Genomic DNA, 42,166 nt, shown 5'->3' on the forward strand with positions numbered 1-42,166 from the left:
CATCGGCCACCCGGTCCTTCAGCAGATAGCCGAATCCTTTTGTGTCCGAGGCGATCAACTCGGCGGCATACCGTTCCTCGACGTAGTGCGACAGCACCAGCACCGGCGACTCGGGGTTCTGGCTGCGCAGTAGCGCGGCCGCGCGGATGCCTTCGTCGGTGAAGGTCGGCGGCATCCGCACGTCGACGATGACGAGGTCGGGACGTTGCTCGTTGACCAGTCGCAGCAGGTTGGTGGCGTCGGGTACGCCGGCGACGACGTCGTGCCCGGAGTCGGTGAGGATGCGCTCGATGCCGGCCCGCAGCAGTGCGGAGTCCTCGGCGATCACGACGCGCATGGCAGCACCGCCGTGACGTTGGTGGGCCCGGTCGCCGGGCTGGAGACGGTGAATGCGCCGCGGGCGGCCCGCACCCGCTCGTCGAGCCCGCGCAAGCCGGTGGCGTTGTCGTCCGCCGTGATGCCGGCGCCACCGTGGCCGTTGTCGAAGATGTTGACGTGCAACTGGTTCGACACCTCGTCGAGCCGCACCGTGACCACCGCCTGGGTGGCCTGCGCGTGTTTGGCGACGTTGGTGAGTGCCTCGGCCACCACGAAGTAGGCGCACGCCTCCACCTCGTCGGGCAGCCGGCGGGGCAGTTGCAGGTCGAGCGTGGTCGGAACGGCGGATCGCTGCACCACCGACGACAGCGCCGCGTCGAGACCACGGTCGGACAGGATCGTGGGGGCGATGCCGCGCACCACGTTGCGCAGTTCGACGAGTGCGCTCTTGGCGTCGTCGTGGGCCTCGGCGATGAGCTGTCTGGCGGTGGGCGGATCGGTGTCGAGCTTGGTCTGCGCGAGGCCGATCGTCATCGCCAGGGCCACCAGGCGGGGTTGCACGCTGTCGTGCAGATCGCGCTCGATGCGGTGTCGCTCGGTCTGCGCTGAGGAGACCGCGCCCCAGCGGGCATCGGCCAGTGCGCTCACCTGGTGCTGCAGTGCGGCGGTCGGTGACGGCGACAGCAGCCAGCGGTCGATCCTGGCGTCGAGCCATGGCGCGAAGACCAGGATGGCGACGGCGGCGAGCACCGCGACGGCGGCGAGCAACCACGCCAGCACCGGCGGCAGGGAAGGCAGGCCGGCGTCGTCGCCGCTGGCGCTGACGGCCATCGCCGCCGGAGGTGCGAGAAAGGCGAAGGCGGTCAGCGCGAATGCGGCGCCGACAGCCGTCATGTCGTACGCCATCCGCAGGTAGTGGTGTGCCACGCCCTTCCAGAACCGTGCGCTGCTGAAGTCGAGCCACTGCTGGTGCAGCCAGCGCTGGAATCCGCTGTACTGCGACACCTTGCGTGCCGGCACGCCGATGCCCATGCCGAAGACCGCCTCACTGCGCAGCCGTTCGAGTCGTTCGACACCGCGCATCAGATAGATGAAAACCACGGCCGCGAGCACGAACCCGACGCCCGAGGGGATCGACGAGACACCCAGGACCAGGATGGCGAGCGGAATCCAGAACCACACGAGGGCGATCGCGGCGCCGGTGATCATCGACGCCGTCGGCGTCACACCCAGGTGGCGGACGGCCGGCGTGACGTCGCCGGCGGTGGGCTCGGTGCTCCCGGCGGCGGCGTCGGGCACCGGTGAGGGGTTGGAGGTGACTGCGACCATGCCCCCAAACCTATGGAGTCGCTGGGGCGCGCGACACAGTGTTTCCCCGTTGATCCGGTAGGGGAAACCCCCGCACCGATGAATTCCGCGGCGACGCCCGGTCTGCTCTGTGACACATCAGTCCGGACCCGAGGAGCACATCATGACCGTCGCCGCATCATCACCGCACAGCAACGCCGTCGGCGCCGCGGGCAGCCGGGCCGGCCGACGCGCCGGCGTCGCGATCAGCGTCCTCGTCGGGGCGTTCCTGGTGTTCGACGCGCTGGGCAAGCTCGCTGGTGCGTCCCAGGTCGAAGAGGGCACCGCCGCCCTCGGATTCCCGCAGGGGCAGGCGCTGGTGATGGGCATCGTGCTGACGATATGCGTTGCGGTATGGGCGATTCCGCGGACCGCTGTGCTCGGGGCACTCGGCATCACCGCCTACCTCGGTGGCGCGGTCACCGCCAACATGCGGGTCGAGGCGCCACTGTTCTCCCACACGCTGTTCGCCGTGTACGTCGGTGTGCTGCTGTGGGTGGGACTGTTGCTGCGTCGGCCACAGCTGCTCGCCGTCGCGGGCCTGCGGCGCTGACCTACGCCTCGGCGATCAGCTCCAGCGCGATGTTGTCGGGGTCGCGGAACTCGAGGATCCAGCCGTGCCCGATGGCCTTGACCGGCTCGTGGGCGATGCCGAGGCCGTCCAGGTGACGCGCGGCCTGATCCAGCGCGTCGCGGCTGGACACCCGTAACGCCAGGTGGTCCAGGCCCGTGCGGTCCTCGTCGAACCGGTCGGTGCCGACGGGCCGCAGGCCGATGAGCAGATCACCGACGCGGTAGAGGACGCCGCCGAACAGGAAGTGCAGCCGTTCCCGGGTCGTCGCGTCGGCATCGGCGGGCATCTCGAGGGCCACCGGCCAGTCGAACACCTGCTCGTAGAACTGCCGCGAGCGGTCGATGTCGGTGACAGTGAGCCTGATGTGCCCGATGGTCGATGCGTCGATTGCCATGCCCTGGATGCTGCCACCCGTGCCAGAATCGCCGCGTGCAGATTGGGATGACCATGCCGGTGATGGAGCCGAACCTCGATGCGGCCCTGCTGCGCGCCTGGGCCGAAGTGATCGACGGGGGGCCGTTCTCGTCGCTGTGCTGGGGCGAGCGCGTCGCGTTCGACAATCCGGACAGCCTGACCCTGCTGGGCGCCCTGTCGGCCTGGACCGAACGGGTCCGGTTGGTGACCACCGTCGTGGTGCCTCAACTCCACGACCCGGTGATGCTGGCCAAGGGTCTGGCGACGGGAGACATGCTCAGCGGCGGTCGCCTGACGGTCGGCATCGGCGTCGGTGGCCGCCACGAGGACTACGTGGCCGCAGGCGCGGATCCCGCGACGCAGACGATGCATGAGATGGCCCGGCGGGTGGCGGTGATGAAGCGGGTGTGGGCCGGGGAGAAGGTCACCGATTCCGTGCTGCCGGTGGGGCCGTCGCCGGTGCAGGCCGGTGGGCCCGAACTGCTCATCGGCAGCATCGGCCCGAAGACCGTGCGCAGCGCGGCCGCCTGGGCACGGGGACTGGCCGGCATCACGCTCGACATGGACCTCGGCAAGCAGCGCGAGCTGTTCGACGTCGCCCGCGATGCGTGGGCGCAGGCGGGCAAGCCGGCGCCGCATCTGGGTACCTCGTTCTGGTTCGCCATCGGTGACGACGACGTCGCGCGCGGGCAGGTGCACCGGCATCTGCGGCGGTACATGAACTGGATTCCCGCCGAATACGTCGACGCGATGGCCCCGACCACCGGATTCGCCGGCACGGAGCGACAACTCGTCGAGGTGCTCGGCAAGTTCGCCGACCTCGGCACCGACGAGGTGCACCTGATCCCGACGAGCAGCGACATCGACCAACTCCGCCGGGTGGCCGACGCGGTCGGGGCGTTCGCGTGACCGGGCCGTCGGTGTTGCCGCGTCAGCGGCGTGGGCGCGGCGGTCGTTCGGCCGCCGCGGTGAACTCCTGCTCTGGACGACCGGTGGTGCCGTACCTCAAGCCGACGGTCACCTCGCCGGCACCGGTGAGTGTCGCCAGGTAGCGCTGAGCCGTCGCCCTCGACACCCCTGTCACATCGGCCACCTCCGCGGCGGACAACGGGTGTTCGGCACCGTGCAACGCCTGCAGCACGAGCTTCCTGGTGGGGGACTGCGGTGCCGTGGACTGTGGCGCCGGCGCGATCTTCGGGCGCAGCGCGTCGATGGCCGCGTCGATGGCGGCGGGGCTCAGCGTCTGGGCCGCGAGGATTCGGCGATACCGCGCATAGCCGGCCAGCCGGGCGGCCAACTCGGTGGGCGGGAAGGGCTTGACCAGAAAGCCGAGCGCGCCGGCGGCGATCGCGGCCCGCACGGTGCGCGACTCGGTGGCTGCGGTGAGCATCATCGCGTCACCGGCCAGCTCACGCACGAAGTCGACGCCCGACCCGTCGGGCAGGTACACGTCGACCAGGGCGAGGTCCACAGGACCGACCCGGCGCGCGGCCGCCAGCGTGGTCACCGTCTCGACGACGGTGAATCCCGGTAGCGCCTTGACGATCTCGGCGTGCATGTTGGCCACTCGAAAGTCGTCGTCGATCACGAGGACCGTCAATTCTGGGGCGTCCACTGTGCCTCCTCCTCAATCATGACTCCCGGCAGTCGGGCGATGAATTCTGCGCCGCACAGCCGGGCGTCGGGGTCACCGGCACTCGACAGGAACAGCTCGCCACCGAGTGCCCGGCTGAGCTGGCGGGACAGGGCCAGCCCGATACCGCGTCCGCCGGGGATGCCGGAATCGGGTTTGGTGGTGGTGCCTTCGACGAAGAGCTGGTCGACGAATTCGGCCTTCACCCCGGAGCCGCTGTCCGCGACCGTGATGTGCAGCGTCGAATTCTCCTGCAGCAGTTCAATTTCGACCTCCTTGACCGCCCCCGAGGCGCTTCTCGTCGCATCGATGGCGTTGTCCACCAGGTTGCCGAGCACCGTGGTGACGTCGACCGGCAGCGCCAACCGCCCGGCGACCCAGGTGTTCTCGCCGATCGTGAGCGTGACACCTGCTTCGCGTGCGGCAGCTGCCTTCGCGGCGAGAAAAGCCTGCAGGTACGGGTCGCGCACCGCGTCCATGCCCGGCACAGCCGAGCCCAGTGGTCCGGTGCCGAGCAGCTCCTCGACATAACTCGCCGCCTCGTCGGTGTGCCCGGCGTGCAGCAGGCCGTTGAGCAGGTGCAGTCGGTTGGCGAATTCGTGGCGCTGAGCGCGTAGCGCGCTGCTCATCAGCTGGACGGCGTCGAGCTGGCGCGTCAGCGATTCGACGTCGGTGCGGTCCCGCACCACCAGCACGGTGCCGAGGTTCCGCCCATTGCGTTCGACGTGCCTGGCCGAGACCACGACGACATGCTCCCCGACGGTGGCCAGCGTCGGGGTGGGGTCCGCGGCGCGGAATACCGCGAGCACCCGCGGCGTCAGGCCGATGTCGGTCACGGGCCGGCCCCGTGCGTCGCCGATTCCCAGTAGTCGGCAGGCCTTGTCGTTGACGAATGCCGTTCGCCAGTCGGCATCCGCGGCGACGACGCCTTCGCCGATCCCGTGTAGCACCGCCGCCTGGACCCGGACCATCTCGGCCATCTCGGTGGGCCGCAGTCCCAGCGTCAGGGAGCGCCAGCGGCGCGCCAACAGCACGGATCCCACCGCTCCGAGCAGCAGGGCCACCCCACCCAGCAGCGCCGAGGCGCGGAGGTTGCTCCACAGCTGTTCATGCACCGCCCTGGTCGACACCCCGACGCTGACCTCGCCGACCACGCGCTGCGAATCCGGTGCGTAGACGGGAACTTTCGCTCGCACCGATGGACCGAGGGTGCCGGTCTCGTGTTCCACTTCCTCGCGCCCGGCGAGTGCCTGCGACGGGTCGCTGCTCGTCCGTTTTCCCAGTTCGGCGACGTCCGGATGGGCCAGTCGCAGGCCCTCGTCGTTGGTGATGACGACGAAGAGCATGTCGGTGCGCTGCCGAACCTGGGTGGCGACGGTCTGCAGGGGGCCTTTGGCGAGTGCGGAGGGCACCAGCGGGCCCGGCTGCGCGTCGAGCGCGGTGACGTCGGCTCGCACCGCGGGCGCTGCGGCGAGCACGCGGGCCATGTCGAGCGCGCGCAGACCGTATTCCTGGCGGAGTTCCTGGTGACCGAGCACCGCGAACATCACGAACGCGGCGACCAAGGTGATCGCCACCACCGCGAACTGCAGCACGAGCACCTGCGTCGCGAGCCGCGCGTCGATCCGGCCCTTCCTGGCCATGGCCCGGAAGCCTACCTGCAGTTTTGGGCGCAACCCGGGAGAATCGGGGTGGCAGGCCGCCGTCGGCATCGACTTCCGGTGCGGGCGTGGTCAGGAGTCCTGTCCGCCGGACCGCTGATCGTGGCCACGGAACGAGTCGTGGTCGTCGTGCCGGAAGTCCGAGCGGTCGCGCGAATGGTCGGAGTGTGACCGGAACGACCGCCAATCCCAGTCGGGCCGCGAGGTGTCACGCCACGGCTGCCATTGGTATCCGTGCTGCTGGAACTGCGTGGACGGATCGGGCGGGCTCGGCGGCGCAGGTGCGGGTTCATGGGACGACGTGTCCGCTTGCGCAGCCTGGCTGACCTGTCGGCGGGGCGGGGCCGACGACACCGACGCCGCCCGGATCGCGGGCGCGGCCGCGGGGGCCGGCGGGGGCGCCGGCGCCGGAGGCGGTGGGGGTGGCGCAGCGGGTTGGGCGGCCGCTGCCGGCGCTGGTGCAGCGGGGACCGGGGCGGCGGTGGCGGTGTGAGGCGTGCCGAAGACGAGTGCCAGCGTGGCGGCGACCGCCGCGACCCCACCGGCACCGGCGATCAGGGCCGCCGGCCGAAGAGAACGCGTCGTCCGCGCGGGCGCCGGATACTCGGCGGCGACGGGCTCGGCAGACCACGCATACGGCGGTGGTGCGGCGAGGGCCGGGGTCGGCTGCGCCGCGGTCGCGGCGGCCGGTTCGAAGCGGTACACGCCTGCGGGGCGGGTAGGCGGGTTCCACCAGCTCTCGGTGCGGGTGTTCGGGTCGTATGTCGACATGGGATGCTCCTCGGTCGTCGGCCTCCAGGGGGATTCCTGACGGCGTCACATCCGAAGCTAGGGAGTGCGAATGGCGTTGGCGCGCTTGTGCTCACAACCCGCGCAGCGTGCGATAAGCCGGTTCTGCGCATTGTGCTCGTCGAGTGGTGCGAGGTGTCCCGCGGAATAGCCCACGGGGTGGCTGTGGTTGGGTGAACCGTGACCGATCAACCGGAACTGAGCCCCACCGACTGGGTACGCGAACAGACCGAGCGCATCTTGGCGCAGGGCAGCACGGACGGCGTCGAGGTTCTCGACCGCGCGATCGTCCTCTTCACGACGACCGGCGCGCAGTCCGGCAAGAAGCGCTACGTGCCGCTGATGCGCGTCGAGGAGAACGGCAAGTACGCCATGGTGGCGTCCAAGGGCGGCGACCCCAAGCACCCGAGCTGGTACTTCAACGTCAAGGCCAATTCCGCGGTGACCGTCCAGGACGGCGACAGGGTGTTCTCCGGCACCGCGCGCGAGATCGAGGGTGAAGAGCGCGAGCACTGGTGGAAGCTGGCCGTCGAGGCCTATCCGCCGTACGCGGAGTACCAGACCAAGACGACGCGGCAGATCCCGGTCTTCATCGTCGAGTAGTCACCCGAGGAATCCGCCTCGGCAAATTCTGGATCCGCCATCGTCGCCCCGCGGCGTGTGTGATCGTTGTCACATGCGTAAAGCAATGCGGAGCGTCGTGTTGTTCCTGCTCGGGGTGCTGGGCGCCGTCTTCCTCGGCGCCGCGATGGCGGTCACCGCGGCGGTCAGCCTTGCTGCCACTGCCCTGATCGTGCCGGGCACCGGCACACCCGTCGCCGACCTCCCGTACATGGAGAACGTGCGTGACTACTACCTGGGCGACACCGCGTGTCAGCCCGGCAGTTGCACGCTCGAGAGCATCGAGTACCCCGCGTCGTTCTGGCCGTTGCCAATCCCCGGCTGGTGCCGATCCGGAGCGAATGGCTGCGACACGTGGAACGTGTCCGTGGAGAAGGGCGTTGAGGATCTCGACGCGAAGGTCAATGAGTGGCTGGCCGACAACGCCGACAACGACGAGCAACTCGTGATCTTCGGCTACTCGCAGGGCGGCCAGGTCGTCTCCAACGAGATGCGCGCATTGGCCACGCGGCTGAACGCCCAGCAGAAAGGGCGTGTCGAGGTCGTCATGATCGGCAGCATCGCCAATCCCGACGGCGGGCTGTGGCCGCGGCTCAGCCCGTTCTCGTTGCTCACCCAGGTTCTCCTCGACGCGACGCTGGGTCCGCCGATGATCACGGACAGCGGGATCAAGACCACCGTCATCGGATTCGAGTACGACCCGGTGGTGTACTCCCCGAAGTACTGGGGCAACCCTCTCGCGGTGCTGAACGCGCTGGCTGCGTTCGACACCGTCCACGGTCAGTACCTGGCAGGCCCGAACCGCCCGGGCAGTGGATCACTGCCCTACGGGTACACGCAGGAGGAACTGGAGGCGGCGCTCGCCGATCCGGCCAACGTCCGCTACGGCGGCGGCGATCCCATCAACGGCAACCGGTACATCATGATCCCGGCGAAGTCGCTGCCGCTTGCCGACCTGATCCTGAGTCTGGCCGACTCGGCAGGCATCAAGCCTTTCGTGAAACCGTTCGTCGACCTGCTGGCGCCGATGGCCAAGGTGATCATCGACCTCGGCTACGACTGGAGCGGCAACCCCGACACGCCACAGAGCCTGTCGATCCTGCCGTTCAACCCGAATCAGAACTGGCTCGAAGTCGGCGTGAAGCTGATCGCGGCAGCGATCCAGGGCATCGAGGCCTTCCTCGGCAACTTCGGTGTGGACGCCACGGTAGACCCGGTGACGACACAGGAGCCGCTGTCGACGCTTCGGATGGCACCGGCGCCGACCGACATCGAGACGGCTCCCCACGAGGAGACGCCGGCACCGGAGGACGCGCTCGGGAAGCTCCGGTTGGTGCCTGATCTCGTGGAGGCACCGAAGGGCGCCCCGATTCCCGTGCCGCAGGTCGTCGACCAGGTGTCCGTCGTCTCAGACGTTGGGCAGGCCGAGATCGTGACCGAGAAGCCGGCGGTTCAGCTGGTTACCGAGGTGCCCCTTGTTCAGCCGGTTGCAGTGCCCGAGAAGACGATCACGCCCCAGGCGCCGACGGGCGACCAGGTCGTCATCACGGGTGACGTCACGCCGGGCGACGGTGACAAGAAGGACGTCACGCCCGGAGACGGTGACAAGAAGGACGTCACGCCCGGAGACGACGAGAAGAAGGACGTCACGCCGGGCGACGTTGAGAAGAAGGACGCCGAGGCCGAGGACGGCGACAAGAAGGACGCCGAGAAGAACGACGCCGAGAAGAACGACGCCGAAACCAACGACGACAAGGCGGCGGCTTGACCGCCCGCCTCGCGGGCGTCGAGTAGTCCGCCCATCCATCAAGGCCGGCGGTGATCAGCGCCGCCGCTACCCGGACGTGCTGCCCGACGTGTCGCCTGATCCGCCGGCATCTGACGTGGAGCTGTCCGAGCCCGTGCCGTCCTGCGTGGCGTCCGACGTCGAGTCGGTCGAAGAGTCCTCGGCGCCGGTCGGGGCCTCGGTGGCCGGTTCGGCAGTAGCCGAATCCTCAGGCGCCGCAGGGGCACTGGTGGCCGTCTCGTCCACGGCGGTTTCGGTGGGCGCCGTGGCGCCCGTCGTGGCCGTCGGTTCGGTCAGTTCGGTCGACGGTGGCGGCGCTGATGTCGTGGCGGCGACCGTCGTACTCGGCGCGGTGGTCGTCGGCGGCGCGGTCGATGTCGGTGACGGGAAGGTTCCCGGCTGGTCCGCCTCGATGATCGCCTTGATCTCGTTGGTGAAGGCGTCGAGTTGGGGGGCGATGTCGTCCGGGTCCACCTTGCCCTTCTCGATCTGCGCTTCGTAGGCCTGGATTCGTTTCCAGACGGCGTCGATCTTCGCGGTGGCGTCCTCCGACAGCGGCTCGTCCAATGTGACGAACAGCTGCCGTGCGAGCGCATAGGTCAGGCAGTTGACGCATTCGTAGTTGAGCGCGCCCGCCAGATTCTGCGGTACGGCGACGTTGTCGTCCGTGGCGTCCTCGTCGATGACGATCACCACCTGGTAGGCGACGGCGACCGCGCCGCAGGAATTGCACGAGGCGTAGGCGTGCGCCTCGTTGACGTTCATCGCCTCCGATCCTTCGACGTAGACCATGGCGAACGCCGCCTCGTATTCCATCGTGCCGTCGGTGGTGTTCACGGCGAGGGCCTGGTTGTCACCCGGGTCCGGGGCGAGCGGCTTGTCGACCGGGAACACCCAGCCTTCGTCGGCAGCCTGCGCAGCAGCAGGGTTCGCGATGTATCCGCCGCCGCCATTGCTCTCCACCGCGGTCGGCGCCGCTTTGGGGACGAGGATGACCGCGAGTTGTGGCGAGCTCTGGGTCGGCGGCGGGGTGCTGGTGTCCCAGAGCGCCTGGATGACTCCGCGTCCCCCGGGGACGAGCCTCGTGCTCGCGACCGGCTGCGGCGCCTCGGTGACGGTCCGGGGTTCGCCCAGTCGATCGACGCCGAGCGCGAACGCGATGTCACCGATCGTCCCGCGTTCACTCGCCTGGATCGGCCGGTAGTTCTCCTGGTCGAGCCACGTGACGGCCACCCCGGCCGCCACGGCCGCGCCGCAGACGACCGCCAGTAGGCGCAGCGCGGGCCTACCCGTCGTCGCGTGCCGGACGCCTTGGACCATCTGGCGGACGACCCGGATCAGCAGGTAGATGATTCCTGCCATCGGAATCGCTATCGCGACCATGGCGAGCACCCGGGCGGCGGCCTGGATGAAGTCGCCGTCGGTCCAGGCCGCGGCGAAGACGTCCTGCTGCTTGTTCAGGCTCGCCCAAGCGGTGCCGATCAGACGGGGCAGGGCGTAGACCGCCACGGCGAGGGAGGCGATCAGCATCGGGACGACGACCAGAACCCACACGGTCACCACGATTCGAGCCCACGGCTTCAGTGCCCGTGCCTGCGGATCACGCCACCGCCACGGCAATACGCCGAGCAGCGTCGGCTTGATGCGGCCGTAGAGGTCCGGCACGCCCGTGAGGTCCGCCAGGACGTGGTAGCCGTCGAATCGCACCAGCGGTGCGAGCTGACGGAGCATCTGGATGATCTGGGTCGCGACGACGAGCAGCAGCGCGTCGTAGCGCAGTCCCAGCCACACACCGGTGATCGCCACCGCGACAATGGCGTTGAAGTACAACCCACCGAGATCGGTGCGCAGGCGTCCAGCGCGACCGAGGCGGTAGGAATCGGTGACATCGGTGTAGAACGCGGGCCACACCAGGTAGAGCCCGAATCCCATGACCCCGGGTGTGGCGCCGCCGTATCTGGCGGCAGCCGCGTGCCCGAACTCGTGAAATCCCGCTGACAGCACAGTGACGACGAAGACCAGGATCAGCAGCCCTGGCCGCTCGAAGGCGTCATATGCGGCCGCGGCGAGTCCCTTGCGAAAGAACACCCACCAACAGACAACGGCGAAGGCCGCGAGCACCGGCAAGACCATCACCGGCCGGAACAGGAACCGGAACGGTTCGGTCAGCCGCCGGGTGCGGTCGGGCTCGGTGACCGCATAGCGAAATCGCAAGCCCAGGAGAGGGTTCCGCTTGGCGACTGTGGGCTCGGAGCCGTCCACGCCGACCAGTAGACCCAGCGGCCGCAGTTGCTGATCGCAGAAGTGCAGGACGTTGTCCTCGCTCACGGTCCGGCCCGTCGACGCGGATACCGCGGCGGCCACTTCTTCCGGAGGACGGTGACCGTCGATCTCCCGCAGCGTCGCGTACAGCAGCGGCGTGAGCTGAATGGTCTGCCCGTCGGCGCGGCGAACGAGGGACGGCGGGACCCGATATCCCGAGCCCGCCATCTCCCCGATCAGCTCGACACCATCCGCGCGACGAAGGGCCGTCCGTGTCGGGCCTGCGCCGTCGGTGGTCGCGGTCACCTGGGTGCTCCTCGTGTCAGCGGGCCGTGACGTCAGCCGTTGGAGGTGGTGCTACCGCCGGAACTGTCACCACCAGACGTCCCGCCGCCGTCGGTTCCACCACTCGAATCACCTGAAGTGCCAGCACTTGTGGTGCTGTTCGACTCTCCCGATGTGGAGTCGTCGGCGGTGGTGTCGGGCTGTGTGGTGCCCTGGTCGATGGTGGAGTCCTGAACGGCGTTCGCGCTGGCGACACCCTCGAGGCGCTGGTTGATGACGGCATCCTGGTTGGAGAACGCGATGGCGTCCGAATTGGTTGAACCGACGTTCGCGGCGACGGCCGCATCGATCGGCGCGGCCACATTGGCGTTGGCGGCGACGGCGCCGGCGATCGGTGCCGCCAGGTCGGTGTCGAGGTCGACGTTGACATCGACGTTCAGCAGCGGGCCTTCGAGCGTGGCGAGGTCGCCGACCTCGACCGTGCCACCATCGTCGGGCGGGGGCGGCGCGGGATCGCCGTCGGCCTCATCCGCTTGGCCGATGTCGCTGGATTGGTCGGCCTGCGCGTAGGCATCGGCCAGCAGCACCTGGTTGACCGATGCGGTCTGGATGGTCTCGGCCTGCGCACCGGAGTCCTGCGACAACACGTTGGCCGCTGCCGAAGCTTCGAGCGGTGCTGCGACGTTGAGTTGAGCCGCCGCGGCCAGGTCGATCGGCGCGGCGGCGTCGATGAACACGTCCACGTCGACGTTGAGGTCGAGGATCGTCACGACCTCTTTGTCCGGAAGCGCCGTGGCGACCTCCGCCTCGATTTCCTCCGGTGTCAGTCCCTGGCTACTCATCGCGGTCTCCCGTCGCCGTGTCCGACGTTGCTGACGCCGGAGCTACTGGTCATCAGAATGGTGCCGAGAGACGTACCCATTCGCGCCCAAGATCAATGAATAAATGACCGGAAATTTCAACATCTTTCCGATAGGGCTGCTAGAAGCGATAATGAGCTAATTAACCCGGGCGGCGGATTGTGCGTTGTTCAGCGCATGTAGAAATGCGTTTCGGTGCGACGAGTGCGCTGTACCGGATTAGCTGAATGACGCCAGTCGGGCGCCGTTGAGTCGGCAAAGGAGAAGCCTGGGCCTCGAAGTTGGCGCGATGTTGACGGAGCGTCGGCTCGCCAAGAGTCTCGGAGCGACGTGAATGGAAGCCGATGTGGACTGGGTGCCCCCGGCAGGATTCGAACCTGCGGCCTTCTGCTCCGGAGGCAGACGCTCTATCCCCTGAGCTACGGGGGCGCACGCGATGCGCCGTTGGGCCAAGACAGATTAGCGCATGGGAGTCGCCCACTCCCAACCGCTGTTCGGCGAGTGTGCGCTGACGTACGCCGTCTTCGGCGTGTCGCAGTCCATCCGCGCCCACTCGCGGCGGGGAGTAATCGATTCGGGCGGTGACCACCCCAGACCATAGGATGGACCCCCGTGACACCCGCCGACCTCGCCGAGCTGCTCAAGTCCACCGCCGCCGCGGTGCTGGCCGAGCACGACCTGGACGCCTCCGCCCTGCCGGCCACGGTCACCGTCGAGCGCCCCCGAAATCCGGAGCACGGCGACTACGCCACCAACATCGCCCTCCAGCTGGGTAAGAAGGTCGGCGCCAACCCTCGCGAGCTGGCCGGCTGGCTTGCGACCGCACTGGCCGACCGGGACGGCATCGCCTCGGCGGACGTCGCGGGTCCCGGCTTCGTCAACCTGCGTATCGAGGCGTCCGCGCAGGGCGTCATCATCGCGAACGCGCTGCGGGGCGGCCAGGGCTACGGGCACTCCGCGGTGCTGGCGGGCCAGAAGGTCAACCTCGAGTTCGTCTCGGCCAACCCCACCGGCCCGATCCACATCGGCGGCACCCGGTGGGCCGCCGTCGGCGACGCACTGGGCCGGCTGCTGGCCACCCAGGGCGCCGAAGTGGTGCGCGAGTACTACTTCAACGACCACGGCGCGCAGATCGACCGGTTCGTCAACTCGCTGGTCGCCGCCGCCAAGGGCGAGCCGGCACCGGAGGACGGCTACGCCGGCAGCTACATCTCCGACATCGCCGCCCAGATCCTGCAGAAGGATCCCGAGGTGCTGACGTACCCCGACGACCAGACGCGCGAGACGTTCCGGGCCATCGGTGTCGACCTGATGTTCACCCACATCAAGAAGTCGCTGCACGAGTTCGGCACGGACTTCGACGTGTTCACCCACGAAGACTCAATGCACACCAGCGGCCGCGTCGAGCAGGCCATCGCCAAGCTCCGCGAAACCGGCAACATCTATGAGAAGGACGGCGCAACCTGGTTGCGCACCACCGAGTTCGGCGACGACAAGGACCGCGTCGTCATCAAGAGCGACGGCAACGCCGCCTACATCGCCGGTGATCTCGCCTACTTCCTGGACAAGCGCCAGCGCGGCTTCGACCTGTGCATCTACATGCTCGGCGCCGACCACCACGGCTACATCGCCCGGCTCAAGGCCGCCGCCGCGGCACTCGGCGACGATCCGGACACCGTCGAGGTGCTGATCGGCCAGATGGTCAACCTGGTGCGCGACGGCCAACCGATCAGGATGAGCAAGCGGGCGGGCACCGTCATCACGCTCGACGACCTGGTCGACGCGATCGGCGTCGACGCCGCCCGCTATGCGTTGATCCGGTCCTCGGTCGACACCCCGATCGACATCGACCTCGAACTGTGGTCGTCGGCGTCCAGCGAGAACCCGGTCTACTACGTGCAATACGCGCATGCCCGGCTCTCGGCGCTGGCACGCAATGCGGCCGACCTCGGCCTCGTGGCGAGCACCGAGCACCTCGAACTGCTCGTGCACGACAAGGAAGGCACCCTGATCCGCAACCTCGGGGAGTTCCCCAGGGTGCTCAATGCCGCTGCGGCGCTGCGGGAACCACACCGGGTGTGCCGCTACCTCGAAGACCTGGCCGGCGACTACCACCGGTTCTACGACTCGTGCCGCGTGCTGCCCCAGGGCGACGAGGCGCCGGGTGACCTGCACGCCGCGCGGCTCGCGCTGTGCGACGCGACGCGCCAGGTGGTGGCCAACGGTCTGGCCATCCTCGGCGTCTCGGCCCCGGAGCGAATGTGATGGCGCACCCCGCAGGCCCACGGCACGCCGAAGAAGTCCGCCACGGCGGGACGCCGCCACCGCCGCTCGCGGCCGCCGATGTGCTCGAGTTGGCGCCGAACGTGTGGCCACGCAACGCCGTCCGCGGTGCCGACGGGGTGGTGTCGATCGCGGGCGTCCCCGTGACCGACATCGCTGCAGAGTTCGGCACACCGGTGTTCGTGATCGACGAGGACGACTTCCGCTCCCGCTGCCGCGACATCGCCACGGCGTTCGGCGGCGGTGACAACGTCCGCTACGCCGCGAAGGCGTTCCTGTGCGGCGAGATCGCCCGCTGGATCGACGAGGAGGGGCTCTCGCTGGACGTGTGCAGCGGCGGCGAACTCGCCGTCGCGCTGCACGCCGGCTTCCCGCCGGAGCGAATCGCATTGCACGGCAACAACAAGAGCGTCGACGAACTGACCGCTGCCGTCGCAGCCGGGGTGGGGCACGTCGTCGTCGACTCGATGATCGAGATCGAGCGCCTCGACGAGATCGCCGGGCGGCACGGCGTCGTCCAGGATGTGCTCGTTCGGGTGACCGTTGGTGTGGAGGCCCACACCCACGAATTCATCTCCACCGCACACGAGGATCAGAAGTTCGGGCTGTCGCTGGCCAGTGGAGCCGCCATGACCGGGGTGCGGCGGGTCTTCGAGGCAGGCAACCTGCGCCTGGTCGGCCTGCACAGCCACATCGGGTCGCAGATCTTCGACGTCGCCGGCTTCGAGATCGCCGCGCATCGGGTGATCGGCCTGCTGCGCGACGTCGTCGCCGAGTTCGGCGTCGACAAGACCGCGCAGATCGCCACCGTCGATCTCGGCGGCGGCCTCGGCATCTCCTATCTGCCGCAGGACGATCCGCCGCCGATGAAGGTGCTGGCCGACAGGCTGCTGGCCATCGTTGGTGAGGAATCGGCCGCCGTCGGACTGCCCGCGCCCCGCCTGGTGGTCGAGCCCGGCCGCGCGATCGCCGGTCCCGGCACCATCACCCTCTACCGGGTCGGAACCACCAAGGACGTCGCGGTCAGCGCGACCGCGCACCGCCGCTATGTCAGCGTCGACGGCGGGATGAGCGACAACATCCGGACGTCGCTGTACGGGGCGGAGTACGACGTGCGGCTGATCTCGCGCATCAGCGACGCCGCGCCGACACTCAGCCGGGTGGTCGGAAAGCACTGCGAGAGCGGCGACATCGTCGTGCGAGACGCCTGGATGTCCGACGACGTCGCCCCGGGCGACCTGGTCGGCGTCGCGGCGACCGGTGCGTACTGCTACTCGATGTCGAGCCGGTACAACATGCTGGCCCGTCCGGCTGTGGTGGCCGTCCGCGACGGTAGGGCGCGGCTCATCCTGCGCCGGGAGACGGTCGAAGATCTGTTGAGTCTGGAAGTGAGTTCATGAGTAGTGAGAAAGCCGTCGGCGTAGCCGTTCTGGGCCTGGGCAACGTCGGCAGCGAGGTCGTCCGCATCATCGAGCAGAGCGCCGCCGACCTGGCTGCCCGCGTCGGCGCCCCGCTGGTGCTGCGAGGAGTGGGCGTGCGCCGGGTCGCCGGAGATCGAGGCGTGCCGGTCGACCTGCTCACCGACGACGTCGAGGCACTCGTCTCGCGCGACGACGTCGACATCGTCGTGGAACTCATGGGCCCCGTCGAACCGGCACGCAAGGCGATCCTCGCCGCACTGGAACAGGGCAAGTCCGTCGTCACCGCCAATAAGGCGTTGATGGCGCAGTCCACCGGTGAACTCGCGCAGGCGGCCGAATCGGCTCGCGTCGATCTGTATTTCGAGGCCGCGGTGGCCGGCGCGATCCCGGTGATCCGTCCGCTGACCCAGTCGCTCGCCGGCGACACCGTCCTGCGGGTGGCCGGCATCGTCAACGGCACGACCAACTACATCCTGTCCGCGATGGACGAGACGGGTGCGGACTACGACAGCGCACTGGCCGACGCGAGTGCGCTGGGCTACGCGGAGGCCGATCCCACCGCCGACGTCGAGGGCTACGACGCCGCGGCCAAGGCCGCCATTCTGGCCTCGATCGCCTTCCACACCCGGCTCACCGCCGACGACGTGTACCGCGAAGGGATCACCGCGGTCACCGCCGAGGACTTCGAATCCGCCAAGGAACTCGGCTGCACCATCAAGCTGCTGGCCATCTGTGAGCGACTCACCACAGACGAGGGACAGCAACGTGTCTCGGCTCGCGTCTACCCGGCGCTGGTGCCGCTGAGCCATCCTCTGGCGACCGTGAACGGCGCCTTCAACGCCGTCGTGGTGGAAGCCGAGGCGGCCGGCCGGCTGATGTTCTACGGCCAGGGCGCCGGCGGCGCCCCGACGGCGTCGGCGGTGATGGGTGACCTGGTGATGGCCGCCCGCAACCGCGTGCAGGGCGGGCGCGGTCCGCGCGAGTCGAAGTACGCCGCACTGCCGGTGTCGCCGATCGGCTTCATCCCGACCCGCTACTACGTCAACATGAACGTCGCCGACCGCCCCGGGGTGTTGTCCTCGGTCGCAGCGGAATTCGGCAAGCGCGAGGTGAGCATCGCCTCGGTGCGCCAGGAGGGCATGGTCGACGAGGGTGGCAAGCCCTGCGGGGCGCGGATCGTGGTGGTCACCCACCGGGCCACCGACGCCGCATTGTCCGAGACCGTCGACGCGCTCGGCGATCTCGACGTGGTGCAGAGCATCAACAGTGTCCTGCGGATGGAAGGCTTCACCGAATGAGCGCACCTTCCCACGCGGTGCACACGCCGTGGCCCGGCCTGATCGCCGCCTACCGCGACCGCCTGCCCATCGGCGACAACTGGACGCCCGTCACATTGCTCGAGGGCGGCACACCGCTGATCCACGCCCGGCGGCTCAGCGAACAGACCGGGTGCACGGTGCATCTCAAGGTCGAAGGGCTCAACCCCACCGGCTCGTTCAAGGACCGCGGCATGACCGTCGCCGTCACCGACTCGGTGGCCCGCGGCCAGCAGGCGGTGCTGTGCGCGTCGACCGGCAACACCTCGGCGTCCGCGGCCGCCTATGCCGCCCGCGCGGGCATCACCTGCGCGGTGCTGATTCCGCAGGGCAAGATCGCGATGGGCAAGCTCGCCCAGGCGGTCATGCACGGCGCCAAGATCATTCAGGTCGACGGCAACTTCGACGACTGCCTGGAACTGGCGCGCAAGCTGACCAGCGACCATCCCGCGATCGCGCTGGTGAACTCCGTGAACCCCTATCGCATCGAGGGGCAGAAGACCGCCGCATTCGAGATCGTGGACGCGCTGGGCCACGCGCCCGACGTGCACGCGCTGCCGGTGGGCAACGCCGGCAACATCACCGCGTACTGGAAGGGCTACAGCGAGTACCACCGTGACGGCCTGGCCGACCGGCTGCCCCGGATGCTGGGCACCCAGGCGGCCGGCGCCGCGCCACTGGTACACGGCCAGCCGGTGAAGAACCCCGAGACCATTGCCACTGCGATCCGCATCGGCGCGCCCGCGTCCTGGACGTCGGCCGTCGAGGCGGCACAGCAGTCCGAGGGCCGTTTCCTGGCCGCCACCGACGAGGAGATCCTGACGGCGTACCACCTGATCGCGCAGTCCGAAGGGGTGTTCGTCGAGCCCGCATCGGCGGCCAGCGTTGCGGGGCTGCTGAAGTCGGTCGAGGACGGCTGGGTGCGTCGCGGATCCACCGTGGTGTGCACGGTCACGGGCAACGGCCTCAAAGATCCCGACACCGCGCTTCGCGGGATGCCGCCGGTCACCGCGATCGCGGTGGACCCGGCCGCGGTGGTCGCGGAACTGGGACTGGGCTGACGGGACGATCGCCGGTGACCGATACGCTGCCCGTCGGGCTGACCGCGACGTCGGTGGTTTCCGCGTCCAGCGCGAACCTCGGCCCCGGCTTCGACAGCCTGGGCTTGGCGCTCAGTCTCTACGACGAGATCGTCTTGGAGACAACCGAGTCCGGTCTGACGGTCGAGGTGGAGGGGGAGGGCGCCGGCCAGGTGGCGCTGGACGAGACGCACCTGGTGGTGCGGGCCGTCGAGGCAGGCTTGCGCGCAACGGGATTTCGCGCACCGGGTCTGATCGTAAGGTGCCGCAACGACATTCCGCATTCGCGCGGGCTGGGATCCTCGGCAGCGGCCGTAGTCGGCGGACTCGCGGCGGTCAACGGACTCATCGTGCAGGCCGGCGCGACGGCGATGACACAGGACCGGCTGATCCAGCTGTCGTCGGAGTTCGAGGGGCATCCGGACAACGCGGCGGCCGCCGTGCTGGGTGGCGCCGTGGTGTCGTGGACGGAGGTGGACGCCAGTTCGCGGCGCTACGCCGCGGCCTCGCTGCGCCTGCACCCCGGCATCCACCTGTTCCCCGCCATTCCCCAGCAGCGGTCGTCGACGGCGGAGACCCGCGTGCTACTACCCGAGCAGGTCGATCACACCGACGCCACGTTCAACGTGAGCCGTGCGGCGTTGTTGGTGGTCGCGCTCACCGACCGGCCCGACCTGCTGATGGCCGCGACAGAAGACGTCCTGCACCAGCCTCAGCGTGGCCCGGCCATGCCGGCCTCGGCGGAATATCTCCAGCTGTTGCGCCGTTGTGGTGTTCCAGCCGTGCTTTCCGGGGCGGGACCATCGGTTTTGGGCCTGAGCACCGAGTCTGTTCTTCCGGCGGCCGTCCACGAGTACGGCGCCGCACACGGGTTCACCGTCGAGAAGATGGCGGTCGGCCGTGGGGTGAGCTGGACGTCCGGCGTTCCTGCCAGGAGCTGACATGCCGGACCCTTTGAAAGGCGACGTTCTTGCTTCCGGCTGAGAAGGGGGCTATTCTCGCTCTCGTCCAGCAATCGCAGCGTCTCTGCCTGCGCCGACACTAGGACGACCACTCATTCTCTCGAAATTCCACTCGTGGATTGACGACTCGCAGTCGGGCGGCGAATTCCGGCGATCACCGTTGCACAGGCGGCGGTGGGACCTTCGCGTTCAGCGAATCCGCTGAATGCAGATGACCCCTTGCGAGATGCGATAGCGAGCGAGGGAAGAAAGGAAATCCGTGACTGATACGGACCTCTTCACAGCTGGCGGCGGCGCCGAGAACGGCGCACTGTCCGACACTGTGACCTCAGACAACACTCCCGCACCGGCTGCCGGCGCCCCCGCCGCCACGTCGGCGGCGGAGACTGCGCCCACGGCCGACGTGGCGTCGGGTGACCGGTCGGCGTCGCTGAGCACCATGGTGCTTCCCGAACTGCGGGCCCTGGCCAGGCAGATCGGCGTCGAAGGCGCCTCCGGCATGCGCAAGGGCGACCTCGTCGCCGCGATCCGCGCCCGGCGCGAGCAGCAGAACGGCGGCCAGCAGGCCGACACCGGGCAGGCCAACGGCCACAGCGCCGAGACGGCTCCGGCCGAGGGGGATGCGCCTCAGCAGCAGCGGCCCCGCCGCGAACGGCGGGGTGCCTCCCGTCGCGCCGGTGCGCCCGCCGACGGCGAGCCGCAGCAGCCGGCCGCGGAGAGCGACGGCGACGTCAAGACCGAGGACAAGCCCGCGCAGGCGGAGTCCGCGGTGAAGACGCAGGAGGCCGAGACCGCCGACGGCGAGAAGGCGCGCGACAGGCGCGACGACCGCGACAAGGCGCCGGCCGACGCGGCCCAGGAACGCAAGCGCGACAACAAGTCCGATGGCGACCAGGGTGACCAGAACCGTGGTGGCAACCGCAACGCGGAGAACCGCGGCGACGGCGGTAACCGAGGCGACGGCGGCAATCGTGGTGACGGCGGCAATCGTGGCGACGGCGGCAATCGTGGCGACGGCGGCGGTAATCGTGGTGGCAACCGCAACGCGGAGAACCGCGGCGACGGCGGCAATCGGAATGCGGACAACCGCAACAACGACAACCGCAACGCCGACAACCGCAACGCCGACAACCGCAACGCCGACAACCGGAACAACGACAACCGCAACGACGACAACGACGACGACGAACGCGGCGGCAGGCGCGGCCGCCGGTTCCGCGACCGCCGGCGCCGCGGGGAACGAGGCGCCGAGGGCGCTGGCGGCGGTGGCGGTGACACCGAACTGCGTGACGACGACGTCGTGCAGCCCGTGGCGGGCATCCTCGACGTGCTCGACAACTACGCGTTCGTGCGGACCTCCGGCTACCTGGCCGGCCCCAACGACGTCTACGTGTCGATGAACATGGTGCGCAAGAACGGCCTGCGCCGCGGCGACGCGGTGACCGGTGCCGTGCGGGTGGCCAAAGAGGGTGGTGATGGCGGCAACCAGAATCAGCGGCAGAAGTTCAACCCGCTGGTGCGCCTGGACAGCGTCAACGGCGGCCCGGTCGAGGACGCCAGGAAGCGGCCCGACTTCAACAAGCTGACGCCGCTGTACCCGAATCAGCGGCTGCGTCTGGAGACCACCCCGGACCGGTTGACCACCCGCGTCATCGACCTGATCATGCCGATCGGCAAGGGCCAGCGCGCCCTGATCGTCTCGCCGCCCAAGGCCGGTAAGACCACGATCATGCAGGACATCGCCAACGCGATCACGGTCAACAACCCGGAATGCCACCTGATGGTGGTGCTCGTCGACGAACGGCCTGAAGAGGTCACCGACATGCAGCGTTCGGTGGTGGGCGAGGTGATCGCCTCGACCTTCGACCGGCCGCCGTCAGACCACACCCAGGCCGCCGAGCTGGCGATCGAGCGGGCCAAGCGGCTCGTGGAGCAGGGCAAGGACGTCGTCGTGCTGCTGGACTCGATCACCCGCCTGGGCCGCGCGTACAACAACGCGTCGCCGGCCTCGGGTCGCATCCTGTCCGGTGGTGTGGACTCCACGGCGCTGTACCCGCCGAAGCGCTTCCTCGGTGCCGCCCGCAACATCGAGTTCGGCGGCTCGCTGACGATCATCGCCACCGCGATGGTCGAGACCGGCTCCACCGGTGACACGGTGATCTTCGAGGAGTTCAAGGGCACCGGCAACGCGGAGCTCAAGCTCGACCGCAAGATCGCCGAGCGCCGGGTGTTCCCGGCGGTTGACGTGAACCCGTCGGGCACCCGCAAGGACGAGTTGCTGCTGTCGACCGACGAGTTCGGCGTCGTGCACAAGCTGCGCCGGGTGCTGTCCGGCCTGGACAGCCATCAGGCCATCGACCTGCTGATGAGCCAGCTGCGCAAGACGAAGAGCAACTACGAGTTCCTGGTGCAGGTTTCCAAGAACACGCCGGGATCGGTCGACAACGACTGAGAACGGCTGAGCAGAAAAGCCCCCGCCCGAATGGCGGGGGCTTTTCTTCGCCCTGCGTCAGTACTCAGGGTTGAGTAGTCTGGCGGCATGGCCACGACAACGATTCCGATGCTGCCCTGCGTGGCACCCGACCAGACCGTCGAGTTCTTCACCGCGCTCGGCTTCGAGACGGTCTACAGCCAGACCCGTCCGTACCTGTCGCTGTGGTTCCGTCGCGCCGAACTGGAGATCCAGTACGTGGGAGCGCCAAAGAACCTCGACCCCGCCGAGGAGAGCTCCGGTGGCTGCGTGGTGATGGTCGACGACCAGGACACCCTGGCTGCGCTGCACCGCGACTTCACCGCCGCGCTGCGCGGCCACTACGGCAAGGTGCCGGCAACGGGCAGACCGCGGATGACCTACTTCCGGCCGGGCCAGACCCGGTTCTCCGCGGTGGACCCATCCGGCAACAGCCTGGTCTTCATCAGCCGCGACGAGCCCATCGAACTCGAGTACGGCGGCTCGGCGGCGCTGACCGGGTTGGCCAAGGTCATCGACAACGCGCGGATCTTCCGCGACTTCAAGACCGATCCCCGCGCGGCCGCCCGGGCGCTCGACTCCGGGCTGCGCCGTCACCGTGCCGACGCGCCGCTGCGGGACGTCGCCCGCGCCTTGGCCGCCCGCGCAGAAGTCGCTGTCGCACTGGGGGACCGGGCGCGCGCCGACGAGATCGACGCCGAACTGAACACCCTGCCACTGACCCAGGCCGACCGCGCCGCGCTCGCCGACGACCTGGCGGCGGCCGCCCGGCTGGAACGCTGGCTGTCGGACTGATGTCGACCGTTCGTCTGCTCGTGCTGGGCGTCGTGCGGATGCACGGCGCCGCACACGGTTACGCCGTGCACCGGGAGCTGACGTCGTGGCGGGTGGACACCTGGACCAGGGTGAAGCCGCCGTCGATCTACCACGCCGTCAAACAACTGGCGCGTGAAGGACTGCTGGTGGACGCAGGCCGCACCGAGGCTTCACGCGGGCCGGCGCGCCTGTCGTACCGCGTCACGGCGGCGGGGGAGCAGGAGTTCTACCGGCTGCTCGAGGCGGCCCTGCTCAGTCCCGACATCGAGGAGTTCGGTGCGGGCATCGCCTTCATGCGTTTCCTGCCCAGGCGCAGGGTCGTCGAGTTGCTCGAGGCGCAGCTGGGTGTCACGCGAACCATCGGCGATCAGTTGCAGGACATGAAGACGCAGTGGCCCGAAGCGGATGAGCCGCCGCACGCCCAGCACCTGCTGGATCTGTGGCGCGGATCGTTCGCCGCCACCTCGGACTGGACGGCGCAGATGCTCGGCCGCATCGCCGGTGGTCAGTTCACCTTCGACGACGACGAGCAAGCCCGGCCGGACCGGGATCAGATCGCGGGATCGGACCGCAGGCCGGGCATCACATAGCGCCGGACGTGGCTGAGCATCGCTTCGGAATCGCCGGCGTCGAGCATGTTTCCCGGCACGGTGGCCAACGAGAGGATCACTCGCGCAATCCATTCCGATGCCTCGGCGATGTCCGTCTGGGCGTGGATCTCGCCGGCGTCGCGGGCGGCGACGAGGTAGCGGGACCAGAAGTCGGCGAGGTCTGGCACCAGCCCCGCCACACCGGCGCCCGCGCACGCCGCGAACTCCTCGGGCTCGTCGATCCGCAGCTTCATCAGCAGCGCGCCGGGGTCGTCGTAGGCGGTGCGGCCGTGCCGGATGCCTGCCACGAGCTGGCGGTCGAGGCCGGTCACGGACTCCAGCATCGCGTGCGCCTGCGACCAGTACGCGTCGTTGAGGCGAACGATCGCGGCCCCGAGCAGCGACACCTTGTCGGGGAAGTGCCGGTACAGCCAGCCGCGCGACACCCCGGCCTGTTCGGCGACCTGCGACACCGTCGTCGCACGGATGCCGTTGGCGCGCAGACACTCCTCTGCGGCGTCGATCAACCGATCGCGCACCGTCGGGGTGGGAGTGCTCGCCGTCACCTGTGGTTCCCTTCCGCAATCTGCCGCGGAGCCGCCCGCGTCGGATGCATTCTGTCAAGTGACTTGCCGCGCACGGTCCGCGACACCGGAATGGTAGACAACCATGGTAGACACTTCTGCGAATCTGTTCACAACTCGACGAGGCGGCCGGGCATGACCGAAACCCTGCAGCAACTCCTGCGCGAACGTGCCGACCGGGACACGGTCGCGGTGCGCCACGGGGAGCGCAGCTGGACCTGGCGCGAGCACATCGCCGACGCGACCACCCAGGCGGCCGCACTGATCGCCGCGGCCGACCCGCAGCGGCCGCTGCACGTCGGCGTCCTGCTCGGCAACACCCCCGACATGCTGACCGCCTTGGCCGCCGCGGCGCTCGGCGGATACGTCCTGTGCGGTGTGAACACCACGCGCCGCGGCGACGCACTCGCCCGAGACGTCGCCAGGGTGGACTGCCAGATACTGCTCACCAACGCCGAACACCGCCCCCTGCTGGACGGCCTCGAACTGCCCGGTGTCACGGTGTTCGACACGTCGAGCGCCGAGTGGGCGCAACGTCTCGCCGCAGCGCCCGCGCTGACGCCGCACCGCGAGGTCGCGCCGGACGACACCTTCATGATGATCTTCACCTCGGGCACCAGCGGCGAACCCAAGGCCGTCGAGGTGCCGCACACGATGGTGCTGTTCGCCGGCAGTGCGCTGGTGCAACGCTACGAACTCGGTCCGGACGACGTCTGCTACCTCGCGATGCCGCTGTTCCACTCCAACGCCGTGTACGCCGGCTGGAGCGTCGCCGTCGGCGCAGGGGCGGCGATGGCGCCTGCGTCCTTCTCGGCGTCACGCTTCCTCACCGACATCCGCCGCTACGGCGTCACCTACATGAACTACGTCGGCAAGCCGCTGGCCTACATCCTGGCCACCACCGAGCATCCGGACGACCATGACAACCCGTTGCGTATCGCCTTCGGCAACGAGGCCGCCGATCGCGACATCGAGGCCTTCGGCCGGCGCTTCGGCTGCACGGTCTGGGACGGGTTCGGCTCCACCGAGACCGCGGTGATCATCACCCGGCCCGACGACTGCCCATCGGGGTCCATCGGCCGCGGCTTCCCCGGCGTGGCGATCTACGACCCCGAGACCCTGCAGGAGTGCGCGGTGGCCGAGTTCGACGCCACCGGCGCGCTGGTCAACGCCGACGACGCGGTGGGGGAGCTGGTCAACACCGCGGGCAGCGGGCTGTTCCGCGGCTACTACAACGATCCTGACGCCACGGCGGACCGGATGCGCCACGGGATGTACTGGTCAGGGGACCTGGCCTACCGGGACGTCGACGGCTGGATCTACCTGGCGGGCCGCACGGCCGACTGGATGCGCGTCGACGGCGAGAACCTGACGTCGGCGCCGATCGAGCGGATCCTGTTGCGGCTGGAGGTGATCAACAGAGTCGCGGTGTATCCGGTGCCCGATGACCTCGTCGGCGACCAGGTGATGGCCGCGGTGGTGCTGCAGGACGACGCGACGCTGACACCGGCGGAGTTCGAGGCGTTCCTCGCCGCCCAGCTCGACCTGTCGCCGAAGGCGTGGCCCCGCTACCTGTGGATCGCCGACGACCTGCCGAGCACGGCCACCAACAAGGTCCTCAAGCGCGAGCTGGTGGCCCGTGGGACGGATCCGCAAGGCAGGGTGGTCTGGAAGCGATCCGGGACCGGATACGCGGCCCACGGTCAGCCGGCGGTCAGCGGTACGGATCGGTGATCTCGCGCAGCGACATCAGCATCCCGCGCAACTGTTCGTAGGCTTCCGGGCCGACGTGGGTGCGCCATTCGGCCTCCACCTTGGCAACCTCGCCGGCTGCCGCCGCACACAGTGCTCTGCCTCTGGCGCTGAGTGTCACCAGGCGTGCCCTCGCATCAGCGGGGTCGGGTCTGCGCATGACGTAACCGCTCCGCTCGAGTTCGTCGATCAACGCTCCCGCGGTCTGCTTGGTCACCTGCGCCTGCTCGGCGAGTTCGGTGACGCGGATGCCGTTCGGGCTCAACCTCTGCACGATTCGACACTGCGCCACCGTCAGGTCGTCGAAGCCCGCGGCCCGCAGCGCCTGGAAGATCTGCGTCTCGGCGGCGCGATGCGCGATGAACAACAGGGTCGCGGTGTTGGGCGCCTCGGTCACCCCGTTGACTTTAGTACGGAATCCTGTCTATATTTCGTCAGGAATCCTGACTAAAAGGAGGCGCGTCGTGCACACCGACGAGATCTGGCATCACATCGACACCGAGCGGTCCTCCCTGGCCGACCTCCTCGAGACGCTCGACGCCGACCGGTGGGTGACACCGTCACTGTGTGCGGGGTGGACCGTCCGTGACGTCGCCGTGCACATCACCCAGTCCGGCGCGCCATGGCACCGCCTGGTCCGCGAGGTGCTGCGCTCCGGCTTCCGCTTCAACGCGATGGTGCACCGTGTCGCACGCGAGGACCCCAGCACGCCGGAGGAGATCGTCGCGACACTGCGCGCCATGGCGGGCAGCCGGCGGCGGCCACCGGGCACCGCCGTGGCCGACCCGCTGATGGACGCGCTGGTGCACGGTCAGGACATCGCCGTACCGCTGGGCGTCGACCGTCCGATGCCGCCCGATGCCGCGGTCGTCGCAGCCCGGCGGGTGTGGGACATGGGTTTCCCGATGCACGCGCGGAAGCGATTCGCCGGGATCGAGTTCACCGCCACCGACGCCGACTTCCAGGTGGGTGACGGCGCGTCGGTGCGGGGACCGATCCGCGACATCCTGCTGGTGCTCTCGGGCCGGCGCGCGGGCCTGCCCGGCCTGTCCGGCCAAGGAATAGCGGCAGCCTCCGCCGGTGTTTAGGAGGTTGGCGGCTGACCTGGCATAATCGACCGCTAGTCACCCTCGGTTCCGGTTCACGCCTGATCTACCAGGTCAATGGCAGGCGACCCGGCGGCCAACGAATGAAGAGGACACCAATGAAGACGGGAATCCACCCCGAATACGTCGAGACCACCGTCCAGTGCGGCTGTGGCAACTCGTTCCAGACTCGCAGCACCAAGGGCAGCGGCCAGATCGTGGTCGAGGTCTGCTCTCAGTGCCATCCCTTCTACACCGGCAAGCAGAAGATCCTCGACAGCGGCGGCCGTGTCGCCCGCTTCGAGAAGCGCTATGGCAAGCGCGCTGGTGCCGCGGAGAAGAAGGCCGCCGACAAGTAGCTGCCCTTCCGACGCCCGTTCTGTCGCTGTCAGCGCAGGCCGGGCGTCGGTTGCGTTACGGGGACGTGAGAGAGGAGATCGGCACACATGAGCGCACCCACCGCGGTCGACGCGCTGATCGCCGAACACGCAGACCTGGAGCGCCAGCTGTCCGATCCCGCACTGCACGCCGACGCCGCGCGGGCCCGCAAGGCCGGCCGGCGCTTCGCGCAGCTCGCGCCCATCGTCGCCACGCACCGCAAACTGGAGGCCGCCCGGGGTGACCTGGAGGCCGCCCGCGAACTGGCCGCCGACGACGATTCGTTCGCTGCCGAGGTGCCCGAACTCGCCGCCAGCGTCGACGCGCTGGAGACCCAGCTGTCCGATCTGCTGGCCCCCCGCGATCCACACGATGCCGACGACATCGTCCTCGAGGTGAAATCCGGTGAGGGCGGCGAAGAGTCGGCCCTGTTCGCCGCGGACCTGGCCCGGATGTACATCCGCTACGCCGAACGGCACGGCTGGACCGTCACCCTGCTCGACGAGACCACCTCGGACCTCGGCGGCTACAAGGACGCCACCCTGTCGATCCGCAGCAAGGGCGATTCGGCTGACGGCGTCTGGTCGAGGCTCAAATTCGAAGGCGGCGTGCACCGGGTGCAACGGGTGCCCGTCACCGAATCGCAGGGTCGGGTGCACACGTCGGCCGCAGGCATTTTGGTCTACCCCGAACCCGAAGAGGTCGAGCAGGTGCAGATCGACGAGTCCGATCTGCGCATCGACGTCTACCGCTCGTCCGGCAAGGGCGGTCAGGGCGTCAACACCACCGACTCGGCGGTGCGCATCACCCACCTGCCTACCGGCATCGTCGTCACCTGCCAGAACGAGCGGTCCCAGCTGCAGAACAAGGCGCGCGCCATGCAGGTGCTGGCCGCGCGCCTGCAGGCGGTCGCGGAGGAGCAGGCGTCGGCCGACGCGTCGGCCGACCGGGCCAGCCAGATCCGCACCGTCGACCGCAGCGAGCGCATCCGGACCTACAACTACCCGGAGAACCGCATCGCCGACCACCGGATCAACTTCAAGGCCCACAACCTCGACCAGGTGCTCGACGGCGACCTCGACGCGCTGTTCGACGCGCTCGCCGCCGCCGACAAGCAGGCCCGACTCAACAAGGCATGACGCGCATGCGTGAGGCGATCGACGAGGCCGCGGCGACGCTCGCCGCGGCCGGCATCGGTTCCCCGCGCGTCGATGCGATGGACCTCGCCGCAGAGGCCGCCGGAACCGACCGCGGCCGGCTGGCCCTGATCGACACCCCCGCCGACGACGTCCTGCAGCGCTACCGCGAGCTGGTCGCCGCCCGCAGCCGGCGGATACCCCTGCAGCACCTGCTCGGCACGGCGGCGTTCGGACCCGTGCAGGTCCGCGTCGGCCCCGGCGTGTTCATTCCGCGGCCCGAGACGGAGTCGCTGCTCGAATGGGCGCTGGCGCAGCCGCTCGGTGACCGCCCGGTGATCGTGGACCTGTGCACCGGATCGGGTGCGCTGGCTCTCGCGCTCGCCCGGGTCCGGCCGGACGCCCGGGTGGTGGCCGTCGACGACAGCGAGGCGGCCCTCGGTTATGCCGCGCAGAACCTGGCAGGCACCGCCGTCGAGGTGATGCGCGCCGACGTGACGGCCCCGGGCCTGCTGCCGGACCTCGACGGCCGCGTCGACCTTCTCGTCTCCAACCCGCCGTACATCCCCGACGGGGCGGTGCTCGAGCCCGAGGTCGCCGACCACGATCCCGCGCACGCGCTCTTCGGCGGACCCGACGGCATGGCGGTGATCCGGCCGATCGTCGGGGTGGCGGCGCGCCTGCTGCGGTCCGGCGGGCGGTGCGGCATCGAACACGACGACACCACCTCGGCGCAGACTGTCGCGGCATTCACCGACCACGGCGCTTTCACCGACGCGGCCGCGCACCGGGATCTGGCCGGGCGGCCGCGCTTCGTCACCGCGATCCGGAGGCCCACCACATGATCGAGTGCACGACATGACCGGATACTTCGACTGCACCGACCCCGACGAGCGAGACACCGGGATCGACTCCGCGGTCAGCGCACTCAAGGGCGGCGCACTGGTGGTACTGCCCACCGACACCGTCTACGGCATCGGCGCCAACGCCTTCGACAGCAACGCGGTCGCCGCCCTGCTGGCCGCCAAGGGCCGCGGACGCGACATGCCGGTGCCCGTGCTCGTCGGCTCCTGGCACACGATCGACGGGTTGGTGTACACGGTGCCGCGCACAGCCCGCGAACTCATCCGGGCATTCTGGCCGGGGGCGCTGAGCCTCGTCGTGCGGCAGGCGCCGTCACTGGCCTGGGACCTCGGCGACGCCGACGGCACCGTCATGCTGCGGATGCCGCTGCACCCGGTGGCCATCGAACTGCTGCGCGAGGTCGGCCCGATGGCCGTGTCGAGCGCCAACATCTCCGGCCGGCCCGCCGCCGTGACGGCCGCCGATGCCCAAGCCCAGCTCGGCGACCGGGTGGAGGTGTACCTCGACGCCGGGCCGTCGGCCCAGCAGTCGGCCTCCACCATCGTCGACCTCACCGGCGCCCACCCGCGCATCCTGCGCGTCGGGCCGGTCAGTGCGGAGTCGGTCGCCGAGGTCCTCGGGGTGAACACCGAGAGCCTGCTCACCGAGTGAGCCCGTGCGGTTGCAGTACGGTGGCGCGGTAATGACAGCAGTGCTCGATCATGCGTCGCAGGAACTGCTGGCGCTGTCCGACCGCGGTGCGGGCGTGCCGCTGCGCGAGCTCGCGCTCGTCGGCCTGACCGCCGCCATCATCACCTACTTCGCCACCGGATGGGTGCGCGTGCTGGCCACCCGCCTCGGCGCGGTGGCCGTTCCCCGCCAGCGCGACGTGCACGTGCAGCCGACGCCTCGGATGGGCGGCCTGGCGATGTACGTCGGTGTCGCCGCAGCCGTCCTGCTCGCCTCCCAACTTCCCGCTCTGACGAGGGGATTCGTCTACTCGACCGGCATGCCGGCGGTGGTGGTCGCGGGCGGGCTGATCATGGCGATCGGCCTGATCGACGACCGCTGGGGACTGGACGCGCTGACCAAGTTCGCCGGCCAGATCACCGCCGCCAGCGTGCTCGTCACGATGGGGGTGGCGTGGAGCGTGCTCTACATCCCGATCGGCGGTGTCGGCACCATCGTGCTCGACCAGGTGTCGTCGATCCTGCTCACCCTCGCGCTGACCGTGGCGATCGTCAACGCGATGAACTTCGTCGACGGTCTGGACGGTCTGGCCGCCGGATTGGGCCTGATCACCGCGTCGGCGATCTGCATCTTCTCCGTCGGACTGCTCCGCGATCACGGCGGCGACGTGTTGTTCTACCCGCCGGCAGTCATCTCGGTGGTGCTCGCCGGTGCGTGTCTGGGGTTCCTTCCACACAACTTCCACCGCGCCAAGATCTTCATGGGCGACTCCGGGTCGATGCTGATCGGCCTGATGCTCGCCGCGGCGTCGACCACCGCGGCGGGCCCGATCTCGCAGACCGCCTACGGCGCGCGCGACGTGTTCGCACTGCTGTCGCCGTTCCTGTTGGTGGTCGCGGTGATGCTGGTGCCCGCCCTCGACATGCTGCTGGCGATCATCCGTCGCACCCGGGCGGGGCTCAGCCCCTTCAGCCCCGACAAGATGCATCTGCACCACCGGTTGCTGGAGATCGGCCACTCGCACCGTCGGGTGGTGCTGCTGATCTACCTGTGGGTGGGCATCATCGCGCTGGGCGCCGCGAGCACCATCTTCTTCGATCCGCGATACACCGGCGGCGTGATGCTCGCCGCCATCGCGGTGGCGATCGTGGCGACCCTGATCCCGCTGCTGCGACGCGGGCAGGACCCCGTGGAAGCGGCCGATCCGGCCATGTACGACAAAAAGTAGTAGGCCCGGTTTAGGGCCACCTACCATGTGGTACCTTTCCTCCAGAACCCGAAAGACCTCGCGGGTTGCCGGCCCCCGGGTCGTCGGTTTCACAGCCGGACGACGCGGAAGAACGACCGACAAAGGGAGCTGCCCCTTGGGTGATTCCAGCGAGCTTTTCGCCCTCCGATACGCTCGGCGGGCACGCACAGGAACATCGGGACAACTTCTCAGATTCGCGGGATTGAGGTGAAGTCGTGACGACGCCAGCGCAGGACGCGCCGTTGGTGTTGCCCGCAGTCGCTTTCCGGCCGGTGCGGCTGCTCATCATCTGCGTGGCGCTGGCCGCGCTCGCGACCGGGGCCGCTGCACTGCTCGGTCACCCCATGGTGGGTGCCTTCTTCGCGATCGGCCTCGCGCTCGGTCTCATCAACGCGGTGCTGATCCAGCGGTCGGTGGAGTCCATCACCGCGAAGGACCACCCGCTCAAGCGCAACATGGCGCTGAACTCGGCCACTCGCCTGCTGGTCATGACGGTGATCGGGCTGACCATCGCCTACATCTTCAAGCCCCAGGGACTCGGAGTGGTGTTCGGCATGGCGCTGTTCCAGGTCATCCTGGTGGCCTCGACGGCACTGCCGGTCGTGAAAAAGCTCAAAGCCCAAGCCGCTGACGGACTCGAAGGAGAGACTCCACAGCAATGACGCAGACCATCCTGGCCGCGGAGAGCGGCATTCAGGTCGGCCACCACACCGAGGCCCACTGGTTCGGGCTGACCGTCAACACCGACACGATCCTCTCCACGGCGATCGCCGCAGCCATCGTGCTGGGGCTTGCCTTCTTCCTGCGGGCCAAGGTCACCTCGACCGGCGTGCCCAACGGCGTACAGCTGTTCTGGGAGGCGCTGACCGTCCAGATGCGCAATCAGATCGAGGCCGCCATCGGCATGAAGATCGCACCGTTCGTGCTGCCGCTCGCCGTGACGCTGTTCGCCTTCATCCTGGTCGCCAACTGGTTGTCCGTCCTGCCGGTGCAGTACTCCGACGCGACCGGCGTCCACGAGTTGCTCAAACCGGCGGCGTCGGACATCAACTTCGTGCTGGCGCTGGCGCTGTTCGTCTTCATCGCCTACCACGCGGCCGGCTTCTGGCGCCGTGGCCCGCTCGGCCACCCGAAGAAACTGCTGAAGGGCCACGTCGCGATCCTGGCGCCGATCAACCTGGTCGAGGAATTGGCCAAGCCGATCTCGCTGTCCCTGCGACTCTTCGGCAACATCTTCGCCGGCGGCATCCTGGTCGCCCTGATCGCACTGTTCCCGCCCTGGATCATGTGGGCGCCGAACGCGATCTGGAAGATGTTCGACCTTTTCGTCGGCGCGATCCAGGCCTTCATCTTCGCGCTGCTGACCATCCTGTACTTCAGTCAGTCCATGGAACTCGACGAGGACCATCACTGATCGTCTGATCGACCGCGCCACCGCTTTACCGCACGAGCACGAGCACGACCCACGTCCTGGTAGGCCACTACCAGTTATCAAGGAGGATAAGGAATGGATCCCACTATCGCTGCCGGCGCACTCATCGGCGGTGGACTGATCATGGCCGGCGGCGCCATCGGCGCGGGTATCGGTGACGGTATCGCCGGTAACGCGCTGATCGCCGGAATCGCCCGTCAGCCGGAGGCACAGGGTCGACTCTTCACGCCGTTCTTCATCACGGTGGGTCTGGTCGAGGCCGCGTACTTCATCAACCTGGCGTTCATGGCCCTGTTCGTGTTCGCCACCCCGGTCAAGTAGCCATTCGCGGCATGGGCGACCTGAGCACCGCCATCCTCGCCGCCGAAGAAGGCGGCGGGGGCGGCGGCAACTTCCTCATCCCGAACGGCACGTTCTTCTTCGTGCTGCTCATCTTCCTGATCGTGCTGTTCGTCATCGCCAAGTTCGTGGTGCCACCGATCAGCAAGGTGCTGAACGACCGCGAGGCGATGGTCGCCAAGACCAACGACGACAACCGGAAGTCGGCCGAACTCTTCGCGGCCGCGCAGGCCGATTCCCGCAGAGTGATGGGGAAGGGCCGGCGCGACGCCGCGGCGATCCGCGACGACGCCCGCGGCGAGGGTCGCAAGATCCTCGAGGACATGCGTGGCCGGGCGAGCGCCGAGACGGCGGAAACGCTTTCGCGCGCGAACGACGAACTGTCCGAACAGGGTCGGCAGACCTCGGCCGAACTGCAGTCGTCGATCGAGACGCTGTCGGCGACCCTGGCGAGCCGCGTGCTCGGAGTCGATGTCACCAGCGGGTCCGCAGCGACCAGTCAGGGACGGTAACCACATGTCGACATTCATCGGTCAGCTCATCGGTTTCGTGGTCATCCTCTGGCTGCTCTGGCGTTACGTCGTTCCTCCGGTTCGCCGGATGATGACCACGCAGCAGGAGACGGTGCGCCGGCAGCTGGAGGAGAGCGCGACGGCCTCCAACAAGGTCGATCAGGCCGACTCCCAGCACGCCAAGGCGGTCGAGGAGGCCAAGGCCGACGCGGCCAGGGTGGTCGAGGAGGCCCGCGCCGACGCCGAGAAGATCGCCGAGCAGATGCGGGCCCAGGCCGACAGCGAAGTCGAGCGGATCAAGGTGCAGGGCGCGCAGCAGGTCCAGCTCCTGCGCCAGCAGCTCATCCGCGAGCTGCGACAGCATCTCGGTACCGAATCAGTCGCGCGCGCAAGCGAAATCGTTCGTGAGCACGTGTCCGACGACGGCCGTCAGTCGGCCACCGTCGACCGGTTCCTCGACGAACTCGACGCGATGGCTCCGTCGGAGGCTTCGGTCGACGAAGCCGTCGGCGCACGGCTGCGGGCGACGAGCCGAGAAGCGCTCAACGCAGTGGTGGCCCGTCTCGAGGAACTGACCGACGGCGCCGACGCGGACGGGCTCACCACGCTGGCCGACGATCTGGTCGCCGTGACGAAGCTGCTGCGCACCGAGACTGTGCTGGCCAAACACCTGGCGGAGTCGACGGACGATTCCGAGGGCAGGGCGAATCTGGCGGAGACACTGCTGTCGGGCAAGGTGTCCGACACCGCGCTCGAGGTCGTCAAGACGGCGGCGCTGCAGCGGTGGTCCGACTCGGACGATCTGGTCTTCGCGCTGCGGCATGCCGCCAGGGTCGCGCTGCTGGTGCGCGCCGAGCGCAACGACGAGACCGCCGAGGTCGAGGATCAGCTGTTCCGTTTCAGCCGGATCATCGACGAGGAGTATCAGCTCAGCGCACTGCTGAGCGACTACACCACGCCCGCGGAGGGCAGGATCGCACTGCTCGACTCGGTGCTCGGGAGTTCGGCCGGTGGAGCCAGCGACACCACGAAGGCACTACTCGCCCAGGCCGTCGAACTGCTGACCGGTGAACGCGCCGACGAGGTCGTGCGTGAGCTGGCCGAGCTCGCCGTGGCCCGGCGGGGTGAGGTGGTGGCCCACGTGACCGCCGCCGCCGCGCTCAGCGACAACCAGCGCACCCGGCTCACCGAGGTGCTCAGCCGTATCTACGGTCACCCGGTGTCGATCCAGATGCAGATCGAGCCCGACATCCTGGGCGGACTGCGCATCGCAGTGAACGACGAGGTCATCGACGGCTCGCTGTCGTCGCGGCTCGCCGCGGCCGAGACCCGGTTACCGGGCTGACAACCACACCACAGACCACGAACACAAGAGGCAGGAAGACGAACGCATGGCAGAGTTGACCATCTCGGCTGCTGACATCCAGGGGGCGATCGAGGACTACGTCGCCAACTTCGCCACCGACACCGACCGCGAAGAGATCGGCACCGTGATCGACGCCGGTGACGGTATCGCGCACGTCGAGGGGCTGCCCTCGGTGATGACGCAGGAACTGCTCGAGTTCCCCGGCGGTGTCCTCGGCGTGGCACTCAACCTCGACGAGCACAGCATCGGCGCGGTGATCCTCGGCGATTTCGACAAGATCGAAGAGGGCCAGCAGGTCAAGCGGACCGGCGAGGTGCTGTCGGTACCCGTCGGTGACGGCTTCCTGGGCCGCGTCGTGAACCCGCTGGGCCAGCCGATCGACGGCCGCGGCGAGATCGAGACCACCGAGCGTCGCGCCCTCGAGCTGCAGGCGCCGTCGGTGGTGCAGCGCCAAGGCGTCGGCGAGCCGCTGCAGACCGGCATCAAGGCGATCGACTCGCAGACGCCGATCGGCCGTGGCCAGCGGCAGCTGATCATCGGTGACCGCAAGACCGGCAAGACCGCGGTCTGCGTCGACACCATCCTCAACCAGCGGCAGAACTGGGAGACCGGCGATCCGGATCAGCAGGTGCGCTGCGTCTACGTCGCCGTCGGCCAGAAGGGCACCACGATCGCCAGCGTGCGGCAGACGCTCGAGGACGGCGGTGCGATGGAGTACACCACCATCGTCGCCGCGCCGGCCTCGGACTCGGCCGGCTTCAAGTGGCTAGCGCCGTATGCCGGATCGGCCATCGCGCAGCACTGGATGTACGACGGCAAACACGTGCTGATCGTGTTCGACGACCTGACCAAGCATGCCGAGGCCTACCGCGCCATCTCCCTGCTGCTGCGCCGTCCGCCGGGCCGCGAAGCGTTCCCCGGCGACGTGTTCTACCTGCACTCGCGGCTGCTGGAGCGTTGCGCGAAGCTCTCCGACGAGCTGGGTGGCGGGTCGATGACCGGGCTGCCGCTGATCGAGACCAAGGCCAACGACATCTCGGCCTACATCCCCACCAACGTCATCTCGATCACCGACGGCCAGTGCTTCCTGGAGACCGACCTGTTCAACCAGGGTGTGCGGCCGGCCATCAACGTCGGTGTCTCGGTGTCCCGCGTCGGTGGCGCCGCCCAGATCAAGGCGATGAAGGAGGTGGCCGGTTCGCTGCGCCTCGACCTCTCGCAGTACCGCGAGCTGGAGTCGTTCGCGGCCTTCGCCTCGGATCTGGACGCGACCTCGAAGGCCCAGCTGGACCGCGGCGCCCGGTTGGTGGAGCTGCTCAAGCAGCCGCAGAACAGCCCGATGCCGGTCGAGGAGCAGGTGGTGGCGATCTTCCTCGGCACCCGTGGGCACCTCGACTCGGTGCCGATCGAGGATGTGCAGCGCTTCGAGCAGGAATTCCTCGAGCACGTGAAGTCCTCCAAGGAGGAGATCTTCGACGAGATCCGGGACAGCAAGAAGCTGTCCGACGAGCTCGAGACGAAGCTCGTGGACGCCGTCAACGATTTCAAGAAGGGCTTCGAGAGCTCCACCGGCGAGTCCGTCGTCGCCGACGAGAACGTCGATGCCCTTTCCGACGAGGACCTCGAGAAGGAATCGGTCAAGGTCCGCAAGCCCGCCCCGAAGAAGAAGTAAGGCGTTCATAACCCATGGCTGCCACACTGCGCGAACTGCGCGGCCGCATCCGCTCCGCGGGCTCGATCAAGAAGATCACCAAGGCCCAGGAGCTGATCGCGACCTCGCGTATCGCCAAGGCGCAGGCCCGAGTCCAGGCGGCTCGGCCCTACGACCGCGAGATCACCAACATGCTCACCGAGCTCGCCAGCGCCAGTGCGCTGGACCATCCGTTGCTCGTCGCGCGCGAGAATCCGCGGCGGGCCGGTGTGCTGGTGGTGTCCTCGGACCGGGGGCTGGCCGGGGCCTACAACGCCAACGTGTTCCGGCGTTCCGAGGAGCTGTTCTCGCTGCTGCGCGAGGAGGGCAAGGAGCCCGTCCTCTACACGGTCGGCCGTAAAGCCTTGGGTTACTACAGCTTCCGCAACTGGGACATCGCCGAGTCGTGGAACGGCTTCTCCGAGCGGCCCGACTACTCTCACGCGCAGGAGATCGGGTCCACCCTGGTCGACGCGTTCATGGCGGGTGAGGACGACGAAGGCGACGACGCCGGCGCGGACGGCATCCTCGGTCTGGACGAACTGCACATCGTCTTCACCGAGTTCAAGTCGATGCTGTCGCAGTCGGCGATCGCCCGCCGTATCGCTCCGCTGGTGGTGGAGTACAGCGAGGAGGAGGACAACGAGCCGCACACGCTGTTCTCCTTCGAGCCCGACGCGGAGACGCTGTTCGACGCACTGCTGCCGCGGTACGTGTCCACCCGGATCTTCGCCGCGCTGCTCGAGGCGGCGGCGTCGGAGTCGGCATCGCGCCGGCGTGCGATGAAGTCGGCGACGGACAACGCCGACGATCTGATCAAGGAACTGACGCTCATGGCCAACCGTGAACGGCAGTCCCAGATCACCCAGGAAATCAGCGAAATCGTCGGTGGCGCCAATGCGCTCGCGGACGCCGCCAAGAAGTAAACCCAGGCCCGGAAGCCCAGCGAAGAAGCTAGGAAGCGAAGAAGAGACATGACTGCTACTGCTGAAAAGAAGACCAGCACCGACACCGCCGGTCGCGTGGTACGCATCACCGGGCCCGTCGTCGACGTCGAGTTCCCGCGCGGATCGGTGCCCGAGCTGTTCAACGCGTTGCACGCCGAGATCACCTACGGCGACCTCGCCAAGACGCTGACCCTCGAGGTCGCTCAGCACCTCGGCGACAGCCTGGTGCGCACCATCTCGATGCAGCCCACGGACGGCCTGGTCCGCGGCGTGGAGGTGACCGACACCGGAAAGTCCATCTCCGTGCCGGTCGGTGACGGCGTCAAGGGCCACGTGTTCAACGCGCTCGGTGACTGCCTCGACGAGCCCGGATACGGCGAGGACTTCGACCACTGGTCGATCCACCGCAAGCCGCCGCCGTTCGACGAGCTGGAACCCCGCACCGAGATGCTGGAGACCGGCCTCAAGGTCGTCGACCTGCTGACGCCGTACGTGCGTGGCGGCAAGATCGCCCTGTTCGGCGGTGCCGGCGTCGGCAAGACGGTGCTCATCCAGGAGATGATCAACCGCATCGCCCGCAACTTCGGCGGCACTTCGGTGTTCGCCGGCGTGGGTGAGCGCACCCGTGAGGGCAACGACCTCTGGGTCGAGCTCGCCGATGCCAACGTCCTCAAGGACACCGCGTTGGTGTTCGGTCAGATGGACGAGCCGCCCGGCACGCGTATGCGCGTCGCCCTGTCGGCGCTGACCATGGCCGAGTACTTCCGCGACGAGCAGCAGCAGGACGTGCTGCTCTTCATCGACAACATCTTCCGGTTCACCCAGGCCGGCTCCGAGGTGTCCACGCTGCTCGGCCGTATGCCGTCCGCGGTGGGCTACCAGCCGACCCTGGCCGACGAGATGGGTGAGCTCCAGGAGCGCATCACCTCGACGCGTGGCCGCTCCATCACCTCGATGCAGGCCGTGTACGTGCCCGCCGACGACTACACCGACCCCGCGCCGGCGACCACGTTCGCCCACCTCGACGCCACCACGGAGTTGAGCCGTTCGGTGTTCTCCAAGGGCATCTTCCCGGCGGTGGATCCGCTGGCCTCGAGCTCGACCATCCTCGACCCGTCGGTCGTCGGTGACGAGCACTACCGGGTTGCCCAGGAGGTCATCCGGATCCTGCAGCGCTACAAGGACCTCCAGGACATCATCGCCATCCTCGGCATCGACGAACTCGCCGAGGAGGACAAGCAGCTGGTGCAGCGCGCCCGTCGTATCGAGCGCTTCCTGAGCCAGAACATGATGGCTGCCGAGCAGTTCACCGGCCAGCCCGGTTCGACTGTCGAGCTCAAGGAGACCATCGAGGCGTTCGACAAGCTGTCCAAGGGCGACTTCGACCACCTGCCGGAGCAGGCGTTCTTCCTCATCGGCGGTCTCGAGGATCTGCAGAAGAAGGCGGAGAGCCTCGGCGCCAAGATGGACGACAACGCCAGCGATGGTGCGCCGGTCGAGAGCGATTCGGACAGCAGCGACTCCGATGGCGACTCGGACGGCGGCGACTCGGACAGCGACAGCAAGAAGGACGACGCCAAGAAGGACGACGCCAAGAAGGACGACGCCAAGAAGGGCGGCGACAGCAAGGGCGATGACGCTGACAAGGACGACTAGCGATGGCTGACTCCGAACTGGACGTTGACATCGTCGCCGTCGAGCGGGAGATCTGGTCGGGGAAGGCGACATTCGTCTTCACCCGCACCACCTCCGGTGAGATCGGCATCCTGCCCCGGCACATCCCGTTGGTGGCGCAACTCGTCGACGACGCCATGGTGCGCGTCGAACGCGAGGGCGAAGAGGACCTGCGGGTGGCCGTCGACGGCGGCTTCATGTCGGTCACCGACGAAGGCGTGATCATCCTCGCGGAATCGGCTGAGGTGGAATCCGAGATCAACGCCGAGCAGGCGAAGACCGACGCGGACTCCGACGACGAGGCGACCGCGGCCAGAGGGCGCGCGAGGCTTCGCGCCTTGGGCCAGATCGACTAGATTCCGGCCATGAGCGCGTCCATGTGGATCATGGTTGCGCTCACCGGTGTGCTGGCGTCGGTCGTCGCCGTCCTGTGTTACCGGCTGTGGAAGCTTAGGCAGGTCGGCGGTACCGGCGCGATCCTGCGCGATGTCCCTGCGGTCGGCGGTCACGGCTGGCGGCACGGCGTGATGCGGTACCGCGGTGGGGAAGCCGAGTTCTACCGGCTGTCGAGCCTGCGATGGTGGCCGGACCGGCGGTTGAGCCGCCGTGGCGTGGAGATCGTGTCGCGGCGGGCCCCTCGCGGCGACGAATTCGACATCATGACCGACGAGATCGTCGTGCTCGAACTGCGGGACACCGGAGACGAACGGCAGGGCTACGAGGTGGCATTGGACCGCGGCGCGCTGACGGCGTTCCTGTCCTGGCTGGAGTCCCGGCCGTCCCCACGGGCCAGGCGCCGCAACTACTGACGCGCTAGGTCGCCTTGGTACCTGCCGGGCCGCCGGGCTGCCACAGCACGTCGCCGCCGGGGTTGGCCACCCGCGACAGGATGAACAGCAGGTCCGACAGCCGGTTGAGGTACTTGGCCGGCAGCACGTGGACCGAATCGCCATGCACGTCGACTGCCGTCCACGCCGACCTTTCCGCGCGCCTGGCGACCGTGCGGGCAACGTGCAGCAGCGCCGAGAGCGGCGTACCACCGGGCAGGACAAAGGAATTCAACGCCGGAAGCGGCTCGTTGAACTCGTCGCACCACGTCTCGAGCCGATCGATGTAGCTCTGCGGGACGCGCAGCGGCGGGTGTTCCGGATTGTCGACGACGGGCGTGGAGAGGTCGGCGCCCGCATCGAACAGATCGTTCTGCACCTGCAGCAACACCTCCCGGATACGCGGTTCCGGGTTGCCCAGGGCGATCGCCGTCCCGATCGCGGCGTTCGTCTCGTCGCAGTCGGCGTACGCCACCAGCCGGGGGTCGTTCTTCGCGACCCGGCTGAAATCGCTGAGACCGGTCGTTCCGTCGTCGCCGGTGCGGGTGTAGATACGGGTCAGGTGCACGGCCATGGACAAACCGTACCGGCACGCGGCACCGGGGAGCTCGGCTCGCATTTCTGTTTTAGCCCCGTGCGCTGTTTACACTGACCGGCGTGAGCGAGCGATTCGTGGTGACCGGCGGTAGCCGGTTATCGGGCGAAGTTGCCGTCGGGGGCGCCAAGAACAGTGTGCTCAAGCTGATGGCCGCGTCGCTGTTGGCTGAGGGTACGAGCACGATCACCAACTGCCCCGACATCCTCGACGTTCCGTTGATGGCGGAGGTCCTGCGCGGCCTGGGTGCCACGGTCGAACTGACCGGGGACACCGTTCGGATCACGTCGCCCGACGAACTGAAGTACGACGCCGACTTCGCCGCGGTGCGTCAGTTCCGAGCGTCGGTGTGCGTGCTCGGACCTCTGGTCGGCCGTTGTAAGCGGGCGAAGGTCGCGCTGCCCGGCGGCGACGCGATCGGGTCGCGGCCGTTGGACATGCACCAGGCAGGCCTGCGACAGCTCGGGGCGCGGTGCAACATCGAGCACGGCTGCGTCGTGGCCGAGGCCGATCATCTGCACGGGGCGGAGATCCAGCTCGAGTTCCCGTCGGTGGGCGCCACGGAGAACATCCTGATGGCCGCGGTGCTCGCCGAGGGCGTGACGACGATTCACAACGTGGCTCGCGAACCCGACGTCGTCGACCTCTGCACGATGCTCAACCAGATGGGCGCGCAGGTATCCGGCGCGGGTTCCTCGACGCTGACGATCACCGGTGTCGACCGGCTCTATCCCACCGAGCACCGCGTGATCGGCGACCGCATCGTCGCCGCCACCTGGGGCATCGCGGCGGCGATGACACGCGGCGACATCTCGGTGACCGGGGTGGACCCGCAGCACCTGCAGTTGGTGCTGCACAAGCTGCACGACGCCGGTGCGACCGTGACGCAGCACGACAACGGCTTCCGGGTCGTTCAGTACGAGCGCCCCAGAGCGGTGAACGTCGCGACCCTGCCGTTCCCCGGGTTTCCCACCGACCTGCAACCGATGGCGATCGGGCTGGCGGCGATCGCCGACGGGACGTCGATGATCACGGAGAACGTGTTCGAGGCCCGGTTCCGCTTCGTCGAGGAGATGATCCGGCTCGGCGCCGATGCGCGCACGGACGGTCACCACGCGGTGGTCCGGGGGATACCGCAGCTCTCCAGCGCGCCGGTCTGGTCGTCCGACATCCGGGCCGGTGCCGGACTGGTGCTCGCCGGCCTGGTCGCCGACGGCGACACCGAGGTTCACGACGTGTTCCACATCGACCGCGGCTATCCGCTGTTCGTGGAGAACCTGGTGAGTCTCGGCGCGGAGATCGAACGGGTCTCTTAGCCGCCGCGGCGGTCGGCGCTCCGCCGATTTGCCTTGTGGCCAGCCGATTTTGAGCTCACGGCATCAGCGCGTATGCTTGTGAAACACCGACGGCCCCGGCCGAAAGGCCCGGCGGACGCGGTTTGACCTCTCTGTTCACATGCAGTACAGTGGCAGGGTTGCCCGCGGAGCGGGTGTGTTGTTTGAGAACTCAATAGTGTGTTTGGTGGTTTTTGTTTGTTGTTTTTTGGGGTTGTGTCCGCATTTTCCCGTTTGGGGGTGCAG

The 42,166-nt window shown here is 68.5% G+C and carries 41 protein-coding genes and 1 tRNA gene (1 of these 42 only partly in view); 30 read left to right on the forward strand and 12 right to left on the reverse strand.

From position 1 onward, the window contains the following. Nucleotides 1-337: the 5' portion of a response regulator transcription factor gene (locus ACPCHZ_RS21795; protein ID WP_423486634.1), read on the reverse strand. It extends 308 nt beyond the left edge of the window; the window shows 337 of its 645 coding nt (coding positions 1-337); its start codon is at nucleotides 335-337; the stop codon falls past the left edge of the window. Beyond that, entirely contained in the window at nucleotides 325-1,647 is a 1,323-nt protein-coding gene (locus ACPCHZ_RS21800; protein WP_423486635.1) for a sensor histidine kinase, read from the reverse strand. Before ACPCHZ_RS21800 ends, ACPCHZ_RS21795 begins: the two co-directional genes overlap by 13 nt. Nucleotides 1,648-1,789: 142 nt before the next feature. Between ACPCHZ_RS21800 and ACPCHZ_RS21805 the strand changes: the two genes are divergently transcribed. Beyond that, complete coding sequence (locus tag ACPCHZ_RS21805) at nucleotides 1,790-2,218, forward strand: DoxX family protein (protein ID WP_423486636.1); 429 nt, start codon at nucleotides 1,790-1,792, stop codon at nucleotides 2,216-2,218. 1 nt (nucleotide 2,219) lies between these two features. Here ACPCHZ_RS21805 and ACPCHZ_RS21810 read toward each other — a convergent pair whose 3' ends face one another. Beyond that, nucleotides 2,220-2,633 (reverse strand): VOC family protein, encoded by a 414-nt coding sequence (locus tag ACPCHZ_RS21810; protein WP_423486637.1) that lies wholly within the window; start codon nucleotides 2,631-2,633, stop codon nucleotides 2,220-2,222. Nucleotides 2,634-2,680: 47 nt separating this feature from the next. Between ACPCHZ_RS21810 and ACPCHZ_RS21815 the strand changes: the two genes are divergently transcribed. After that, nucleotides 2,681-3,562, forward strand: coding sequence for an LLM class flavin-dependent oxidoreductase (locus tag ACPCHZ_RS21815; RefSeq protein WP_423486692.1), 882 nt, complete (start codon nucleotides 2,681-2,683; stop codon nucleotides 3,560-3,562). 22 nt (nucleotides 3,563-3,584) lie between these two features. On the opposite strand, the gene ACPCHZ_RS21820 is transcribed toward ACPCHZ_RS21815, so the two are convergent. From ACPCHZ_RS21820 to ACPCHZ_RS21830, 3 genes are all read right to left on the reverse strand, one after another. After that, complete coding sequence (locus ACPCHZ_RS21820; protein ID WP_423486638.1) at nucleotides 3,585-4,268, reverse strand: response regulator; 684 nt, start codon at nucleotides 4,266-4,268, stop codon at nucleotides 3,585-3,587. Then, nucleotides 4,250-5,929 (reverse strand): ATP-binding protein, encoded by a 1,680-nt coding sequence (locus tag ACPCHZ_RS21825; protein WP_423486639.1) that lies wholly within the window; start codon nucleotides 5,927-5,929, stop codon nucleotides 4,250-4,252. Before ACPCHZ_RS21825 ends, ACPCHZ_RS21820 begins: the two co-directional genes overlap by 19 nt. 90 nt (nucleotides 5,930-6,019) lie before the next feature. Further along, nucleotides 6,020-6,718, reverse strand: coding sequence for a hypothetical protein (locus ACPCHZ_RS21830; protein ID WP_423486640.1), 699 nt, complete (start codon nucleotides 6,716-6,718; stop codon nucleotides 6,020-6,022). 198 nt (nucleotides 6,719-6,916) lie between these two features. Between ACPCHZ_RS21830 and ACPCHZ_RS21835 the strand changes: the two genes are divergently transcribed. Beyond that, nucleotides 6,917-7,339 (forward strand): nitroreductase family deazaflavin-dependent oxidoreductase, encoded by a 423-nt coding sequence (locus ACPCHZ_RS21835; RefSeq protein WP_423486641.1) that lies wholly within the window; start codon nucleotides 6,917-6,919, stop codon nucleotides 7,337-7,339. Between the two features lie 73 nt (nucleotides 7,340-7,412). Continuing rightward, nucleotides 7,413-9,125 (forward strand): PE-PPE domain-containing protein, encoded by a 1,713-nt coding sequence (locus tag ACPCHZ_RS21840; protein ID WP_423486642.1) that lies wholly within the window; start codon nucleotides 7,413-7,415, stop codon nucleotides 9,123-9,125. A 66-nt stretch (nucleotides 9,126-9,191) separates the two neighbouring features. Here the strand turns inward: ACPCHZ_RS21840 and ACPCHZ_RS21845 are convergent, their stop codons facing one another. The 3 genes from ACPCHZ_RS21845 to ACPCHZ_RS21855 form a co-directional block, all read right to left on the reverse strand. Beyond that, a complete protein-coding gene (locus ACPCHZ_RS21845) occupies nucleotides 9,192-11,711 on the reverse strand; it encodes a M50 family metallopeptidase (RefSeq protein ID WP_423486643.1) in 2,520 nt (839 codons plus the stop codon). Nucleotides 11,712-11,743: 32 nt separating this feature from the next. Beyond that, complete coding sequence (locus ACPCHZ_RS21850; RefSeq protein WP_423486644.1) at nucleotides 11,744-12,532, reverse strand: peptidoglycan-binding protein; 789 nt, start codon at nucleotides 12,530-12,532, stop codon at nucleotides 11,744-11,746. A gap of 374 nt (nucleotides 12,533-12,906) precedes the next feature. Then, nucleotides 12,907-12,979 (reverse strand) — tRNA-Arg (locus tag ACPCHZ_RS21855). 183 nt (nucleotides 12,980-13,162) lie between these two features. On the opposite strand from ACPCHZ_RS21855, the gene argS reads away from it, so the two are divergent. The 8 genes from argS to ACPCHZ_RS21895 all read left to right on the forward strand — a co-directional run bounded on the left by argS (nucleotide 13,163) and on the right by ACPCHZ_RS21895 (nucleotide 23,487). After that, entirely contained in the window at nucleotides 13,163-14,815 is a 1,653-nt protein-coding gene (gene argS / locus ACPCHZ_RS21860) for an arginine--tRNA ligase (protein ID WP_423486645.1), read from the forward strand. After that, on the forward strand, nucleotides 14,812-16,233 hold the full coding sequence (lysA, locus tag ACPCHZ_RS21865) for a diaminopimelate decarboxylase (RefSeq protein ID WP_423486646.1): 1,422 nt from the start codon (nucleotides 14,812-14,814) through the stop codon (nucleotides 16,231-16,233). Before argS ends, lysA begins: the two co-directional genes overlap by 4 nt. After that, nucleotides 16,230-17,552, forward strand: coding sequence for a homoserine dehydrogenase (locus ACPCHZ_RS21870; RefSeq protein ID WP_423486647.1), 1,323 nt, complete (start codon nucleotides 16,230-16,232; stop codon nucleotides 17,550-17,552). Before lysA ends, ACPCHZ_RS21870 begins: the two co-directional genes overlap by 4 nt. After that, entirely contained in the window at nucleotides 17,549-18,631 is a 1,083-nt protein-coding gene (gene thrC / locus ACPCHZ_RS21875; RefSeq protein WP_423486648.1) for a threonine synthase, read from the forward strand. Before ACPCHZ_RS21870 ends, thrC begins: the two co-directional genes overlap by 4 nt. 14 nt (nucleotides 18,632-18,645) lie before the next feature. Next, nucleotides 18,646-19,590, forward strand: coding sequence for a homoserine kinase (gene thrB / locus ACPCHZ_RS21880; protein WP_423486649.1), 945 nt, complete (start codon nucleotides 18,646-18,648; stop codon nucleotides 19,588-19,590). A 280-nt stretch (nucleotides 19,591-19,870) separates the two neighbouring features. Continuing rightward, nucleotides 19,871-22,063 (forward strand): transcription termination factor Rho, encoded by a 2,193-nt coding sequence (gene rho, locus ACPCHZ_RS21885; RefSeq protein WP_423486650.1) that lies wholly within the window; start codon nucleotides 19,871-19,873, stop codon nucleotides 22,061-22,063. An 87-nt stretch (nucleotides 22,064-22,150) separates the two neighbouring features. Beyond that, nucleotides 22,151-22,876, forward strand: a complete 726-nt coding sequence (locus tag ACPCHZ_RS21890; RefSeq protein ID WP_423486651.1) for a glyoxalase — start codon at nucleotides 22,151-22,153, stop codon at nucleotides 22,874-22,876. Then, nucleotides 22,876-23,487, forward strand: coding sequence for a PadR family transcriptional regulator (locus tag ACPCHZ_RS21895; protein ID WP_423486652.1), 612 nt, complete (start codon nucleotides 22,876-22,878; stop codon nucleotides 23,485-23,487). The genes ACPCHZ_RS21890 and ACPCHZ_RS21895 overlap by 1 nt, the downstream gene beginning before the upstream one ends. On the opposite strand, the gene ACPCHZ_RS21900 is transcribed toward ACPCHZ_RS21895, so the two are convergent. Further along, the gene (locus tag ACPCHZ_RS21900) at nucleotides 23,448-24,053 is read right to left on the reverse strand and encodes a TetR/AcrR family transcriptional regulator (protein WP_423486653.1); all 606 of its coding nucleotides are present in this window, start codon (nucleotides 24,051-24,053) and stop codon (nucleotides 23,448-23,450) included. The two genes, ACPCHZ_RS21895 and ACPCHZ_RS21900, sit on opposite strands and share 40 nt — an antisense overlap. Before the next feature lie 153 nt (nucleotides 24,054-24,206). Here ACPCHZ_RS21900 and fadD1 point away from each other — a divergent pair, with 153 nt between their 5' ends. Beyond that, complete coding sequence (gene fadD1, locus ACPCHZ_RS21905) at nucleotides 24,207-25,805, forward strand: fatty-acid--CoA ligase FadD1 (protein ID WP_423486654.1); 1,599 nt, start codon at nucleotides 24,207-24,209, stop codon at nucleotides 25,803-25,805. On the opposite strand, the gene ACPCHZ_RS21910 is transcribed toward fadD1, so the two are convergent. After that, nucleotides 25,786-26,220 carry a MarR family winged helix-turn-helix transcriptional regulator gene (locus ACPCHZ_RS21910; RefSeq protein ID WP_423486655.1) on the reverse strand — a complete coding sequence of 145 codons (435 nt, stop codon included), beginning with the start codon at nucleotides 26,218-26,220 and terminating at the stop codon, nucleotides 25,786-25,788. The genes fadD1 and ACPCHZ_RS21910 overlap by 20 nt on opposite strands. Nucleotides 26,221-26,287: 67 nt before the next feature. Here ACPCHZ_RS21910 and ACPCHZ_RS21915 point away from each other — a divergent pair, with 67 nt between their 5' ends. From ACPCHZ_RS21915 to ACPCHZ_RS21990, 16 genes are all read left to right on the forward strand, one after another. Next, nucleotides 26,288-26,911, forward strand: a complete 624-nt coding sequence (locus tag ACPCHZ_RS21915) for a maleylpyruvate isomerase family mycothiol-dependent enzyme (protein WP_423486656.1) — start codon at nucleotides 26,288-26,290, stop codon at nucleotides 26,909-26,911. Between the two features lie 116 nt (nucleotides 26,912-27,027). Beyond that, nucleotides 27,028-27,267: a 50S ribosomal protein L31 gene (gene rpmE / locus ACPCHZ_RS21920; protein ID WP_364973886.1), complete on the forward strand. Its 240-nt coding sequence runs from the start codon at nucleotides 27,028-27,030 to the stop codon at nucleotides 27,265-27,267. Between the two features lie 87 nt (nucleotides 27,268-27,354). After that, a complete protein-coding gene (gene prfA, locus ACPCHZ_RS21925; RefSeq protein ID WP_423486657.1) occupies nucleotides 27,355-28,425 on the forward strand; it encodes a peptide chain release factor 1 in 1,071 nt (356 codons plus the stop codon). Further along, a complete protein-coding gene (prmC, locus tag ACPCHZ_RS21930; RefSeq protein ID WP_423486658.1) occupies nucleotides 28,422-29,267 on the forward strand; it encodes a peptide chain release factor N(5)-glutamine methyltransferase in 846 nt (281 codons plus the stop codon). The genes prfA and prmC overlap by 4 nt, the downstream gene beginning before the upstream one ends. A 13-nt stretch (nucleotides 29,268-29,280) precedes the next feature. Beyond that, the gene (locus ACPCHZ_RS21935) at nucleotides 29,281-29,937 is read left to right on the forward strand and encodes an L-threonylcarbamoyladenylate synthase (protein WP_423486659.1); all 657 of its coding nucleotides are present in this window, start codon (nucleotides 29,281-29,283) and stop codon (nucleotides 29,935-29,937) included. A 31-nt stretch (nucleotides 29,938-29,968) separates the two neighbouring features. Continuing rightward, nucleotides 29,969-31,183 carry a glycosyltransferase family 4 protein gene (locus ACPCHZ_RS21940; RefSeq protein WP_423486660.1) on the forward strand — a complete coding sequence of 405 codons (1,215 nt, stop codon included), beginning with the start codon at nucleotides 29,969-29,971 and terminating at the stop codon, nucleotides 31,181-31,183. A 236-nt stretch (nucleotides 31,184-31,419) separates the two neighbouring features. Beyond that, complete coding sequence (locus ACPCHZ_RS21945) at nucleotides 31,420-31,866, forward strand: ATP synthase subunit I (RefSeq protein WP_423486661.1); 447 nt, start codon at nucleotides 31,420-31,422, stop codon at nucleotides 31,864-31,866. Next, entirely contained in the window at nucleotides 31,863-32,618 is a 756-nt protein-coding gene (gene atpB / locus ACPCHZ_RS21950; RefSeq protein ID WP_423486662.1) for a F0F1 ATP synthase subunit A, read from the forward strand. The genes ACPCHZ_RS21945 and atpB overlap by 4 nt, the downstream gene beginning before the upstream one ends. Before the next feature lie 93 nt (nucleotides 32,619-32,711). Next, nucleotides 32,712-32,957: a F0F1 ATP synthase subunit C gene (locus ACPCHZ_RS21955; protein WP_059158422.1), complete on the forward strand. Its 246-nt coding sequence runs from the start codon at nucleotides 32,712-32,714 to the stop codon at nucleotides 32,955-32,957. An 11-nt stretch (nucleotides 32,958-32,968) separates the two neighbouring features. Next, the gene (locus ACPCHZ_RS21960; protein ID WP_423486663.1) at nucleotides 32,969-33,487 is read left to right on the forward strand and encodes a F0F1 ATP synthase subunit B; all 519 of its coding nucleotides are present in this window, start codon (nucleotides 32,969-32,971) and stop codon (nucleotides 33,485-33,487) included. 4 nt (nucleotides 33,488-33,491) lie between these two features. Then, the gene (locus ACPCHZ_RS21965; RefSeq protein ID WP_423486664.1) at nucleotides 33,492-34,832 is read left to right on the forward strand and encodes a F0F1 ATP synthase subunit B/delta; all 1,341 of its coding nucleotides are present in this window, start codon (nucleotides 33,492-33,494) and stop codon (nucleotides 34,830-34,832) included. A 46-nt stretch (nucleotides 34,833-34,878) separates the two neighbouring features. Further along, on the forward strand, nucleotides 34,879-36,525 hold the full coding sequence (gene atpA, locus ACPCHZ_RS21970) for a F0F1 ATP synthase subunit alpha (protein ID WP_423486665.1): 1,647 nt from the start codon (nucleotides 34,879-34,881) through the stop codon (nucleotides 36,523-36,525). 14 nt (nucleotides 36,526-36,539) lie between these two features. After that, the gene (locus ACPCHZ_RS21975; protein ID WP_264014164.1) at nucleotides 36,540-37,469 is read left to right on the forward strand and encodes a F0F1 ATP synthase subunit gamma; all 930 of its coding nucleotides are present in this window, start codon (nucleotides 36,540-36,542) and stop codon (nucleotides 37,467-37,469) included. Between the two features lie 48 nt (nucleotides 37,470-37,517). Continuing rightward, a complete protein-coding gene (gene atpD, locus ACPCHZ_RS21980; RefSeq protein ID WP_423486666.1) occupies nucleotides 37,518-39,146 on the forward strand; it encodes a F0F1 ATP synthase subunit beta in 1,629 nt (542 codons plus the stop codon). 2 nt (nucleotides 39,147-39,148) lie between these two features. Beyond that, on the forward strand, nucleotides 39,149-39,520 hold the full coding sequence (locus ACPCHZ_RS21985) for a F0F1 ATP synthase subunit epsilon (protein ID WP_423486667.1): 372 nt from the start codon (nucleotides 39,149-39,151) through the stop codon (nucleotides 39,518-39,520). A 9-nt stretch (nucleotides 39,521-39,529) separates the two neighbouring features. Next, nucleotides 39,530-39,973: a DUF2550 domain-containing protein gene (locus tag ACPCHZ_RS21990; protein WP_264014166.1), complete on the forward strand. Its 444-nt coding sequence runs from the start codon at nucleotides 39,530-39,532 to the stop codon at nucleotides 39,971-39,973. Between the two features lie 4 nt (nucleotides 39,974-39,977). Here ACPCHZ_RS21990 and ACPCHZ_RS21995 read toward each other — a convergent pair whose 3' ends face one another. Further along, nucleotides 39,978-40,565, reverse strand: coding sequence for a cob(I)yrinic acid a,c-diamide adenosyltransferase (locus ACPCHZ_RS21995; protein WP_423486668.1), 588 nt, complete (start codon nucleotides 40,563-40,565; stop codon nucleotides 39,978-39,980). 83 nt (nucleotides 40,566-40,648) lie between these two features. On the opposite strand from ACPCHZ_RS21995, the gene murA reads away from it, so the two are divergent. Continuing rightward, nucleotides 40,649-41,902 (forward strand): UDP-N-acetylglucosamine 1-carboxyvinyltransferase, encoded by a 1,254-nt coding sequence (gene murA / locus ACPCHZ_RS22000; RefSeq protein ID WP_364973849.1) that lies wholly within the window; start codon nucleotides 40,649-40,651, stop codon nucleotides 41,900-41,902. Nucleotides 41,903-42,166 lie beyond the last annotated feature (264 nt).

Origin of the sequence: Mycobacterium sp. NPDC050041 (genome assembly GCF_049541695.1) — a bacterium.
Lineage (GTDB): Bacteria > Actinomycetota > Actinomycetes > Mycobacteriales > Mycobacteriaceae > Mycobacterium.

Excerpts from the sequence above, each read along its gene's own strand:
- ACPCHZ_RS21800 (WP_423486635.1), bottom strand. The coding sequence starts at position 1,647 with ATGGTCGCAGTCACCTCCAACCCCTCACCGGTGCCCGACGCCGCCGCC.
- ACPCHZ_RS21805 (WP_423486636.1), top strand. The coding sequence starts at position 1,790 with ATGACCGTCGCCGCATCATCACCGCACAGCAACGCCGTCGGCGCCGCG.
- ACPCHZ_RS21810 (WP_423486637.1), bottom strand. The coding sequence starts at position 2,633 with ATGGCAATCGACGCATCGACCATCGGGCACATCAGGCTCACTGTCACC.
- ACPCHZ_RS21815 (WP_423486692.1), top strand. The coding sequence starts at position 2,681 with ATGACCATGCCGGTGATGGAGCCGAACCTCGATGCGGCCCTGCTGCGC.
- ACPCHZ_RS21825 (WP_423486639.1), bottom strand. The coding sequence starts at position 5,929 with ATGGCCAGGAAGGGCCGGATCGACGCGCGGCTCGCGACGCAGGTGCTC.
- ACPCHZ_RS21830 (WP_423486640.1), bottom strand. The coding sequence starts at position 6,718 with ATGTCGACATACGACCCGAACACCCGCACCGAGAGCTGGTGGAACCCG.
- ACPCHZ_RS21840 (WP_423486642.1), top strand. The coding sequence starts at position 7,413 with ATGCGTAAAGCAATGCGGAGCGTCGTGTTGTTCCTGCTCGGGGTGCTG.
- ACPCHZ_RS21850 (WP_423486644.1), bottom strand. The coding sequence starts at position 12,532 with ATGAGTAGCCAGGGACTGACACCGGAGGAAATCGAGGCGGAGGTCGCC.
- ACPCHZ_RS21870 (WP_423486647.1), top strand. The coding sequence starts at position 16,230 with ATGAGTAGTGAGAAAGCCGTCGGCGTAGCCGTTCTGGGCCTGGGCAAC.
- thrC (WP_423486648.1), top strand. The coding sequence starts at position 17,549 with ATGAGCGCACCTTCCCACGCGGTGCACACGCCGTGGCCCGGCCTGATC.
- ACPCHZ_RS21890 (WP_423486651.1), top strand. The coding sequence starts at position 22,151 with ATGGCCACGACAACGATTCCGATGCTGCCCTGCGTGGCACCCGACCAG.
- ACPCHZ_RS21895 (WP_423486652.1), top strand. The coding sequence starts at position 22,876 with ATGTCGACCGTTCGTCTGCTCGTGCTGGGCGTCGTGCGGATGCACGGC.
- fadD1 (WP_423486654.1), top strand. The coding sequence starts at position 24,207 with ATGACCGAAACCCTGCAGCAACTCCTGCGCGAACGTGCCGACCGGGAC.
- rpmE (WP_364973886.1), top strand. The coding sequence starts at position 27,028 with ATGAAGACGGGAATCCACCCCGAATACGTCGAGACCACCGTCCAGTGC.
- prfA (WP_423486657.1), top strand. The coding sequence starts at position 27,355 with ATGAGCGCACCCACCGCGGTCGACGCGCTGATCGCCGAACACGCAGAC.
- prmC (WP_423486658.1), top strand. The coding sequence starts at position 28,422 with ATGACGCGCATGCGTGAGGCGATCGACGAGGCCGCGGCGACGCTCGCC.
- ACPCHZ_RS21935 (WP_423486659.1), top strand. The coding sequence starts at position 29,281 with ATGACCGGATACTTCGACTGCACCGACCCCGACGAGCGAGACACCGGG.
- ACPCHZ_RS21940 (WP_423486660.1), top strand. The coding sequence starts at position 29,969 with ATGACAGCAGTGCTCGATCATGCGTCGCAGGAACTGCTGGCGCTGTCC.
- atpB (WP_423486662.1), top strand. The coding sequence starts at position 31,863 with ATGACGCAGACCATCCTGGCCGCGGAGAGCGGCATTCAGGTCGGCCAC.
- ACPCHZ_RS21955 (WP_059158422.1), top strand. The coding sequence starts at position 32,712 with ATGGATCCCACTATCGCTGCCGGCGCACTCATCGGCGGTGGACTGATC.
- ACPCHZ_RS21960 (WP_423486663.1), top strand. The coding sequence starts at position 32,969 with ATGGGCGACCTGAGCACCGCCATCCTCGCCGCCGAAGAAGGCGGCGGG.
- ACPCHZ_RS21965 (WP_423486664.1), top strand. The coding sequence starts at position 33,492 with ATGTCGACATTCATCGGTCAGCTCATCGGTTTCGTGGTCATCCTCTGG.
- atpA (WP_423486665.1), top strand. The coding sequence starts at position 34,879 with ATGGCAGAGTTGACCATCTCGGCTGCTGACATCCAGGGGGCGATCGAG.
- ACPCHZ_RS21975 (WP_264014164.1), top strand. The coding sequence starts at position 36,540 with ATGGCTGCCACACTGCGCGAACTGCGCGGCCGCATCCGCTCCGCGGGC.
- atpD (WP_423486666.1), top strand. The coding sequence starts at position 37,518 with ATGACTGCTACTGCTGAAAAGAAGACCAGCACCGACACCGCCGGTCGC.
- ACPCHZ_RS21985 (WP_423486667.1), top strand. The coding sequence starts at position 39,149 with ATGGCTGACTCCGAACTGGACGTTGACATCGTCGCCGTCGAGCGGGAG.
- ACPCHZ_RS21990 (WP_264014166.1), top strand. The coding sequence starts at position 39,530 with ATGAGCGCGTCCATGTGGATCATGGTTGCGCTCACCGGTGTGCTGGCG.
- ACPCHZ_RS21995 (WP_423486668.1), bottom strand. The coding sequence starts at position 40,565 with ATGGCCGTGCACCTGACCCGTATCTACACCCGCACCGGCGACGACGGA.